Annotated in this window: 53 protein-coding genes (1 of these 53 only partly in view); 26 read left to right on the top strand and 27 right to left on the bottom strand. The window is 68.8% G+C overall.

Annotated elements, in window-relative coordinates; genetic code table 11:
* Window positions 1-39 precede the first annotated feature (39 nt).
* Genes ACWF82_RS23805 through rfbD form a run of 3 tightly spaced genes read right to left on the bottom strand, consistent with a single transcriptional unit; the run spans window position 40 to window position 2914 of the window.
* Window positions 40-1119, bottom strand: a complete 1080-nt coding sequence (locus tag ACWF82_RS23805) for a mannose-1-phosphate guanylyltransferase (RefSeq protein ID WP_379040039.1) — start codon at window positions 1117-1119, stop codon at window positions 40-42.
* Between the two features lie 35 nt (window positions 1120-1154).
* Window positions 1155-2051 (bottom strand): glycosyltransferase family 2 protein, encoded by an 897-nt coding sequence (locus ACWF82_RS23800; RefSeq protein ID WP_378852908.1) that lies wholly within the window; start codon window positions 2049-2051, stop codon window positions 1155-1157.
* Window positions 2052-2062: 11 nt separating this feature from the next.
* Window positions 2063-2914: a dTDP-4-dehydrorhamnose reductase gene (gene rfbD / locus ACWF82_RS23795; RefSeq protein WP_452504438.1), complete on the bottom strand. Its 852-nt coding sequence runs from the start codon at window positions 2912-2914 to the stop codon at window positions 2063-2065.
* Between the two features lie 232 nt (window positions 2915-3146).
* Between rfbD and ACWF82_RS23790 the strand changes: the two genes are divergently transcribed.
* From ACWF82_RS23790 to ACWF82_RS23780, 3 genes are all read left to right on the top strand, one after another.
* Window positions 3147-4562: an LCP family protein gene (locus ACWF82_RS23790; protein ID WP_452504452.1), complete on the top strand. Its 1416-nt coding sequence runs from the start codon at window positions 3147-3149 to the stop codon at window positions 4560-4562.
* Between the two features lie 3 nt (window positions 4563-4565).
* Window positions 4566-5279, top strand: a complete 714-nt coding sequence (locus ACWF82_RS23785; RefSeq protein WP_452504436.1) for a TIGR03089 family protein — start codon at window positions 4566-4568, stop codon at window positions 5277-5279.
* Between the two features lie 116 nt (window positions 5280-5395).
* Window positions 5396-6724, top strand: coding sequence for a cytochrome P450 (locus ACWF82_RS23780; RefSeq protein WP_452504434.1), 1329 nt, complete (start codon window positions 5396-5398; stop codon window positions 6722-6724).
* Window positions 6725-6789: 65 nt separating this feature from the next.
* Here ACWF82_RS23780 and ACWF82_RS23775 read toward each other — a convergent pair whose 3' ends face one another.
* Window positions 6790-7488 (bottom strand): response regulator, encoded by a 699-nt coding sequence (locus ACWF82_RS23775; RefSeq protein ID WP_189026580.1) that lies wholly within the window; start codon window positions 7486-7488, stop codon window positions 6790-6792.
* A gap of 179 nt (window positions 7489-7667) precedes the next feature.
* Between ACWF82_RS23775 and ACWF82_RS23770 the strand changes: the two genes are divergently transcribed.
* Window positions 7668-8891 carry an RNA-guided endonuclease InsQ/TnpB family protein gene (locus ACWF82_RS23770; RefSeq protein ID WP_452504432.1) on the top strand — a complete coding sequence of 408 codons (1224 nt, stop codon included), beginning with the start codon at window positions 7668-7670 and terminating at the stop codon, window positions 8889-8891.
* Here the strand turns inward: ACWF82_RS23770 and ACWF82_RS23765 are convergent.
* On the bottom strand, window positions 8857-10410 hold the full coding sequence (locus ACWF82_RS23765) for a sensor histidine kinase (protein ID WP_452504430.1): 1554 nt from the start codon (window positions 10408-10410) through the stop codon (window positions 8857-8859). The two genes, ACWF82_RS23770 and ACWF82_RS23765, sit on opposite strands and share 35 nt — an antisense overlap.
* Window positions 10411-10490: 80 nt before the next feature.
* Between ACWF82_RS23765 and ACWF82_RS23760 the strand changes: the two genes are divergently transcribed.
* A complete protein-coding gene (locus tag ACWF82_RS23760) occupies window positions 10491-11843 on the top strand; it encodes a cation:dicarboxylate symporter family transporter (protein ID WP_452504428.1) in 1353 nt (450 codons plus the stop codon).
* Between the two features lie 50 nt (window positions 11844-11893).
* Here the strand turns inward: ACWF82_RS23760 and ACWF82_RS23755 are convergent, their stop codons facing one another.
* Together ACWF82_RS23755 and ACWF82_RS23750 are read right to left on the bottom strand one after the other, a co-directional pair.
* Window positions 11894-12112, bottom strand: a complete 219-nt coding sequence (locus ACWF82_RS23755) for a DUF4287 domain-containing protein (protein ID WP_379303692.1) — start codon at window positions 12110-12112, stop codon at window positions 11894-11896.
* 79 nt (window positions 12113-12191) lie between these two features.
* Window positions 12192-12614 (bottom strand): DUF4267 domain-containing protein, encoded by a 423-nt coding sequence (locus tag ACWF82_RS23750; RefSeq protein WP_452504426.1) that lies wholly within the window; start codon window positions 12612-12614, stop codon window positions 12192-12194.
* Between the two features lie 111 nt (window positions 12615-12725).
* On the opposite strand from ACWF82_RS23750, the gene ACWF82_RS23745 reads away from it, so the two are divergent.
* A complete protein-coding gene (locus tag ACWF82_RS23745; protein WP_452504424.1) occupies window positions 12726-13301 on the top strand; it encodes a TetR/AcrR family transcriptional regulator in 576 nt (191 codons plus the stop codon).
* 145 nt (window positions 13302-13446) lie between these two features.
* Entirely contained in the window at window positions 13447-14916 is a 1470-nt protein-coding gene (locus ACWF82_RS23740; protein WP_452504422.1) for a phytoene desaturase family protein, read from the top strand.
* Between the two features lies 1 nt (window position 14917).
* Here ACWF82_RS23740 and ACWF82_RS23735 read toward each other — a convergent pair whose 3' ends face one another.
* The 8 genes from ACWF82_RS23735 to ACWF82_RS23700 all read right to left on the bottom strand — a co-directional run bounded on the left by ACWF82_RS23735 (window position 14918) and on the right by ACWF82_RS23700 (window position 22265).
* Window positions 14918-15856, bottom strand: a complete 939-nt coding sequence (locus ACWF82_RS23735) for a cation diffusion facilitator family transporter (protein ID WP_452504420.1) — start codon at window positions 15854-15856, stop codon at window positions 14918-14920.
* Between the two features lie 120 nt (window positions 15857-15976).
* Window positions 15977-16897 carry a cation diffusion facilitator family transporter gene (locus ACWF82_RS23730; RefSeq protein ID WP_452504418.1) on the bottom strand — a complete coding sequence of 307 codons (921 nt, stop codon included), beginning with the start codon at window positions 16895-16897 and terminating at the stop codon, window positions 15977-15979.
* An 80-nt stretch (window positions 16898-16977) separates the two neighbouring features.
* Complete coding sequence (manA, locus tag ACWF82_RS23725; RefSeq protein WP_452504417.1) at window positions 16978-18198, bottom strand: mannose-6-phosphate isomerase, class I; 1221 nt, start codon at window positions 18196-18198, stop codon at window positions 16978-16980.
* Window positions 18198-19418 (bottom strand): tobH protein, encoded by a 1221-nt coding sequence (locus tag ACWF82_RS23720; protein WP_452504415.1) that lies wholly within the window; start codon window positions 19416-19418, stop codon window positions 18198-18200. The genes manA and ACWF82_RS23720 overlap by 1 nt, the downstream gene beginning before the upstream one ends.
* An 85-nt stretch (window positions 19419-19503) precedes the next feature.
* Window positions 19504-20883 carry a phosphomannomutase/phosphoglucomutase gene (locus ACWF82_RS23715; RefSeq protein WP_452504413.1) on the bottom strand — a complete coding sequence of 460 codons (1380 nt, stop codon included), beginning with the start codon at window positions 20881-20883 and terminating at the stop codon, window positions 19504-19506.
* A 58-nt stretch (window positions 20884-20941) separates the two neighbouring features.
* Window positions 20942-21316 (bottom strand): DUF3499 domain-containing protein, encoded by a 375-nt coding sequence (locus tag ACWF82_RS23710; protein ID WP_195826244.1) that lies wholly within the window; start codon window positions 21314-21316, stop codon window positions 20942-20944.
* A gap of 86 nt (window positions 21317-21402) precedes the next feature.
* Window positions 21403-21885, bottom strand: a complete 483-nt coding sequence (locus ACWF82_RS23705; protein ID WP_194826429.1) for a metallopeptidase family protein — start codon at window positions 21883-21885, stop codon at window positions 21403-21405.
* Window positions 21886-22031: 146 nt separating this feature from the next.
* The gene (locus ACWF82_RS23700) at window positions 22032-22265 is read right to left on the bottom strand and encodes a WhiB family transcriptional regulator (protein ID WP_133733920.1); all 234 of its coding nucleotides are present in this window, start codon (window positions 22263-22265) and stop codon (window positions 22032-22034) included.
* A gap of 500 nt (window positions 22266-22765) precedes the next feature.
* Here ACWF82_RS23700 and cofD point away from each other — a divergent pair, with 500 nt between their 5' ends.
* From cofD to ahcY, 9 genes are all read left to right on the top strand, one after another.
* On the top strand, window positions 22766-23752 hold the full coding sequence (cofD, locus tag ACWF82_RS23695) for a 2-phospho-L-lactate transferase (protein WP_452504411.1): 987 nt from the start codon (window positions 22766-22768) through the stop codon (window positions 23750-23752).
* On the top strand, window positions 23749-25095 hold the full coding sequence (locus ACWF82_RS23690; RefSeq protein ID WP_452504409.1) for a coenzyme F420-0:L-glutamate ligase: 1347 nt from the start codon (window positions 23749-23751) through the stop codon (window positions 25093-25095). Before cofD ends, ACWF82_RS23690 begins: the two co-directional genes overlap by 4 nt.
* Window positions 25092-25613: an NUDIX hydrolase gene (locus ACWF82_RS23685; protein ID WP_452504407.1), complete on the top strand. Its 522-nt coding sequence runs from the start codon at window positions 25092-25094 to the stop codon at window positions 25611-25613. Before ACWF82_RS23690 ends, ACWF82_RS23685 begins: the two co-directional genes overlap by 4 nt.
* Window positions 25614-25810: 197 nt before the next feature.
* Complete coding sequence (locus ACWF82_RS23680) at window positions 25811-27046, top strand: alkane 1-monooxygenase (protein ID WP_452504405.1); 1236 nt, start codon at window positions 25811-25813, stop codon at window positions 27044-27046.
* Entirely contained in the window at window positions 27043-27216 is a 174-nt protein-coding gene (locus ACWF82_RS23675) for a rubredoxin (RefSeq protein WP_379040014.1), read from the top strand. The genes ACWF82_RS23680 and ACWF82_RS23675 overlap by 4 nt, the downstream gene beginning before the upstream one ends.
* On the top strand, window positions 27213-27395 hold the full coding sequence (locus tag ACWF82_RS23670; RefSeq protein WP_378854361.1) for a rubredoxin: 183 nt from the start codon (window positions 27213-27215) through the stop codon (window positions 27393-27395). Before ACWF82_RS23675 ends, ACWF82_RS23670 begins: the two co-directional genes overlap by 4 nt.
* The gene (locus tag ACWF82_RS23665; RefSeq protein ID WP_452504403.1) at window positions 27392-28060 is read left to right on the top strand and encodes a TetR family transcriptional regulator; all 669 of its coding nucleotides are present in this window, start codon (window positions 27392-27394) and stop codon (window positions 28058-28060) included. The genes ACWF82_RS23670 and ACWF82_RS23665 overlap by 4 nt, the downstream gene beginning before the upstream one ends.
* Before the next feature lie 122 nt (window positions 28061-28182).
* Window positions 28183-29340, top strand: a complete 1158-nt coding sequence (locus ACWF82_RS23660; protein WP_452504401.1) for an alkane 1-monooxygenase — start codon at window positions 28183-28185, stop codon at window positions 29338-29340.
* Between the two features lie 79 nt (window positions 29341-29419).
* Window positions 29420-30901 carry an adenosylhomocysteinase gene (ahcY, locus tag ACWF82_RS23655; protein ID WP_452504399.1) on the top strand — a complete coding sequence of 494 codons (1482 nt, stop codon included), beginning with the start codon at window positions 29420-29422 and terminating at the stop codon, window positions 30899-30901.
* A 62-nt stretch (window positions 30902-30963) separates the two neighbouring features.
* Here the strand turns inward: ahcY and ACWF82_RS23650 are convergent, their stop codons facing one another.
* Entirely contained in the window at window positions 30964-31164 is a 201-nt protein-coding gene (locus ACWF82_RS23650) for a hypothetical protein (protein WP_452504397.1), read from the bottom strand.
* Window positions 31165-31242: 78 nt separating this feature from the next.
* Window positions 31243-31506 carry a hypothetical protein gene (locus ACWF82_RS23645; RefSeq protein WP_452504395.1) on the bottom strand — a complete coding sequence of 88 codons (264 nt, stop codon included), beginning with the start codon at window positions 31504-31506 and terminating at the stop codon, window positions 31243-31245.
* Between the two features lie 227 nt (window positions 31507-31733).
* Between ACWF82_RS23645 and ACWF82_RS23640 the strand changes: the two genes are divergently transcribed.
* The 6 genes from ACWF82_RS23640 (at window position 31734) to hpf (ending at window position 38387) form a co-directional block, all read left to right on the top strand.
* Window positions 31734-32381: a dTMP kinase gene (locus ACWF82_RS23640; RefSeq protein ID WP_452504393.1), complete on the top strand. Its 648-nt coding sequence runs from the start codon at window positions 31734-31736 to the stop codon at window positions 32379-32381.
* A 77-nt stretch (window positions 32382-32458) separates the two neighbouring features.
* Window positions 32459-33136 (top strand): MtrAB system response regulator MtrA, encoded by a 678-nt coding sequence (gene mtrA / locus ACWF82_RS23635; RefSeq protein ID WP_019048752.1) that lies wholly within the window; start codon window positions 32459-32461, stop codon window positions 33134-33136.
* 121 nt (window positions 33137-33257) lie between these two features.
* Window positions 33258-35018 (top strand): MtrAB system histidine kinase MtrB, encoded by a 1761-nt coding sequence (mtrB, locus tag ACWF82_RS23630; protein ID WP_452504391.1) that lies wholly within the window; start codon window positions 33258-33260, stop codon window positions 35016-35018.
* The gene (gene lpqB / locus ACWF82_RS23625) at window positions 35015-36826 is read left to right on the top strand and encodes an MtrAB system accessory lipoprotein LpqB (RefSeq protein ID WP_452504389.1); all 1812 of its coding nucleotides are present in this window, start codon (window positions 35015-35017) and stop codon (window positions 36824-36826) included. Before mtrB ends, lpqB begins: the two co-directional genes overlap by 4 nt.
* Window positions 36827-36858: 32 nt before the next feature.
* Complete coding sequence (locus ACWF82_RS23620) at window positions 36859-37503, top strand: ComF family protein (protein ID WP_452504387.1); 645 nt, start codon at window positions 36859-36861, stop codon at window positions 37501-37503.
* Window positions 37504-37688: 185 nt separating this feature from the next.
* Window positions 37689-38387, top strand: coding sequence for a ribosome hibernation-promoting factor, HPF/YfiA family (gene hpf / locus ACWF82_RS23615; RefSeq protein WP_452504385.1), 699 nt, complete (start codon window positions 37689-37691; stop codon window positions 38385-38387).
* A 48-nt stretch (window positions 38388-38435) separates the two neighbouring features.
* On the opposite strand, the gene bluB is transcribed toward hpf, so the two are convergent.
* The 6 genes from bluB to ACWF82_RS23585 form a co-directional block, all read right to left on the bottom strand.
* Entirely contained in the window at window positions 38436-39071 is a 636-nt protein-coding gene (gene bluB / locus ACWF82_RS23610; protein ID WP_452504383.1) for a 5,6-dimethylbenzimidazole synthase, read from the bottom strand.
* A 23-nt stretch (window positions 39072-39094) separates the two neighbouring features.
* Window positions 39095-40339, bottom strand: coding sequence for a fatty acid desaturase family protein (locus ACWF82_RS23605; RefSeq protein WP_452504381.1), 1245 nt, complete (start codon window positions 40337-40339; stop codon window positions 39095-39097).
* Between the two features lie 94 nt (window positions 40340-40433).
* Complete coding sequence (locus tag ACWF82_RS23600; RefSeq protein ID WP_452504379.1) at window positions 40434-41789, bottom strand: fatty acid desaturase family protein; 1356 nt, start codon at window positions 41787-41789, stop codon at window positions 40434-40436.
* A gap of 193 nt (window positions 41790-41982) precedes the next feature.
* Window positions 41983-43113, bottom strand: a complete 1131-nt coding sequence (locus ACWF82_RS23595) for a ferredoxin reductase (RefSeq protein ID WP_452504377.1) — start codon at window positions 43111-43113, stop codon at window positions 41983-41985.
* Window positions 43114-43235: 122 nt separating this feature from the next.
* On the bottom strand, window positions 43236-43748 hold the full coding sequence (locus tag ACWF82_RS23590; RefSeq protein ID WP_452504450.1) for a DUF6912 family protein: 513 nt from the start codon (window positions 43746-43748) through the stop codon (window positions 43236-43238).
* 40 nt (window positions 43749-43788) lie between these two features.
* Window positions 43789-45198, bottom strand: a complete 1410-nt coding sequence (locus tag ACWF82_RS23585; protein WP_452504375.1) for a WS/DGAT/MGAT family O-acyltransferase — start codon at window positions 45196-45198, stop codon at window positions 43789-43791.
* A 247-nt stretch (window positions 45199-45445) separates the two neighbouring features.
* Between ACWF82_RS23585 and secA the strand changes: the two genes are divergently transcribed.
* The 3 genes from secA to ACWF82_RS23570 all read left to right on the top strand — a co-directional run bounded on the left by secA (window position 45446) and on the right by ACWF82_RS23570 (window position 49042).
* The gene (gene secA / locus ACWF82_RS23580; RefSeq protein WP_452504373.1) at window positions 45446-48241 is read left to right on the top strand and encodes a preprotein translocase subunit SecA; all 2796 of its coding nucleotides are present in this window, start codon (window positions 45446-45448) and stop codon (window positions 48239-48241) included.
* A gap of 130 nt (window positions 48242-48371) precedes the next feature.
* Entirely contained in the window at window positions 48372-48638 is a 267-nt protein-coding gene (locus ACWF82_RS23575) for a hypothetical protein (protein WP_452504372.1), read from the top strand.
* Window positions 48635-49042, top strand: a complete 408-nt coding sequence (locus tag ACWF82_RS23570; RefSeq protein ID WP_452504370.1) for a type II toxin-antitoxin system VapC family toxin — start codon at window positions 48635-48637, stop codon at window positions 49040-49042. The genes ACWF82_RS23575 and ACWF82_RS23570 overlap by 4 nt, the downstream gene beginning before the upstream one ends.
* A gap of 72 nt (window positions 49043-49114) precedes the next feature.
* Here the strand turns inward: ACWF82_RS23570 and ACWF82_RS23565 are convergent, their stop codons facing one another.
* The 4 genes from ACWF82_RS23565 to ACWF82_RS23550 form a co-directional block, all read right to left on the bottom strand.
* Entirely contained in the window at window positions 49115-49882 is a 768-nt protein-coding gene (locus ACWF82_RS23565) for a peptidase inhibitor family I36 protein (RefSeq protein ID WP_452504368.1), read from the bottom strand.
* A gap of 83 nt (window positions 49883-49965) precedes the next feature.
* Entirely contained in the window at window positions 49966-50643 is a 678-nt protein-coding gene (locus ACWF82_RS23560) for a pentapeptide repeat-containing protein (protein WP_452504366.1), read from the bottom strand.
* A 56-nt stretch (window positions 50644-50699) separates the two neighbouring features.
* Window positions 50700-51023, bottom strand: coding sequence for a hypothetical protein (locus tag ACWF82_RS23555; protein WP_379084836.1), 324 nt, complete (start codon window positions 51021-51023; stop codon window positions 50700-50702).
* The gene (locus ACWF82_RS23550; RefSeq protein WP_189026660.1) at window positions 51020-51298 is read right to left on the bottom strand and encodes a hypothetical protein; all 279 of its coding nucleotides are present in this window, start codon (window positions 51296-51298) and stop codon (window positions 51020-51022) included. The genes ACWF82_RS23555 and ACWF82_RS23550 overlap by 4 nt, the downstream gene beginning before the upstream one ends.
* Before the next feature lie 129 nt (window positions 51299-51427).
* Between ACWF82_RS23550 and ACWF82_RS23545 the strand changes: the two genes are divergently transcribed.
* Window positions 51428-52731 carry the 5' portion of a phthiocerol/phthiodiolone dimycocerosyl transferase family protein gene (locus tag ACWF82_RS23545; protein WP_452504364.1) on the top strand. It continues 25 nt past the right edge of the window, so only the first 1304 of its 1329 coding nucleotides appear in the window; the start codon lies at window positions 51428-51430; its stop codon lies off the right edge, out of view.

Raw genomic sequence — 52731 nt, 5'->3', positions numbered from 1 at the left:
GGCTACCGGATGTCCGGTAGCGGCCCCGCGTCGAGCAGATCAGACGTCGGTGGAGAAGCGGATACCGCCGTCGGGGATCTCCACGCCCGGCCACACCCGGGCACCGCGCAGCAGTTCACAGCGCGCGCCGATATTGGCGCCGTCACCGATCACGCCGTCGCGCACCAGCGCGCGCGGACCGATCCGGGCGCCGAAACCGACGATGGAGCGTTCCACGGTCGCGCCGGCCTCGACGACCGCGCCGTCGAAGATGACCGCGCCGTCCAGTCGCGCGCCGGCACCGATCTCGGCGCCACGCCCGACCACGGTGCCGCCGATGAGCAGCGCGCCCGGCGCCACCCCGGCACCGGGATGGACCAGCGACTCACCACGCTGACCCGGCAGTGCGGGCGAGGGGGCGATGCCGCGGACCAGGTCGGCCGAGCCGCGCACGAAGTCCTCCGGGGTACCCATGTCACGCCAGTAGGAGGCGTCGACATGGCCCTGCACGCGCGCACCCTCGGCCAGCAAAGCGGGGAAGACCTCGCGCTCCACCGAGACCGGGCGACCGGTCGGGATCTTCTCGATGTACTCGCGGCGGAACACGTAGCAGCCCGCGTTGATCTGGTCGGTCGGCGGATCCTGGGTCTTCTCCAGGAACGCGGTGACCCGGCCGTCGGCGTCGGTCGGCACGCAACCGAAGGCGCGCGGGTCGCTGACCCGGACCAGATGCAGGGTGACGTCGGCGTTGGTCGACTCATGGGTGTCGAGGATCGCGCCCAGGTCGGTGCCGCCCAGGACGTCGCCGTTGAACACCATCACGTTGTCCGCGCGCAGCCTGGGCAGCACGTTGCGGATACCGCCGCCGGTGCCGAGCGGCTCGGTCTCGGTGACGTACTCGAGCTCGAGCCCCAGTTCGGAGCCGTCACCGAAGTGCTCTTCGAACACCTCGGCCTTGAACGAGGTGCCGAGCACCACGTGGGTGATCCCGGCCTCGGCGATACGGGCCAGCAGGTGGGTCAGGAACGGCAGCCCGGCCGTCGGCAGCATCGGCTTTGGCGCCGAGAGGGTGAGCGGACGCAGCCGCGTGCCCTGTCCGCCGACGAGGATGACCGCGTCGGTGCCTGAGTTGCCTGCCATCGAGTTTCCCCTGTTCACAGTGGACCGGTACCTGCTCAGGCGCCGGTTCGCGCTTTCTCGCGCAGGGCCGATCGAACCGCAATCCGGGAGCGGACCGCAAGTCCGGCGCGCAGCGCGCCCCGCAACGGCGCCTGCCACCAGTGCGGATGCCGGTCGGCCTGGAAGCGGTAGGCGCTGGCGTGATGGGCGGGCAGCATCAGTTCGGGATGCTTGCCAGCGGCGTGGCCCTTGGCGTGGGTGACCTCGGCGTCGGGGACGAACACATTGTGCCAGCCGGCCTTGCCCATGCGGTCGCCGAAGTCGACGTCCTCCATGTACATGAAGTAGCGCGAGTCGAAGCCGTCGATGGTGTCGAACGCGGCCCGGCGCACCAGCAGGCACGAGCCGGACAGCCAGCCGACCACCCGCTCGGCGATCTCCTCGTTCTCCTGGCGGTAGCGCACCGACCAGGGGTTCTTCGGCCAGATCGCGCCCAGGATCGCGTGGCCCGCGCCGTCGGCGAGGCCGGGGACGCGGCGCGCGGACGGGTAGACGCTGCCGTCGGGCTCACGGACCATCGGCCCGAACGCGCCCGCGCGCGGCCAGCGCTCGGCGGCCTCGAGCATCTTGTCGATGGAGTCGACGCCCCAGCGGATGTCCGGGTTGGCCAGGATCACGAACTCGATCGACGGGTCGATCTCGGCGACGGCCCGGTTGATGGCGCCGCCGTAGCCGATGTTGCCGCCGGTACGCAGCAGCCGCACGTGCGAGTTGGCCTCGGCGACGAGCTCGGGCACGCCGTCGGTCGAGCCGTTGTCGGCCAGGATCACCTGCGGCTTCTCGCTGGTGGCATCGGCCAGGGTGGTGATGAAGTGCTCGAGGTGCTCGCCCGGTGAATAAGTCACCGTGACGACGGCAAGGCCCGCAGGGGCCGCGGAATCGGCTGCGTTCACGACTGCGCAGCCTAGTCGGACACGCGCTGTAGTGCGTCGGCTAGTGCGGAACGCCAAGGCCGCAGCGGGGTCAGCCCGGCCGCGTTCCACGCCGCGGGGGACAGCACCGAATACGGCGGGCGCGGTGCGGGTCTGGGGAAGGCTCTCGAATCACACGGCAGCACCCGGGCTGGATCGGCGCCGAGTTCGGTGAAAACGGCCACGGCCAGGTCGAACCAGGTGGCGGTGCCGGAATTGGTGGCGTGCAACACCCTGGGTGCGCCGGGGCGGGTGCTCAGTTCGAGCAGCGCGGCGGCCAGGTCGGCGGCGCTGGTGGGGGAGCCGACCTGGTCGTCGACGACGGTGACGGTGTCGCGTTCGGCTTCCAGCCTGCGCATGGTCGCGACGAAATCCCCCTCGACACCGGAATACACCCAGGCGGTGCGAACGACCTGGCCGCCGAACTCGAGCACGGCCTGCTCGCCCGCCAGCTTCGACTGGCCGTAGACCGTCGCGGGTCCGGTGGGGTCGCCGGGTTCATAAGGGGTGTCGGCGGTACCGGGGAAGACATAGTCGGTGGACACGTGGATCAGCCGGGCGCCCGCCGTGGCGCAGGCGGCGGCGAGGACGCCGGGACCGGTGGCATTGGCGGCGAAGGCGGCGTCGCGGTCGGACTCGGCGGCGTCGACGGCGGTGTAGGCCGCGCAATTGATCAGCACCGCGCCCGGGGTGAGGACCGCGTCGACGGCGGCGCGGTCGGTGATGTCGAGCTCGGCCCGGCCGTAGCCCGCGGCATCGGGGGCGAGCCGCAGGATCTCTCGCCCCAGCAGCCCGCGCGCTCCGGTTACGATCAGGCGAGCGGGGGCGGGGAAATCGGTGTACACGCGGCCAGTCTGGCACGCCGTGGCACCTGCGGTTCGGCTCGACTGTGGTAACTGTTGGTTAGCCTGTGATGGCCGGTTGCGGCGGACGAGCCCAGGTGTACGAGATGGCGAGATTGACCGGGGGAGATTCGGAGCCGGGCGCGGAGTTCGTCGAGAGGATGCACGAGTGCGAGAGTCGACACGACCACCCACGGTCGCCACGCAGACCGGTGCGGTCGGCCCGGCGCAGGTGATGGTGGCGATCGCGGCGGTCCTGGTGCTTGCCCTCACCGGATTCGCGTGGCGCAGTGTCGACAATCTGATCGCCAATATCGACCGCATCGGCGGGCTCGGTCTCGGCGGCGGCCGCGACGGCGCGGTCGACATCCTGCTCGTCGGCGTCGACAGCCGCACCGACGCCCACGGCAACCCGCTGACCTCCGCCGAACGCAAGATGCTGCACGCCGGCGACGAGGTGGGCACCAACACCGACACCATCGTGCTGGTCCGTGTCCCCAACGACGGCCGCTCGGCCACCGCGATCTCGATCCCGCGCGACTCCTACGTCGACATTCCCGGCCAGGGCAAAGGCAAGATCAACTCCGCCTACGGCGCAACCAAGGAGACCGAACGCGCGAAGCTGCTGGCCAAGGGCGGTTCCGAGGCCGACGCCGAACGGGATTCGACGAAGGCGGGCAGGCAGGCGCTGATCAAGTCGGTGGCCTCGCTCACCGGCATCACCGTCGATCACTACGCCGAGGTGAGTCTGCTGGGCTTCGTGCTGCTCACCGATGCCGTCGGCGGTGTCGAGGTGTGCCTGAACAACGCGGTCGACGAATGGATGTCGGGCGCCGACTTCCCGGCCGGGAAGCAGCGTCTCGACGGTGGGCAGGCGCTGAGTTTCGTGCGCCAGCGCCACGGGCTGCAGCGCGGTGACATCGACCGGATCGTGCGCCAGCAGGTGTTCATGGCCCAGCTGGTCGGTCAGTTGCTCGATGCGAAGGTCCTGGCGAATCCGGGCAAGCTCGGCGAGATCAGCGAGGCGGTCGGCCGGACCGTCGTGCTCGACGAGGACTGGGATGTGCTGGCCTTCCTGCAGCAGCTCAAGGACTTGTCCGGCGGCAAGGTGGAATTCGAGACCATCCCGGTCGCCGACCTCAACAGCATGACCTCGGCGGGCGAATCGGTCGTTCGGGTCGAGCCGAAGGCGGTGCAGGACTATGTCGCCGGGCTCGTCGGCGAGAAGAAGGAGCCGGACGACAAGCCGGAGGTCGACCCGTCGACGGTGTCGGTGAGCGTGTTCAACGCGGGCGGCACCGCCGGGCTCGCCGCCAAGGTGTCGGCGGCGTTGACGGGCAAGGGTTTCCGCGAAGGCCTGGTGGGCAATTACACAGGTGGCAGCGTGAGTTCGAGCCGGGTGCTCGCCGCCGACGCCGAGAACCCGAAGGCCGCCGCGGTGGCCGAGGCGCTCGGCGGTCTCACCGTGGTCGCGGATCCGTCGCTGTCGGCGGATACCGTGAGCGTGGTTCTGGCGAGCGACTATTCTGGTCCGGGCTCGGCCGCGGCAGGCATGTTCGATCTCGACGGAACATCCTCGGCGACCGCGACGCCAGTACCGCCAGCCCCGCCGATCGATGCAGGCCAGAACGGACCGAAATGCGTGAACTGACCCATGGTTGAGCCGAACTCGACCCTCACCGACGCCCTCCTCGACCCGATTCTCGAACGCGACCCCGCCGGTCCGCGCGTCACCTGGTACGACGACGCCACCGGCGCCCGCATCGAACTGTCCGGCCTGACGCTGGCCAATTGGGCCGCCAAGACGGCCAACCTGATCCGTGACGAGTTCGCGCTCAGCCCCGGCGCCAGGGTCGCGGTGCTGCTGCCCGCGCACTGGCAGACCGCCGCGGTGCTGCTCGGCTGCTGGTGGGCGGGCACGGAAGTGGTGCTCACGCCCGATCCCGACGCCGACCTCGCGCTGGTCACCCCCGACCGGCTCGACGACGCCGACGGTGTCGGCGAGGTGGCGGTGCTGTCGCTGGACGCCATGGGCACGCCCTTGCGTGACCTGCCGGTCGGCGTCACCGACTTCGCGACCGCGGTGCGCGTGCACGGCGACCAGTTCCTGCCCGGCGGATTCCGGGCCGCGCTCGACGGGCTCTCGGTCGGCGAGGTGCTCGCGCAGGCGCGGGTATCCGCCGCGCTGCAGGATATCTCCGCAGGTGATCGGGTGCTGTCGAGCTCGCCCTGGGAGACCGTGCAGGAGCTGATCGACGGGTACATCGCGGTGTTGTTCGCCGGTGCCTCGCTGGTACAGGTCGTCAATCCCGATCCGGCCGCGGTCGAGCATCGGGCCGCGACCGAGCGGGTGACGGTCCGGCGCTGACCCCCGCCGGGTCTCCTACCCAGGTATAGGTCGATCTCCGACTGGAACACGTTCCGCGCCGCTCGGAAAGTCCGTACCGTGGAAGGCACCTTTTCGGCAGAGCGGCAGGGGTGGCGATGATTGCGCAGTACTGGTTGCGGTGGTCAGCCGAGCACGGAGTGCCGCGGGCGTTCCTGCGCTGGCAGGTCCGGCGGGGTGACCCGTTCGCCGTCCTGCTCAGCGGACAGCGCGGTTTGCACGACCCCTACCCGCTGATCGACGAACTGCGCGAGCCCGGCGGTTTGCTCCGGTCGCCGCTGGCCTACGCCGCTTTCGACCACCCGCAGGTGCGGGCCACCCTGCGTGACAGCCGGTTCGGCGTGCGGCAGGCGCTCGGCGGCGAGCTGCCGGAACCGTGGCGCAAGCTCGCCGAGCGGGTGACGGTGCCGCCCAATCCGGTCGAGCCGCCGTCGATGCTGGTCCTCGATCCGCCCGAGCACACCAGGATGCGCAAGCCCGTGTCCTCGGCGTTCACCCCGCGTGCCATCGCCCGGCTGCGTGATCGGGTGGAGGTGGTCACCGCCGAACTGCTCGACGCGATGCCCGCGCACGGCTCGGTCGACCTGATCACCGATTTCGCGGCCAGGGTGCCGATCGCGATCATCGCCGAGATGCTCGGCTTCCCCGCGTCCGACCGCGAACTGTTCCTGCGCTGGGGTGACCAGGTGACGCCGCTGCTCGACATCGGAACCCCGTGGCGGTCCTACCGTGGCGCGATGGCCGCGATCGAGTCGATGGACGAGTACCTGGCCGCCCACATCGCGAAGCTGCGCCGGGAACCCGGCGAGGACATCCTGTCGACCCTGGTGAGCTCGGGTGATCTCGATCTGCGCGAATTGCAGGCTGGTGCGAGCCTGCTGATGGGCGCGGGTTTCGAGACGACGGTCAATCTGATCGGCAACGCGATCGCGGCGCTGTCGGCCAACCCGGATCAGCTCGCGATCGCCCAGGCCGATCCCGACCGCTGGTCCGATGTGGTGGAGGAGACCCTGCGCTTCGACCCGCCGGTGCAGACCACCGCGCGCCAGGCGCTCGAGGATGTCGAGATCGACGGTGTCACGGTCCGTGAGGGCGCCACCGTCATCCTGTCGCTGGCGGGCGCCAACCGCGACCCCGCGGTCTTCCCCGACCCGCACCGCTTCGACATCGACCGCCCGAACCTGCGGGAACACGTGGCCTTCAGCAGCGGCATCCACGCCTGCCTCGGTGCCAGCCTGGCTCGCATGGAAGCCGTCCACGCCCTGCGCGCCCTCTACACCCGCTACCCCGACCTGCGCCTGCGCGGCGAGCCGACCCGCCGAAACCTGTTCACCCTGCACGGTTTCGAACACATGCCGGTCGACCTGGGCCCGGTCGCCCGCACCCCGTCTCCGGACGGACTGGCCGGCGCAGCCCACGTGTCCTGACCCTGGCTGCGGGCCCGCGCCGGCGGTAGCCGGACCGCCTGGCAGATGCGCCTGTCCGAGCCTGGCTACGCCCCCGCGCGCCAGCGGTAGCGGGTCTTCGGGCGGCCCGCGCGGCCGTAATCGGCTCGGCGTTCGGCCAAGCCGTCGTCGGCGAGTTTTTCCAGGTAGCGCCAGGCGGTGATGCGGGAGACGCCGACGGCGGCCGCGGCGTCGGTGGCGGTGATGCCCGCTTCGGCCGAGCGGACGGCGCGGGATACCTCTTCGAGGGTGTGCTGCACAACGCCTTTCGGTGCGCCCGCGCGCTGGTCGGCGGTGCGTAGCGCACCGAGGGCGCGGTCGATGTCGTACTGCGACAGGGCCGCCTCGCCTGCGGGGAGCGCGGTGTCGAAATCGCGGTAGCGCTCCAGCTTTTCGCGGAACGCGGCGAAGGTGAAGGGCTTGAGCAGGTACAGCACCACGCCGTGGGCGACGGCGCTGCGCACCATGTTCAGCTCGCGGGCCGAGGTGATCGCGATGACGTCGGGGCGCGGTTCGAGACTGTTGAGGGCTGCGGCGACTTCGAGTCCGCTGATGTCGGGCAGGCCGATGTCCATCAGGACCAGATGGAACGGCCGGCCGTCGGCGATCGCCTCGGCGGCCAAGCCGAGCGCGTCGCGACCGGTGTGCGCGACACCGCCGGTGACGAATCCGTCGAGCCGCTCGAGGTAGGCCCGGTGTGCCTGGGCGATCAGCGGTTCGTCCTCGACGATCAGGACGCGGATCATCGAGAAACCTCCGTCGTGTGCGGTACCCGAGGGTCGGAGTGGTCGTAGTTCGGTTCAAGCGTCTCGTTGATTCTCGACATGCCGTTCGACTTCTTTCGAGGTGGTGCCGCCATGGGCGGTGTTCGGTCGGAGATCATCCATCCTGTGTCGATATTGCGCTGAGCTGTATAGTTTTCGGCGTGGACGAGGTCGTTCGCTACACCTACCGGCTGCGCCCTGGCGCGCAGGCGACGGCAGCGCTCGAATCCGAGTGGCACCGGTGCCGATTCCTGTGGAACGAAGCCGTCCATCAGTACCGGATCGGCGGCAAGCCGACCTTCGTGCGGCTCTCGAAGATGCTCACCGAAACTCGTTCCAGGGCAGCCTGGTTGCGGGAAGGCTCCCAAGTCGCACAGCAGCAGACACTGCGGACCTACGCTGCTGCCCTGGATCAGTCGTTCAAGGTCAGGGGTCGCGGACGGCCGAAGATCAAGCCCCGCAAGACGTCCCTGCCGTCGATGGAATACACCACGCGCGGATTCTCGATCCGGGACCGCAGGCTGCGGCTGCCGGGCAAGGTTTCGATTCCAGTGGTGTGGTCGCGCGATCTGCCGTCCCCACCGACGTCTGTTCGCGTCTACCGGGATTCCCTCGGCCACTGGTATGCGTCGTTCGTTACTCGCCGACCCGTTGTGTCCGTCGCCGTGGTGATTGGCGCAGTCGGGATCGACTGGGGAATCACGAAGACCGCTACCGCCACCAGTCCGGCCCATGATCTGCCGTATGCCGGGTACCGGCGCCGATGTGCCGCTGAACTCGCCCGTGCGCAACGGAAGATGGCCCGTCGCCGACGACCTCGTGGGCACACTCCATCGAAGGGATACGAGCAGGCACGACGCGAGGCTGCTCGACTTCACAAGAAGGCTGCCCGCCAGAACATACACGCCGCTCGTGTGTGGGCTCGACGAGTGGTTGCCGACCACCACCTCATCGCCATCGAGGACTTCAAGCCACGGTTTCTGGCACGCTCCACCATGGCCAGAAGAGCGGCCGACGCCGCGATCGGGGCGGCAAAGCGCGAACTGATCGGATGTGGCGTGCGGGCGGGCCGGAAGGTGGTGCTGGTTCCGCCCGCCTATACGACGATGACCTGCGCGAGTTGTTCTGTGAGAGCCAAACAGCGGCTCGCGCTGGGTGAGCGACTGTTTCGGTGTGAATTCTGCGGGCATACCGCAGACCGCGACCGTAACGCTGCCGGTGTGATTCTGGCAGCCACGGTAGAACTCGACTGTGCCAGCGTTGACGACATAAGACACTGCTTGCCTCCTTCCTGGGATGCGTGGGGTGCGGTCCGAGCTGGAAATCCCCTGGCTTCAGCCAGGGGAAGAGTTAAGGTTTCTCCCTCAGCGGAATGCGAACGATGACCGCGCTGTGTGGTGCGGCCGTGGTGGTGATGGCGCCGCCGTGCCGATCGACGAGGCGGTGCACGAGTGCCAGGCCGAGTCCGGCGTGGTCGGATTTGGTGGTGTAGCCGCGTTCGGCGGCGCGCACGAACATCTGTGCCGACATGCCGGGTCCGCTGTCGGAGACCCGCACCAGCAGTTCGCCGTCGCGGTGGCACACCGACACCTCCACCCGCTTGTCGACGGTGCCCGCCGCGGCGTCGATCGCGTTGTCGACGAGATTGCCGACCAGGGTGACGGCCTCGTGTGCCGACAGCGGATCGGTGGAGTCCAGCGCGGTGTCCTCGCTGATGGCCAGGCTCACCCCGCGCTCTGCCGCCTGATCGACCTTGCCGAGCAGCAGCGCGGCCAGCGCCGCGTCACCGACCGCGGACAGCAGCCGGTCGATGAGGACCTGCGAGAGTTGCAGCTCCGCGGTGGCGAAGGCGACGGCCTCCTCGGGGCGGCCCAGCTCGACCATCGTGACGACGGTGTGCAGCCGGTTCGCCGCCTCGTGCGCCTGCGCGCGCAGGGACTCGGCGAAACCGCGGACCGAATCGAGCTCGCCGAGGACCGCGCGCAGTTCGGTCTGGTCGCGGATGGTGAGCACGGTGCCGATCGGACGGCCCTCCCAGCTGACCACATCCTGGTTGACCAGCAGCACCCGATCGGTGGTCACGTGCGTCTCGTCGCGCACGACGCCCCAGCGCATCTGCCGCAGCGAGGTCGGCAGGTCGCTGCGATGCACCGGCCCCTCTGGCAGGTCGAGCAGCGTGCGCGCCTGATCGTTGACCACCTCGGCGGGACCTGGACTCGACCCGAACACCACCAGGCCCTCGTGCACGGAGTGCAGCACCGCGTCGTGGTGTTCGTAGAGCGCGCGCAGTTCGTCGGGCGCGAGGCCGTGGGTCTGGCGGCGCAGCCTGCGGCTGATCAGGAACGACGACAGCGCGGCCAGCGCCAGACCCGCCGCGGAGACACTCAGGATCACCGGCACCTGCGACGCGACCTGGGTGCCGATCCTGGCACGGGTGACCCCCGCCGAGACCAGCGCGACCACCCGGCCGCTGTCGTAGACCGGGGTAACCGCGCGGATCGACGGTCCGAGCGTGCCGGTGAAGGTCTCGGTGAACGTCTGCCCGGCCAGCGCGGCGTCGATGCTGCCGGAGAACGGCTTGCCGATCATCGCGGGATTGGTGTGGGTGTAGCGCGTGCGGTCCGGGGCCATCACGACGATGAAGTCCATGCCGGTGTCGGCGCGGATCCGCTCGGTGGTCGGTTGCAGCAGCCCGCTGGGGTAGGGGGAGTTCACCGCGGCCAGCGTCGACGGCGCCCGCGCGACGGAGACCGCCACGTCGCGGACCTGCAGTTCGGTGGCCACATCGTGGTCGTGCCGGGCGTCGAAGACCGCAAGGACGGCCCCGGTGCCGATCATCAGCGCCAGCACCACCAGTTGCCAGACGAAGGCCTGCCCGGCGAGCGACAGCCGTACTCGTCGCATCCTGAGACCCTCCGACCTCGTCTTGAACGTTATGCACCAAATGTGATGGGTGTCACAGCGGTTGCGCATGCTTGGGCGCCATGAGCACAACCACCGCACCATCGCGGAAACGCGACCATACCCATTGGCTGTACATCGCGGTGATCTTCGCGGTACTCGCGGGCATCCTGGTCGGCCGGCTCGCGCCGGAATTCGGTCAGTCGCTGGCGCCGCTGGGCACCCTGTTCGTGAACCTGATCAAGATGATGATCGCACCCGTCATCTTCTGCACGATCGTGCTCGGCATCGGATCGGTGCGCGCGGCCGCCACCGTCGGCAAGGTCGGTGGCCTGGCCATCGCCTACTTCCTGGCGATGTCGACGGTCGCGCTCGGGATCGGTCTCGTCGTCGGCAATTTGATCGAACCGGGGACCGGACTCGGCGTGGGCAGTGCGGGGGCCGGCGCCAAATACGCCGAGCAGGCGCACGGCGCGGGCGGCACGTGGGACTTCATCCAGAACATCGTGCCGACCACGCTGGTGTCCTCGCTGACCGCGGGCAGTGTGCTGCAGGCGCTGTTCGTCGCGCTGCTGGTCGGGTTCGCGGTGCAGGCGATGGGCGAGGCGGGCACGCCGATCCTGCGGGCCGTCGCGCTCGGTCAGAAGCTGGTGTTCCGGATCCTGTCGATGATCCTGTGGCTGGCCCCGATCGGCGCGTTCGGCGCGATCGCCAATGTGGTCGGCCGGACCGGCTGGTCGGCGGTGGTGCAACTGGCGACGCTGATGATCGCGTTCTACCTGACCTGCCTGGTCTTCGTCTTCGGCGTGCTCGGCGTCGTGCTGCGGGTGGTCTCGGGAGTGTCGATCCTGAAACTGTGCCGGTACCTGGCGCGCGAATACCTGCTGATCGTGGCGACCTCGTCCTCGGAATCGGCGCTGCCGCGGCTGGTCGCGAAGATGGAGCACGCGGGCGTCCAGCGCACGACCGTCGGTGTCGTTGTGCCGACCGGGTATTCGTTCAACCTCGACGGCACCGCGATCTACCTGACCATGGCGTCGATCTTCATCGCCGACGCGATGGGCAAGCCGCTGAGCCTGGGCGAGCAGATCGGCCTGCTGCTGTTCATGATCATCGCGTCCAAGGGCGCGGCGGGCGTCACCGGCGCGGGCCTGGCCACGCTCGCCGGTGGCCTGCAGAGTCACCGTCCCGAACTGCTCGACGGTGTCGGCCTGATCGTCGGCATCGACCGTTTCATGTCCGAAGCCCGTGCGCTGACCAACTTCTCGGGCAACGCGGTGGCCACGCTGCTCATCGGCACCTGGACCAAGACCGTCGACGCCGACCGCACCCGCCGTGTCCTCGATCGCGAACTGCCTTTCGACGAGGAGACGATGGTCGACGACCACCCGGTCGACATCCCGGCCCTCGAGCCGAAACCCGTTCCGGTGCAGTGACTACGCGCAAGGCCCCGCAGCGTCTGCGGGGCCTTGCGGGGTGTGCGGGATCAGGCGCGCGCCCACTTCTCCGGGTTCAGGTGGTACTGCACCAGCGCGGTGGCGTGGCCGTGGCCCATGCCGTGCTCGGTCTTGAGCCAGGTGACCAGGGCGGCGTGCTTGGTCTGTTCGGTCGCGCCGAGCAGGGCAAGCCACTCGTCCACGGTGCGGCCGTACTTGGCCTCGATGGTGGGGAAGTAGGACGCGGGGCCGTGCGGTGCGTTCGCCATGGTGGTTCCTCCTCGGTGGGTGCTCGTTATGGGTGATGACGATGGGGCCGCGCGGAATTCATCGCCGGGGTGAGCGGAGTCACACCGCGACCGCGACGCGCTGTTCGGAGGCGGTGATGGTGCGGCGTTCGCGGATCAGCAGGGCACCGGTGAGGGCGACGAGCGCCGCGGTGAAGCCGTGGACGCCGAACGCGGTGGCGGTGGAGCCGTCCCAGCTCAGCACCGTGATCATGTCGCCGGCCGGAATCAGCGCGAACGCCAGCATCGTGACGCCGAGCGCGAAGCGCTGCCGGGTGGCCAGCAGCGCCATGATCACGATGCCGGTGGCCACATCGCGCACACCTTTGACGTTCAGGAAGCCCACCGCGTCGCCCGCGGGCCAGGCAGGCAGGCCGAAGCCCGCGGCCGTGGCTTCGGGGGCGATCAGGTAGCTGAGGCCGACGTAGATGATGAACGCCCCGCCGGCCAGGGAGAGGGCGGTGGCGATGCGCGAGATGGTCATGGTGTGCTCCTGGATCTGTTTGCGTTGCTCTGAAATCTAGCATCGCTAGATGTTGTGGAGAACGATAGCGCGCGCATCGCTATCTTGTCTAGCGTTGCTAGAATTTCGAGCATGAGCACTCAACCGCGCAAGGAACGTGAACGCGCCCAACGACATCAGCAGATCATCGACACCGCGCGCGAACTCGCCGAAGCGGAGGGCTGGGACGCCGTCACCATCCGCAAACTGGCCGAGCGCATCGAGTACAGCCAGCCGGTGCTCTACAGCCACTTCGCGAACAAGGCGGCCATCCTCGGCGCCGTCGCCCTGCAAGGCTGCGTCGAGCTGGCCGAGGACGTGCGTCGCGCGCGCGAGGCCGCAACGACCCGGACCGAGATGTTCGACAAGGTCGCCCGCGCCTACCTCGACTTCGCCGTCGCCAACCCGGCCCGCTACGACGCGATCTTCGTGCTCGCCACCGACCTCACCTTCGGCCTTGACGCCCCGCAGCCGCTGCGCGATGCCTTCGCCGGCCTCGAGGCGATGTTCAGTTCGGGTGCCGAGGGTGACGAACTCGGCGCGCGCACCGAAGTGGCCTGGGCCTCCCTGCACGGCATCGCGACGCTGGAACGCAGTGACAGGTTGCGCCCGGAACTGCGGGAACGGCGGATCGCCCTGCTTGTCGAGAGCTGGGCGGCATTCGCCTGACCGCATCCGCCCGTGGCCGCGCCCGCGGACCTCGGCGCCGGCCCGTCGCGGTGACCGACGACTCGTCGGAGGAGGCCCGCGCGCCGCGTAGGTTGGAGACAACGACGCAGGTCGCCCACGGCGGCCGAGGGCGAAGGGACGACGGATGGCGGAAGTCGTAGTAGTCGGTTCGGGACCGAACGGCCTGGCCGCCGCGGTGATCGCGGCCAGAGCCGGGTTGTCGGTGCGGGTGCTCGAGGCGCAGGATCAGCCGGGCGGCGGGTCGCGGACGGCCGAACTCACCCTGCCGGGTTTCCACCACGACGTGTGCGCGGGCGCGCATCCGATGGCATTGGCCTCACCCTTCTTCCGCGCGTTCGATCTCGCCGCGCACGGTGTCGACCTGCTCACCCCGACGATCTCGTACGCGCATCCCCTCGACGGCGGCGTCGCCGGATTGGCCTGGCGCAATCTCGAATCCACCGTCGCCGACCTCGGCCGTGACGGCCCGGCCTGGCGCGAGCTGTTCGGCCCGCTGGTCCAGCACTGGCCCGATGTCGTCGACCTCGCCATGTCGGATCTACGGCACCCACCGACCCGGATACCCACCGCCGTCCGCTTCGGCCTGCGCCTGCTCGAACAGGGATCACCCCTGTGGAACAACCGCTTTCACGACGAGGTCGCGCCCGCGCTGCTCACCGGTGTCGCCACCCACGCCATTACCCAGCCCCGCGCGCTGCCCGCCGTCGGCGCCGCCCTGCTGCTCGGCACCCTTGCCCACGCGGGCGGCTGGGTGATTCCGCGCGGCGGCAGCCAGGCGATCCCGAACGCCATGATCGCCGAGCTGGAACGGCTCGGCGGCGAGATCGTCACCGGACATCGTGTCGACGACTTCGCCGAGCTGGCGACCGCACGCGCTGTCCTGTTCGACACCTCGCCCGCCGAACTCCTGCGCGTCGCCGGTGACCGCCTGCCGCAGCGATACCGCAACAGCCTCGGCAAATTCCGCTACGGCGGCGCGGCCTGCAAAGTCGACTTCGCCCTGTCGGGCCCGGTGCCGTGGACCGCCGAGGGCTGCGACCTGGCGGGTACCCTGCACCTGGTCGGCACCCGCGCGGAGGCGATGCACGCCGAACGCCGCGTCGCCGCAGGCGAATTCGCCGAGCGACCGTACGTCCTCGCGATCCAGCCCGGCGTCGCCGACAGCACCAGGGCGCCGGAAGGCAAGCACACCTTCTACACCTACGCCCACGTCCCCAACGGCTCCGACCGCGATATCAGCGAGGCGGTGATCGCCCAGGTCGAGCGCTTCGCCCCGGGCTTCCGCGACCTGATCCTCGCCCACCACGTGACACCGGCGGCCTTCATGCCCGCCCACAACGCCAACTACGTCGGCGGCGACATCTCCGCGGGCGCGATGACCCTGCGCCAGACCGCCTTCCGCCCCCTGGCTCGCTGGAACCCGTACTCGACGCCGATCCCCGGGACCTACCTGTGCTCGTCGTCGACCCCGCCCGGCCCCGGCGTCCACGGCATGCCCGGCCTGCACGCCACCCGGCACATGCTGCGCACCCGCTTCGGCATCGTCACCGAGCCGCTGGATCTCCTGCGCGGCGCCGCACCCGCCTACCACTGAATCAGGTGGTCGCGCGGGCCGATTCGGGCTTGACGACGTCCGGTTCCAGGTAAACGGTGCAGACGGTCGGGGCGGCGGCGCGGATGCGGGTGTCGGCGGCGTCGATGGCCTCCCCGACCTGGCTGATATCGAGCCCGGTCCGCATCGCGATCTTCGCGTTGACCAGCAGATCCTCCGGGCCGAGGTACTGGGTCTGGAGCCGGATGACGTGCACGATGCGCGGGTCGGCGAGCAGGGCGGCGCGAATCGCGATGTCCTCCTTGGCCGTCGCGCCCTCGCCGATGAGCAGGCTCTTGGTCTCGACGATCAGCACGATCGCGTTCACCCCGAGCAGCAGCCCGATGAGCAACGTGCCGACGCCGTCCCACACGCCGTTGCCGGTGAGGACCGTCAGGCTCACGCCACCGAGGGCGAACAGCAGCCCGACCAGCGCGCCCATGTCCTCGAGCAGCACCACGGGCAGTTCGGGATTGCGGGTGTTGCGGATGAAATGCCACCAGGAGTGCTTGCCCTTCAACGGCGCCGACTGCTTGCGCGCGGTGCGGAAGCTACCGCCCTCGAGCGCCATCGACACCAGCAGGATCACGATCGCGACGGCGGGGGACTCGATCTCGTGGGGGAACCGGATCTTGTGGATCGCCTCGTTCACCGCGAACAGGCAGCCCATGGTGAACAGCACCAGCGCCACGACGAACGAATAGAAGTACCGGTTGCGCGAGTACCCGAACGGATGCAGCGTGTCGGGGTCCTGCTCGGCCCGGTTGCGCCCGACCAGCAGCAGCGCCTCGTTGCCGGTGTCGGCCACCGAGTGCACGGCCTCGGCCAGCATCGACGACGAGCCCGTGATGAACGCCCCGATGAACTTCGCGATCATGATGCCCGCGTTCGCGGCGAGCGCGGCCAGGATCGCGATCTTGCTGTCTCCACCTTCGGCGGCCATGCCACCGAACGGTACCCGCCGCTCCGGTCACGGCTACCCCGCTCGCCGACCGTGTCGGCCCACCGACGCCGATCGCCGCCGCCCCGAGCGGGACGACGGCGATCGGCCGGAGCTGTCGGATCAGACGGACTGGGTCCGGTACAGATCGGGCTCGAGGTAGATCAGCCGGGCGGTGGGCACCGCGGCACGCACCCGCACCTCGGCCGCGTCGATCGCCTCGGCGATCTCGGCGATATCGAGGTTCGGCGCGATCGCCACCTTGGCGGCCACCAGCATCTCGTCCGGGCCGAGGTACTCGGTCTTGAGGTGGATCACCGAGGTGATCTTGGCGCCGTCGACCAGGTTCTCGCGGACCGCGCGATCCTGCTCCGGCGTGGCGCCCTCACCGATCAGCAGGCTCTTCATCTCCACGATCAGCACGATCGCGATGAGGCCGAGCAGGATACCGATGAACAGGGTGCCGATGCCGTCGAAGACCGGGTTGCCGGTGATCATGGTCAGCCCGACCGCGCCGAACGCGAGCACAAGACCGATGAGCGCGCCGGTGTCCTCGAGCAGCACCACCGGCAGCTCGGGGCTGCGCGAGTTGCGGATGAACCGCCACCAGCTGGCATTGCCCTTGAGCGGCCTGGATTCACGCACCGCGGTGATGAAGCTGAAGGTCTCCAGGCCGATCGCGATGCCGAGGATGACGATCGCGACGATCGGCTGACTCAGGTCCTCGGGATGCTGGATCTTGTGGATACCCTCGTAGATCGCGTACACCGAGCCGAGGGTGAACAACACCAGGGCGACGACGAACGAGTAGAAGTAGCGATTGCGGCCGTATCCGAACTGGTGCAGCTCGTCGGCGTCCTTGGCCGCGGCGCGCTGTCCGTACAGCAGCAGGCCCTGATTCGACGTGTCGGCGACCGAGTGCACTGCCTCGGCCAGCATCGATGCCGATCCCGTGATCGCCGCGCCGATGAACTTCGCCACCGCGATACCCGCATTGGCCGTCAACGCGGCGAGGATCGCCTTCTTGCCACCACCAGCCGACATCTGCCCGCCCTTCTACTTCGCTGTACACGCTCGTGCCCGCAACAGCCTAAGTGGCCGAGGGCGAAAAGTGCGCGTCGGCGTCAGTTCCCGGTGCCGACGCAGGCGCTGAACAGCTGCGCGGGTCCGCCGATGGCACGTGCCTTGATGTCGGTGTCGGCCGCGGAGATCCACGCCGCGCTGCCGCAGGCGACGGTGAGCGCGCGCCCGTTCTGGGACAGCTCGACGGTGCCCTCGGTGCACAGCACGATGCCGGGCCCGGCGTCGGCGAGCGCGACCGGCTCGGCCTCGGCGGACAGGTCGAACCGGCACAGCGCGAACTCCGGTGCCGGCGTGCGGTATCGCACGCTGCCGTCCGCGCCGAGCGCTGGCTCGATCACCGGAAGTTCGATCGGCTCGAAGTCGAGCACCCGCAACAGTTCCGGCACGTCGACGTGCTTGGGGGTGAGACCGCCACGCAACACGTTGTCGGAGTTGGCCATGATCTCCACGCCGACCCCACGCAGGTAGGCGTGCAGGTTGCCCGCGTCGAGATACAGGGCCTGGCCGGGTTCCAGCGTCAACCGGTTCAGCAGCAGTGCGGCGAGCACGCCCGCGTCACCGGGGTAGGCCTCGGCCAATTCCAGCGCGGTGCGCACCTCGGCGGTGAACTCGCGCGCGCCCTTGCCGGACAGGTACCGCACACAGCCTTCGAGCACCGCGGGCAGCAGCGTCGACAGCGCGGCGGGGGGCAGCGTGATCCAGGTGGTGAACAGCGTCCGCAAGCCGGCCGAATCGGGCTGGGCGGCAAGCAGTTCGGCGTAGAGATTGAGGCCGGGCACATCGAGCGCGCGCAGCAGGTCGACGGTGCGGTGCGGGTCGCGGAAACCGGCCAGCGCCTCGAATCGGTCCAGCGCCACAACGAGTTCCGGCTTGTGGCTGTCGTCGCGGTAGTTGCGCATGGGGGAGTCCAGCGGCACCCCGGTGCGGTTCTCCCGTTCGAAGCCCGCCCGAGCCTGCGCCGAGCTGGGATGGGCCTGCAGCGACAGCGGCTCCTCGGCGGCGAGGATCTTGAGCAGGAACGGCAGCCGGGCACCGAAGGTGTCGGCCGCCGCGCCCAGCTCGCGCGCCGGGTCGGCGGCGACCACCTCGAGGAGGGATCGGGTGCCTTCGGCGACCTTCACCCGCGCGGGGTCGGCGGGGTGGGCGCCGAACCAGAGTTCGGCCTCGGGATGGGCCGACGGCACCGGCCGACCGCACAGCTGAGCGAGCGCGGTGCGCGACCCCCATGCGTAGGAACGCAGCGCACCAACGAGTTCCTGCACTAGTAGTGTCCCCCGTCGTGGTAGCGATCCGGAGGCGCGGTCGCACCGCGCGCACCCGTCAGTCGTAGATAAGCGGCGGCCATGTCCAGCCGCAGCGCGAGCACCGCCAGTTGCTCGATCTCGCTGCCGTGCCCGCCCCCTGCGGCGGACGTGGCGGCGGCGCTGTCGGAGGCAGGCGCGGCGCCCGGCTCGGCGAGCTGGTCCTGCAGCACGTCGACATCGGCGTGCACCAGATCGGCGTCGACGAGGCCACTGCCAACGCCGTGGAACACCGCGAGCTTGCGCCGGACGGCGGCCTGATCGGGATGCACGCTCAGCGCGAGCACCCGCACCCGGTCGACCGGGGCCGGACCGTCGAGTTCCTCGTCGTGGAACAGCGGATCGAAACCTGGTGCGGAACCGCCCGCGACCTCGGTCAGCTGTCCGACGGCGGCGATGGTGTCGGACAGGTCGGCGGCCGCGGCCAGCCTGCCCGCCGACTGCAACAGCACCTCGGCGCCGTGCCCGGCCAGTTCGACCGCGGCCGGTGAGTCGCCCGCGAGGACGACGCCGACGCCGAGCATGCGCGCGGCGAGTGTCTTGGCCGGATTGTGGAAGACCTCGTTGTGCGGGCCGTCGCGCAGCGCCTCGGCGTCGAGCATGTCGGCCAGCGCCGTCAGATCGGGCGTGACGGGCACGCTGCGCTGGGCATCGATGCCGCGCAGCACCGCGATGCCGACCGCGAGGAAACGCAGCAGCCGGTTGTGGTCGAGGACGGGCACCCGCGGTTCGAGGACGATCGCGCGGCCCGCGGCGACCGCGCGCAGCGGACCCTCGTTCGGCGCCGCGATCACCACTTCGGCACTGCGGCGCAGCGCCCGGTCGACGGCGTCGATCAGCCGCGGATCGCCCGCGTCGTCGCCGGCGACCAGCACCACGTCCAGCGGACCGACCCACGGCGGCAGCGAGGTGACGGGCACGATCGGCAGCCCGGCCCGGTCACCGAGGGTGGCGACAAGCAGCCCGGCGGCGCGGGCCGCCCGGCCAGAACCGGAGACGAGGACCAGGCTGCGCGGACGCAATTCGGACAGGCGTTCGGTGAGCGAGGTTTCGGCGACCGCCGCGGCCGTCGCCCGCACCTGAGCGCCACCCGAAGCCGCCGAACGTAAGGCGCCGCCGGTGTCGGCCGCCTCCAGCGACGCGGCATCGTCGAGGTCGAATACCGGTGTTCCAGCGATCATCGCCGATCCCACCTCCCCTCATCGCGCTGTGTCGTCTGCCGGCAAGCCGTCGGCGAATACAAGGTCTGTGATTCCACTATTCCAGTCAGGCGCGGACGATGCCCAGGATCTCGGTCACGAGTTCGTCGACTTCAGCCTGCGATCCGGCTTCGACGTTGAGACGAAGCAGCGGTTCGGTATTCGAGGCGCGCAGATTGAACCAGGCGTTGGCGCCGAGATCGACGGTAACGCCGTCGAGACGGTCCACCGAGACGGTGCGGTCGGCAAACGCGGCGAGTACCGCCGCCGTGCGCTCGGCGGCGTCGGCGACGGTCGAGTTGATCTCGCCGGAGGCCGCGTAGACGTCGTAGGCGGCCATCAGCTCCGAGACCGGGCGCTGACCCTCACCGAGCGCGGCCAGCACGTGCAGCGCGGCCAGCATGCCCGAATCGGCGCCCCAGAAATCACGGAAGTAGTAGTGCGCCGAATGCTCGCCACCGAAGACCGCGCCCGTCGACGCCATCTCCTGCTTGATGAACGAGTGCCCGACCCGGGTACGCACCGGCTTGCCGCCGAGCTCCTCGACCAGCTCGGGCACCGCGCGCGAGGTGATCAGGTTGTGGATGATCGTCGCGCCCGGCTCCTTGGTGAGCTCGCGCTGGGCGACCAGCGCCGTGATCGCCGACGGGGAGACCGGCTCGCCGCGCTCGTCGACGACGAAGCAGCGGTCGGCGTCGCCGTCGAAGGCGAGGCCGATGTCGGCGCCGCTGCGGCGCACCAGCGCCTGCAGATCGACCAGGTTCTTCGGGTCGAGCGGGTTGGCCTCGTGATTGGGGAACGAGCCGTCGAGTTCGAAGTACAGCGGCACGATGGTGATCGGGCCGAGCGTGCCGAGCACGGCGGGGACGGTGTGGCCGCCCATGCCGTTGCCCGCGTCGACCGCGATGGTCAGCGGGCGGATGTCGTCGAGGTTCACCAGCTCGCGCAGGAAGCTCGCGTAGTCGGCGAGCAGATCGGTGGTCGTCGCGGTGCCCGCGGCGCCGTCGTAGGCGGGCACGCCGTCGACGACCTCGGCCGCGATGGTGGCCAGCCCGGTGTCCTGGCCGACGGGCAGCGCGTTCGCGCGGCACAGCTTGATGCCGTTGTAGCGGGCCGGATTGTGGCTGGCGGTGAACATGGCGCCGGGACAGCCGAGCTTGCCCGAGGCGAAGTAGAGCTGATCGGTGGAGGCGAGCCCGATGTGCACCACATCGAGGCCCTGGGCCCGCACGCCGTCGGCGAAGGCCGCGGCCAGTTCGGGGGAGGACTCGCGCATGTCGTGGCCGATCACGACCCGGGTGGCGCCCTCGTCGCGCATCAGCCGGGCGAACGAGGCGCCCACATCCATGACGAACCCCGCGTCGATCTGTTCGCCCACCACCCCGCGGACGTCATAAGCCTTGATCACGGCGTTCACGAGTTCGCCAGAGCGCGCGACAGTCGTCATGGTTAGTACCCTAGCGGCCGCGCGGGGGATTCCGGGTCCGCGGGTGTGGCCTGAGGATTTACGGGTCTGGGAGGACGCGTAGGTGGCCGCGGCGGCCGGTGCGGGTGGTGCGCGGTGCGGCGGGCGTGTTGTCGCGGTAGCCGGGCTGGTCGGCGTCGGCGGGGCGGCGGCGCAGGCCCGCTTCGCGCACGGCCTCGGCCAGTGCGGTCAGGTCGTCGTCGTCGGGGGTGCTCGAGGAGAATCCGCCTTCGTGACGCACCAGTTCCCAGCCCTTGGGGGCGGTGATGCGGCAGGCGTGGGTTTCGCACAGATCCCAGGAATGCGGTTCGGCGACGGTGGCCAGCGGTCCGACGACGGCGGTCGAGTCGGAGTACACATACGTCAGCGTCGCTACAGCCGGGTTCTTGCAGCCGGGTCGGCAGCAACGACGCATGGGGATCACGACGTCGAGATTAGCCCTCCGGCCCGCAAAAGTGGATACGGACACGCGGTGATACGCGCCCGTTATCGGCCGCCGCGCTACTCGGGTTCGGGATCGATCAGGTCCGGATCGACGCCGAGATAGGTCGCGATCTGCTGGACGAGAACCTCGCGCAGCAGCTCGACGAGATCGTCGGGATCGGCGGCGCGCAGCTCCAGCGGCTTGCGGAACAGCACCACCCTGGCGCGGGTCGCCGCGCCGTGCCGGTCGACCCCGGCGGGGATCAACCGCGACAGCGGCACCGGCCCGTCGGCGACCACCTCATCCGGCCAGGTGACCGAATCAGGGTGCAGCGGACGGATTTTCGGTACATCGTCGACGGCGATGTCGAGCTTGGTGAGCCGATCGTGCCAGCGGGTGTCCAACGGGGCGAACGCCTCGAGCACGAGCCGGTCGAACTTCTGTCCTCTGGTGCGCCACGCGGGAACGGTGGGCGGGAGCATGGGTCCACGAACGCCACGACCGCGGCGGGTCACCGACCGTGCGGTGGGGGCCGGGGAATGACGCCGGGAACGTGCCATGGGAACTCGTCCACCTTTCTCGCGTGCACCTGTCGTGCCCGTCGAGCCGGAGGACGGCGCGACTACTGGGCGTTCGCCCGAAGCACCGACGTACTGCGCCTGCGTGCTCCGGGCTGGAGCCTCAGAGTCTACTTTCGAACATTCTCTTAACCGATTCCGCGCTTCAGCCTGCGACGCTCTCGTTCCGAGAGACCGCCCCAGATGCCGAAACGTTCGTCGTGCGCCAGTGCGTACTCCAGGCACTGATCGCGCACCTCGCAGCCCAAGCAGATGCGCTTGGCCTCACGGGTCGAGCCGCCCTTCTCGGGGAAGAACGCCTCGGGGTCTGTCTGCGCGCAGAGAGCGCGTTCCTGCCACTGCTCTTCGATGGACTCGAACATCTCGTCGAAGCCCGTCACGACCAGACTCAGCCGGGGAGCCGCGACTTCGCTTGCCACGTCCGGTTCCGGCCAGCTCTCCTCGGCGCAGACAGCGTGAGCTGCGCCTGCTGTGGAATCGGTCGGCGAGACCATGTTTTCGGTCATCGTTCCGCCTCCTCACTATGTGTTAGCGCAGAATGATTCTTTCCGTCGGACCAACACACTCCCCGACGGCCCAACACCGCGATGTAGTCCCGCGGGCTTCCCCGAACCTGTCTTCCGGCGAGCCAACGCCCTCTCGCAAACGCCCCCGCGCTATGTCTACTCGCGGTGACCGGAATGACATGTCTGTGATTAGACACGCCGCACTCGCCGGTGGTCAACCCGCCGTCACCCTTCCGTTACACTCCGCACCCGCCTTTCGTGTTGATCTTGTTATGTGCTGTGGCAAATGACCAGCAACTTTGCTGTCATTCGTCACGAAATCATCCGGCAACCGGCACCGCCTAGGCTGTGACCTTGTGACTGCACAACACGCGGTGCGCGAGCCCAAGATCGCCGTTCTGGTCGGCGGCGTCGGCGGTGCACGGTTCCTCCAGGGCGTCAGGCAGCTGCTGCCCGACGCCGACATCTCGGCCATCGTCAATGTCGGTGACGACGTCTGGATGCACGGGCTTCGTATCTGCCCCGACCTCGACACCTGCATGTACACCCTCGGCGGTGGCATCGACACCGAGCGTGGCTGGGGCCACGCGAACGAGACCTGGCACGCGAAAGAGGAGCTGGCGAAATACAACGCCCAGCCCGATTGGTTCGGTCTGGGCGACCGCGATATCGCCACCCACCTCATCCGCAGCGAGATGCTGCGCGCCGGATATCCGCTCTCCGCGGTCACCGAAGCGCTGTGCAATCGATGGCAGCCGGGCGTGCGTTTGATCCCGGCAACCGACGATCGCTGTGAAACCCACGTCGTCGTCAGCGATCCCGACAACTCCGGCGAACGTCGCGCGATCCACTTCCAGGAATGGTGGGTGCGGTACCGCGCGGCGCTCCCGACCCACGGATTTGCCTCGATCGGCGCCGAACAAGCCTCCCCAGCCCCGGATGTGACCGAAATCATAGCTGCCGCCGACGCCGTGTTGCTGGCGCCGTCGAACCCCGTCGTGAGCATCGGCGCGATCCTCGCCGTCCCCGGAATCAGGGGCGCGTTGCGCACCACCGAGGCCAAGGTGATCGGCCTCTCGCCGGTGATCGACGGAAAGCCGTTGCGCGGCATGGCCGATGAGTGCCTGTCGGTGATCGGCGTCGAATCCACGGCCGAGGCGATCGGGCGGCACTACGGCGCCCGATCGGCCACCGGCATCCTCGACGGCTGGCTGGTGCACTCCACCGACACCGCCGAGGTGCCCGGTGTCGAGGTGCGCAGCGTGCCACTGCTGATGACCGACCCCGAGGCGACGGCCGAAATGGCTCGTGCCGCACTGGAATTGGCAGGAGTGAAGGCGTGAGCGTGCTGCCCGACCACGCGGCCGACGAGCTGCGGATCCTCCCGGTCACCGGGCTGCCGGAGTTCCGGCCCGGCGACGACGTCGCCGAACACCTTGCCGCGCAGGCGCCGTGGCTCGCCGACGGTGACGTCGTCGTGGTCACCAGCAAGATCATTTCCAAGGCCGAGGGCCGCATCGTCACCGCGCCGACCGACCCGGAGGAGCGCGACACCGCCCGCCGCAAGCTGGTCGACGACGAGGCCGTGCGGGTGCTCGCCCGCAAGGGCCGCACCCTCATCACCGAGAACCGCCTCGGCATCGTGCAGGCGGCCTCCGGCGTCGACGGCTCGAACGTGGCCGAGGGCGAACTGGTGCTGCTGCCCACCGACCCCGACGCCAGCGCCAAGTCGCTGCGCGCCGCGCTGGCCCAGCGGCTCGGCGTCGACGTGGCCGTCGTCATCACCGACACCATGGGCCGGGCCTGGCGCAACGGCCAGATCGACGCCGCCATCGGCGCGGCCGGGCTGCGCGTGCTGCACGACTACGCGGGCGCGGTCGACGGGCAGGGCAACGAACTGCACGTCACCCAGGTGGCCGTGGCCGACGAGCTCGCCGCCGCCGCCGATCTGGTCAAGGGCAAGCTCGGCGGCGTTCCGGTCGCGGTGGTGCGCGGGCTGGCCACCGACGACGACGGGTCGAGCGCGGCGGCACTGCTGCGCGGCGGCGTCGACGACCTGTTCTGGCTCGGTACCGCCGAGGCGATCGAGAGGGGCCGGAAAGAGGCTGTGCCGCTGCGACGTTCGGTGCGTGCCTTCGCCGACGAGCCGGTCGACCCGGAGCGGATCAGGGCGGCCGTCGCGGCCGGGCTCACCGCGCCTGCGCCGCATCACACCCGCCCGGTGCGCTTCGTCTGGGTGCGCAAGCCGAAGCTGCGCGCCCAGCTGCTCGAGGCCATGGCCGAGCAGTGGCGGGCCGATCTCACCGCCGACGGCCTCGAGCCCGAACGCGTGGAACGCCGCGTCGCGCGCGGGCGCATCCTGTTCGACGCTCCCGAGGTGATCATCCCGTTCTGTGTGCCCGACGGCGCGCACGCCTATCCCGACGCCCGTCGTCAGGCGGCCGAGCAGACGATGTTCACCGTCGCGGTCGGCGCCGCGGTGCAGGGCCTGCTGGTGGCGCTGGCCGCCGACGGCCTCGGCAGCTGCTGGATCGGGTCGACGATCTTCGCGCCGGAGGTCACCCGCGATGTCCTCGGCCTGGATGAGGACTGGATGCCGTTGGGCGCCATCGCGATCGGACATCCGCTCGAGGAGCCCGCTCCGCGCACCGTCGGCTCGCCCGGCGCCGGCCTGGTGGAGCTGTGAGCGCGGAGTCGCTGCGCGCGTCGGCGACCGAGCTGCTCACCGCCTGGCAGCCCGAGGCCGGACCGGACCGCTCCCTGCGGGAGGCGATGCTCGCCTTCCTCGGCTCGGCGCCGAACGGGTGCCTGCGTGAACACGCCCCTGGCCACATCACCGCCTCGGCGATCGTGTTGTCGCACGACCGCAGCGAGGTGCTGCTCACCCTGCATCCGCGGGTGGGCCGCTGGATCCAGCTCGGCGGGCATTGCGAGCCGGGCGACGAGACGGTCGCCGATGCCGCGCTGCGCGAGGCGGTGGAGGAGTCCGGCATCCCGGATCTGCGGCTGACGCCCGGTCTCTACGGCGCGCAGGCGCATCCGATCACCTGCTCGCTCGGCGTGCCGACGCGACATCTCGACCTGCTGTTCGAGATCGTCGCGCCGCCCGGTGCGGTGCCGGTGCGCAGCGCCGAATCGGCGGATCTGCGGTGGTGGCCGGTGGACGGGCTACCTGCTGGCGCCGACGTGCTGCTGCTCCCGTAAAGGCGGCTGAATCGTTCGCTGACCTGTGCTGACAGCGGCCGTGCCCAGGTGGGCGCGGCCGCTGTTTCGTTATCCGGCTGTTGCATCTTTACAAATCTGCGAATTTGTCTAGACGTCGGACAAATCGGGACATATCGTCTGTGACAGAGAGTTACGCACATCACAGGTGTGAAGTGTGTCGCAGGATGGAGACGACGATGTCGACCGATGCCAACGCGTCCGAACAGCGGGTGGCGCCCCCGCAGTGGCGCGATTCCAAGCGCTATCTCTGGTTGTGGGGCCTGTTCGCCCCGACCGGCTTGTTCACCATCGGAATCCCGCTGATCTGGGGGATCAACCAGCTCGGCTGGCACCGGCTCGCGGAAGTGCCGTTCTGGCTCGGGCCGATCCTGGTGTACCTCATCATTCCGCTGGCCGACCTGTTCTTCGGTCCCGACGGCGACAACCCGCCCGACGAGGTCATGGAGTACCTGGAGAACGACAAGTACTACCGGTACCTGACCTACCTGTACCTGCCGTTCCAGTACGCCTCGCTGATCTTCGCCTGCTACGTCATCTCCGCCGACAACCTGCACTGGCTCGGCTTCCCCGGCGGCGCGAACGTGGTCGACAAGATCGGTATCGCGATCAGCGTCGGCATGATCGGCGGCATCGGCATCAACACCGCGCACGAACTCGGCCACAAGAAGGTCCACCTGGAGCGCTGGCTCGCCCGCGTCGCGCTGGCGCAGTCCTTCTACGGCCACTTCTACATCGAGCACAACCGCGGACATCACGTGCGCGTCGCCACGCCGGAGGACCCGGCCAGCGCCCGCATCGGCGAGACGTTCTGGGCGTTCTGGCCGCGCACGGTGGCGGGCAGCTTCCGCTCCGCCTGGCATCTGGAGAAGGAGCGCCTGCATCGGCTGGACAAGAGCCCGTGGACGCTGCGCAACGACGTGCTCAACGCCTGGGCGATGTCGGTGGTGCTGTGGCTCGGCCTGATCGCGGTTTTCGGCATCGAGGTGCTGCCGTATCTGATCCTGCAAGCCGTCATCGGCTTCAGCCTGCTCGAGTCGGTGAACTACCTCGAGCACTACGGCCTGGTCCGGCAGAAGACCGCCCGCGGGCGGTACGAGCGGCCCGCGCCCGAGCACAGCTGGAACAGCGACCACATCGTCACCAATATCTTCCTGTATCACCTGCAGCGGCACAGCGACCACCACGCGTACCCGACCCGGCGCTATCAGACACTGCGCAGCTGGGACGGCGCGCCGAACCTGCCCAGCGGCTACGCGAGCATGATCCTGCTCGCCTATTTCCCGCCGATCTGGCGCAAGGTCATGGACAAGCGCGTGCTCGCGCACTACGGCGGCGACGTCACGCTGGCCAATATCGAACCGAAGCGCCGGCAGCGGGTGCTCGCGCAATACGGACAGGAGAAGCAGGCATGAGTGCGTACAAGTGCCCGGTCTGTGATTATGTCTACGACGAAACGAAAGGCGCGCCGCGCGAAGGATTTCCGGCAGGCACGGCATGGTCGTCGGTGCCCGACGACTGGTGCTGTCCGGACTGCGGGGTGCGGGAGAAGATCGACTTCGAGGCGGTAGGAGTATCGCAGTGACCGAGTACAAGCTCTACCAGTGTGTGCAGTGCGGTTTCGAATACGACGAGGCCCAGGGCTGGCCCGATGACAACATCGCCCCCGGCACCAGGTGGGAGGACATTCCCGACAACTGGACCTGCCCGGATTGCGGCGCGGCCAAGTCCGACTTCTTCATGGTCGAGATCGAACGTTCGTGAGCGTCGCGGGCACTCCGCGCACCGGATCGCGCATCCCGTACCAGGAGGCGGCGCGGGAACTGCTGCGCACGTCGGTCCTGGACGGGATGCGCGACCTGCTCACCGAGCGTGATTGGTCCAAGATCACCCTCGGTGACGTCGCGGCCAGGGCCGGCGTCAGCAGGCAGACGCTCTACAACGAGTTCGGCTCGCGCGCGGGCCTGTCCCAGGCCTACGCGTTGCGCCTGGCCGACGAACTCGTCGATCACGTCCGCGAGGCGCTCGTCGACAATGTCGGCGACGCCCGCGCCGCCATCCGGGTCGGCATGACCGGGTTCTTCTTCGCCGCCGCGGCCGATCCGCTGGTGCGCTCGCTGCTGGCCGGGGAGATGAAGCCGGACCTGCTGCGGCTGATCACCCTCGACGCGGGCCCGCTGCTCGAACACGCCACCGCGCGGCTGGCCCATGTGTTCCAGCACAGCTGGGTGAACGCGACCGACGAGGAGGCCGATGTCATCGCGCACGCGCTGGTGCGCATCGCGCTGAGCTACATCCCCAATCCGCCGGTTCCCGAACGCGACGCGCCGGCGGAGATGAGTGCTCTGCTCAGCCCGTACGTGGAGGCGATCGTGCAGGTACGAGGTCTCCGAACCCCCGATGGTGACGACAATCACTCCGGCGAGTGAGCGGCTCTGATTCGCCACTGTGTAACCATCACCACGTTTGCCGATCTGCCTCTGTGTAACGCGTCTACTGTCTGTCAGTATTCACATCGGTCGGCGATTGGTCTTTTTACAGCGGAGCGGGTGTGCAAACGGTTGGCAAACCGGGGGGTCTTCGTGATCCCAAACGGTATCTCTGGGCTCTAGGGTTGATCGCTCCGGCGTCCGCGCTGTTGCCTTCCCAGCTCGTGTACCACACCAAGGCCGAGGTGCTGTGGTGGATCGGGCCGGTGATCGTGCTCATCGCCATCCCCGTCCTGGACTGGATCGTCGGCGAGGACGGCAACAATCCGCGCGACGAGGACTACGAAGCGCTCTCCGCCGACCGGTACTACCGCTGGTGCACCTATCTGTTCCTGCCCGTCCAGCTGATCGGCCTCGTCATCGCCTGCGCGATGTGGTCCGGCGATGATCTCGACGTCGTCGACAAGCTCGGATTGGCCGCCACTGTCGGCTTCGTCAGCGGCATCGGCATCAACGCCGCCCACGAACTGGGGCACCGGGTGGAGAGTGCCGAAAGATTGCTGTCGAAGATCGCGCTCGCCCAGTCGGGGTACGGGCACTTCTTCGTCGAGCACAATCGTGGCCACCACGCCCGGGTCGCGACACCCGAGGATCCGGCCAGTGCCCGGCTGGGTGAATCGCTGTGGGAGTTCTTGCCGCGCAGCGTGATCGGCGGTTTCCGCTCGGCGATCCAACTCGAGCGCGCGCGCCTGGCCAGACAGCGTCGCGGCTGGTGGAGCACCAAGAACAACATTCTCCAGGCCTGGTCGATGAGCGTCGTGCTGTTCGGTTCGCTGGTGCTGGCGTTCGGTCCGGCGATCCTGCCGTGGCTGGCGCTGCAGGCCGTGATCGGGTTCGGTCTGCTCGAGGCCGTCAACTACGTCGAGCACTACGGTCTGCTGCGGGCCCGCAAGCCCAACGGCCGCTGGGAACGCTGCTCCCCGCGCGACAGCTGGAACAGCGATCGCCTGGTCACCAACATCTTCCTGTTCCATCTGCAGCGCCACAGCGACCATCACGCCAACCCCGGCCGCCGCTATCAGACCCTGCGCAGCAGCAGTGAATCGCCGCAACTGCCCGCCGGCTACGCGACGATGCTGCTGCTGGCCGCCGTCCCGCCGCTGTGGCGCGCGGTGATGGACCCCAAGGTGGCCGCCCACTACGGCGGCGACCTGACCCTGGCCAATGTCGCGCCGCCCAAGCCACGGCGTTTGCTGGCCCGATACCGCGCCGCGGCCTGACCGCGGCCTCGAAGGACCGGGGAACGGCGGCGCCCGCACGCGGTAGCCTTGCCTCGGTACTGACTACCAGGAGAGGCTGATGACGACCTCAGAACTTCCCGCGCGCACCGAGCTCACCGCTGACGTTCGCAACGGCATCGATTACAAGGTGGCAGATCTCTCGCTGGCCGAATTCGGCCGCAAGGAGATCCGCCTCGCCGAGCATGAAATGCCCGGCCTGATGGCTCTGCGCCGCGAATACCACGATGTGCAGCCCCTGCGGGGCGCGCGCATCTCGGGATCGCTGCATATGACGGTGCAGACCGCCGTCCTGATCGAAACGCTCGTGGCCCTCGGTGCCGAGGTGCGCTGGGCTTCGTGCAACATCTTCTCCACCCAGGATCACGCCGCCGCCGCCATCGTCGTGGGGCCCAACGGCACCGTCGACGAGCCCAAGGGCACCCCCGTGTTCGCCTGGAAGGGCGAGACGCTGGAGGAGTACTGGTGGGCGGCCGAGCAGATGCTCACCTGGCCCGGCGAGCCCGCCAACATGATCCTCGACGACGGTGGCGACGCGACCATGCTCGTGCTGCGTGGCGCGCAGTTCGAGAAGGCCGGTGTCGTCCCGCCCGAGGACACCGACCACTCGGCCGAGTACAAGGTGTTCCTCACCCTGCTGCGTGAGCGCCTCGAGACCGACAAGACCAAGTGGAGTGTCATCGCCGACTCGGTCAAGGGCGTCACCGAGGAGACCACCACCGGCGTGCTGCGGCTGTACCAGTTCGCCGCCGCGGGGGAGCTGGTGTTCCCGGCGATCAACGTCAACGACTCGGTCACCAAGTCCAAGTTCGACAACAAGTACGGCACCCGCCACTCGCTCATCGACGGCATCAACCGTGGCACCGATGTGCTCATCGGTGGCAAGAAGGTGCTGATCTGCGGTTACGGTGACGTCGGCAAGGGTTGCGCGGAGTCGCTGGCCGGTCAGGGCGCGCGCGTCCAGGTCACCGAGATCGACCCGATCAACGCGCTGCAGGCGCTGATGGACGGCTACGACGTGGTCACCGTCGAGCAGGCGATCGGCAACGCCGACATCGTCATCACCTCGACCGGTAACAAGGACATCATCACCCTCGAGCACATGAAGGCGATGAAGGACCAGGCCATCCTCGGCAACATCGGTCACTTCGACAACGAGATCGACATGGCCGCGCTGGAGAACTCGGGCGCCGCGCGCCTGAACATCAAGCCTCAGGTCGACCTGTGGACCTTCGACTCCGGCAAGGCGATCATCGTCTTGTCCGAGGGCCGTCTGCTGAACCTGGGCAACGCCACCGGCCACCCCTCGTTCGTCATGTCGAACAGCTTCTCCAACCAGGTCATCGCGCAGATCGAACTGTGGACCAAGCCGGAGGAATACGACAACGAGGTCTACCGCCTGCCCAAGCACCTCGACGAGAAGGTCGCCAAGATCCACGTCGAGGCCCTCGGCGGCACCCTGACCAAGCTCACCAAGGACCAGGCCGAGTACATCGGCGTGGACGTGGAAGGCCCGTACAAGCCGGACCACTACCGCTACTGAGCAACGACAACGGTGGCCCGTCGACCAACTGGTCGACGGGCCACCGTCGTGTTCGGAGCCCGCTATCCGATGATGATGCCCGTGCAGAAGATGTTGTGCTCGCTGCTGATGCCGAGCAGCGCGCACATCACCGAATTGAAGGCCGCCGACGACCCTGCGTCGGGAGCGGCGGTCGGGTCGCCGGTCTGGGCGGACGCCGTGCCGCAGGCGAAAGCGGCGGTGATGGCGAGCGTGGCGGCGGTGGTGCGAACGATCCTTCTCATGGCGAAGATCCTCATCGCTTCAGGGGGCGCGGACCAGACCGCAATTCCGGGGTGACAGCTGGGTCCGCGGTAGGGCGATCAGACCAGCAGCAGGCAGACCGGCAGGGGGATGACGGCTTCCAGGAGTGCGCAGGCGGCGAGTTCGGCCGCGGAGCCCGCGGCGGCGGAGCCTGCCTCGGCGGAGCCGCTGAGCAGAGCGGCCGAGCCGCTGCGCGGGCCGGAGTGGTCGCCGCGGCCGACGGGATCGATCGCGGGCGCGGCGGTCGCGACACCGGAGCCTGCGAGGGCGATGCCGAGCGCGGTGGCGGCCACGGCGGCGCGGAGGACGGTTCGGTGGGGCATGGTGACTCCTGGATCGAGCGGCCCGGCGGGGTCCGGGGTGGTGAGTGCCCCGATAGCCCGGACGAACCGATCTACCGAGGATTTTGGAATGAGAACACTTCACACTGGATCGAGTGGGTGAAACGGGTAATCCGGTCCCCGTATGCCCGGCGCGTCGGACGACACAACGACTCGGCTGCCCGGCTCGCTGGGCGTCTCTTGTCGCCTGCCGGGTAATCTCACCGCTCATGGGCGTACTGATTGCGGTGGAAGGCCTCGACGGCGCCGGTAAACGGACGTTGATCGACGGTTTGATCACCGAATTGTCGGCCAAGGGATTGCGGGCGGGCAGTCTGGCATTTCCGCAATACGGCCGATCGATCCACGCCGACCTGGCCGCCGAGGCGCTGCGCGGCGGGCACGGCGACCTGGCCGGCTCGATCAACGCGATGGCCATCATGTTCGCCCTCGACCGGGCCGCGGCAGGCGCGGAACTGTCGAACCTGTTGGACGCCAACGACATCGTGATCCTGGATCGCTGGGTGGCCTCCAACGCCGCGTACTCGGCCGCCCGCGCCGAACAGGACGCCGACGGCGAAATCGTCGCCTGGGTGGGCGATCTGGAGTTCGGCAGGCTGGGGCTGCCCGTCCCCGAGCTGACCGTGCTGATCGACATTCCCACCGAGATCGCGGCCGAACGTGCCCGTCGCCGTGGCGAACTCGACGAGTCCAGGGCGCTGGACGCTTACGAGCGGGACGGCGGTCTGCAGCGGCGCACCGGCGAGGTCTATCGTGAGCTGGCCGACCGCGACTGGTTCGGTCGATGGTGGACATACCGATCCGATGACGATAGGCCTGCCCTACTCACCCTCTGCTCGGAAATCTTTGCCGGATAAGGTTGGATACGCGACGGGTTCACACCATTAATGGCGTGGCGGCCCGATCCTGGCCTGGGAGATGACAACATAGGACTATGAAGCCCAAGATTCTGGTCGTCGACGACGATATGGCACTCGCTGAGATGCTGACCATCGTCTTGCGCGGGGAAGGGTTCGACCCGCACGTGGTCGGCGACGGCACGCAGGCCCTGTCGGCGGTGCGGGAGATCCGCCCCGACCTGGTGTTGCTGGACCTGATGCTGCCCGGCATGAACGGCATCGACGTATGTCGTGTGCTGCGGGCCGATTCCGGCGTCCCGATCGTGATGCTCACCGCCAAGACCGACACGGTCGATGTGGTGCTCGGTCTGGAGTCCGGCGCGGACGATTACATCGTCAAGCCGTTCAAGCCGAAGGAACTCGTCGCCCGTGTGCGCGCGCGTCTGCGCCGTACCGAGGACGAGCCCGCCGAGCTGCTCTCCATCGCCGATATCGTCATCGACGTGCCCGCGCACAAGGTGACGCGCGGCGGTGCGCAGATCTCGCTCACCCCGCTCGAGTTCGACCTGCTGGTCGCGCTCGCGCGCAAGCCGCGGCAGGTGTTCACCCGCGAGGTGCTGCTCGAGCAGGTCTGGGGATACCGGCACGCCGCCGATACCCGCCTGGTCAACGTGCACGTGCAGCGACTACGCGCCAAGGTCGAGAAGGATCCGGAGAACCCGGAGATCGTGCTGACCGTCCGCGGTGTCGGCTACAAGGCCGGACCGCCGTGATCGGTACCTGTGAGGCGCCGCTGTGACCGACAGTCGACCTGCCGGTACAGCGTCAGCGCCTCCAGCGCACGGACGTGCGCAAACCTTCGTCACGCAGGTGCGGCGATGGGTGGCCCCGGTCATGGCCTGGTTCCAGGCTGTCGGGACCGCGCTGGGTCATCTGTGGCGCCGGTCGCTGCAGCTGCGTGTCATCGTGTCCACACTGACCCTCTCGCTCATCGTGATCACGATCCTCGGTGTCGTGCTGACCGGTCAGATCACCGACCGGCTGCTCGAGGCCAAGATCAACGCGGCCGTCGAGGAGATGGATCGTGCCCGCAGCACGATCGAGAACATTCTCTCGGGCGTCCACGACGCGAACAGTCAGCAGCAGCAGCTCGCTGAGGCCCGCGCCGCGCTGTCCAGCCGCGGCGGGACCGGCCAGTCGACCGGCGCCGCCGGTAGTTTCGACTCGGCGCTGGCGATGGTCGGCGGGACGCCGCCGCAGGAGATCACCACCGACCTCATCTCCGAGGTGCCGCCCGAGCTGCGCCGGTTCGTCCAGCGCAACCAGGTCTCCTACCAGTTCACGACGGTCGCCGACCCGGACGGCTATCGCGGGCGCGCGTTGATCATCGGCAGCCCGAGCGCCGAGATCGCGACACTGGAGATCTACCTGATCTTCCCGCTGGCCAGCGAGGAAGCGAGCCTGTCGCTGATGCGCGGCACGATGCTCATCGGTGGCGTCGTGCTGCTGGTGCTGCTCGCCGCGATCACCGCACTGGTCACCCGGCAGGTGGTGCTGCCGATCCGGTCGGCCGCGCGGATCGCGGGCCGGTTCGCCGACGGCAGGCTCAAGGAACGCATGCTCGTGCGCGGCGAGGACGACATGGCCCGGCTCGCGCAGGCGTTCAACGAGATGGCCGAGAGCCTGTCGAACCAGATCACCCAGCTCGAGGAGTTCGGCAACCTGCAACGCCGGTTCACCTCCGACGTCAGCCACGAGCTGCGCACCCCGCTCACCACCGTGCGCATGGCCGCCGACCTGATCCACGGCTCGAGCGACGATCTCGATCCGGCGCTGGCCCGCAGCTCCGAACTGCTGGTCAACGAACTGGACCGGTTCGAGGGCCTGCTCAACGACCTGCTCGAGATCTCCCGCCACGACGCCGGTGTCGCCGAGCTGCAGGTGGAATCGCTGGACGTGCGGATGTGCGCGCGGGCCGCGATCTCCACGGTGCGCCACCTTGCCAAGGAAGCAGGCGTCGAGGTGGTCATCGACCTGCCGGAGGAACCGGTCGTCGCCGAGGTCGACCCGCGGCGCGTCGAGCGTGTGCTGCGCAACCTGCTCGCCAACGCGATCGACCACAGCGAGGGCAAGCCGGTCCTGATCCGGATGCGCGGCGACGCCGAGGCCAACGCGGTCGCGACCGTCGTGCGCGACCAGGGCGTCGGGCTGCGGCCGGGCGAGGAGAAACTGGTGTTCAACCGGTTCTGGCGCTCTGACCCGTCGCGGGTGCGCCGCTCGGGCGGCACCGGTCTCGGCCTGTCGATCAGCGTCGAGGACGCCAACCTGCACGAGGGCAGGCTGGAGGCCTGGGGCGATCCCGGCGTCGGCGCCAGCTTCCGGCTGCTGCTGCCGATGGTTCGCGGTCGTAAGCTGGGTGCGAGCCCGCTCGCGCTGGAACCGATGCTGCGTAAGGTGCCGCCGCTGCCCGAGACCGACCCGGCCGACGCACCGGAGGTGGTGGCCGACCCGGAATCGGGCGAGCCGTCCGCCGACGCACCGGAATCCGGCGCCGAGCCGACCGAGCAGGCGCGCCCCGAGACCAACGGGCGCGCGGCGACCGAAGCCGACGACGAGGAGCCGATGTCCACCGAGACCGGAGACCGACAGTCATGACGAACGCGGGTGGTGATCGCCTGCGGCGGCGTGCCGCCGCGCTGCCGGGGGCTGTCCTGGCCTGCGTGCTGGTCCTCACCGGCTGCGCCAGCCTGCCGGAGTCCTCGGCGCCCCAGGCGCTGGGCACCATCAACCGCGCCCCGACCTCGGAGGGCCCGACCCCGCCGATCTCCGGCCGCGACCCCGACCTGCTGCTGAGCGATTTCCTCACCGCCAGCGCCGATCCAGCCAACCGGCACGCGGCGGCCAGGCAGTACATCGCCGCCGACACCGCGGGCAGCTGGAACGACGAGGCCAGCATCACCATCGTCGACCGGCCCGACACCCTGCGCGAGTCGCGCTCGGGCGACAAGGCCAGCTACGTCATCCGCGCCCGCAAGGTCGGCGAGCTCGCGAGCGACGGCGGCTACCGGGCCGTCGAGGGCACGCTCGAGAACAAGATCGAGATGAGCAAGATCGACGGCGAGTGGCGGATCACCGAGCTGCCCGACGGCGTCGTCATCGACTCCAGCGCGTTCGACAAGTCCTACCGCCGCTACGTCCTGCAGTACATCGACGCGAGCAGCGCCGTGCTCGTGCCCGACCCGCGCTGGGTCTCGGTCCCGCGCGCCCAGCTGACTGAGCGGCTGATCGGCATGCTCGGCGCCGGCCCGCAGTCCACGATCGCCCCGGTGGTGCGCAACCAGCTCGCCCCGCCGATCACCGTGCGCAGCCCGATCACCAAGGCCAACAACGAACCCGGCGAGGTCGGCATCGGCATCGGCGGCGTCCGTATCGATTTCGGCGGCGTCGGCGCCCTCGGCCAGCGCGAACGCGAACTGCTCGCGGCGCAGGTCGTGATGACGCTGGCCGGCGCCGACATTCTCGGCCCGTACGTGCTGCTCGCCGACGGCAAACCGCTCGACGAGCGCTACGCCAACGGCTGGTCGGTCGCCGATCTCGACCAGTACAGCGCGTCCGCGCCCGGCCAGAACCGGATCGGCCTGCACGCCCTGCGCGACGGCACGCTGGTCCAGGTGACCCCCGACGGCATCGTCACGCCGAACGGATCCTTCGGTGACGCGACCAACCTGCAGTCGGTCGGGATCTCCGCCGACGGCCAGTTCGTCGCCGCGGTCGCCGACACCGGAAGGCCCGCACCGGAACCCGGCCGGACCCTGCTGATCGGCAACTACGGCGCCAAGGCGTTCGCGGTCGCCGAGGGCGCCACCATCGCCCGTCCGTCGTGGAACGCCGACGGCGGCGCGGCGTGGACCGTCGTCGACGGCGACCGTGTCATCCGCGCGGTCACCGATCGCGCGACCGGCAACGTCTCGGTGCAGGACGTCGACACCACCGCGCTGTTCGAGGGGTCGGGTTCGCCGCGGCCGCCGATCAGCGAGATCATGGTGTCGCGCACCGGCGCGCGCGCGGCGCTGATCGCCGACGGGAAGGTCTACGTCGCGGTGATCGAGCGCAGACCCGACGGCAAATACGCGCTCACCTCCCCGCTGCCGATCGCGCTTGGCCTGAGCAGCCGCGCGGTCTCGCTGAGCTGGGTCACCGGCGACACCATCATGGTCGCGCGCGAGGGCAACGTCGACCCGGTCTTCACCGTGTCCATCGACGGCTCCCAGTTCACCCCGGTGACCTCGCAGAACCTGACCCCACCGGTGCGCGTGGTGACCGCGGCGCCCGCCACCCAGTACGTCGCCGACTCCCGCGCCGTACTGCAGTTGCAGACCGCCGACCCGGCCCGCAACGACCGCTACTGGCGTGAGGTGCCGGGGCTGACCGGCGACCAGGTCGTCCCGGTGCTGCCCAGCTGATCTGTCGGTGCGCGGTGTGATACTCACGCGCTATGAGAGCCCTGCTCGATCTGGTGGTACCCGCGCACTGTGCCGGCTGCGCGACGGCGGGCGCGGCCTGGTGCGCCTGCTGCGCGGCCGAGCTGAGCCTGGATCCGGTGCGGGTCAGGCCACGCACCGATCCCGGCGTCCCGTGCTGGGCGCTCGGCCCGTATCGCGGACCCGCCCGACGCGCTGTGCTGGCGGCCAAGGAACGCGGCAGACGCGATCTGGCCGCACCGCTCGGCCTGGCACTCGCCGTCGCCCTCGCCCGTCTGCGGGCCCCCGATCGGCCGCTGGTTCTCGTCCCGGCGCCCACCCGCGCCGCGGCCGCCCGGCGCCGTGGTGGCGACCCGGTGGCGCGGTCGGCGGCGGCCGCGGCGCAGTGGCTGATCGATTGCCGGACCGTGCCGCTGCTGCGGATGCGACCGGGTGTGCGCGATTCGGTGGGCTTGACGCCGTATGAGCGCGCGCACAATCTGCGCGACAAGATCATGACGGTCGCCGGCGCGCCCGGACCCGCTGGTCTCGCGCCGAACGCCGAGGTCGTTGTGGTCGACGATGTGCTCACCACCGGGGCGACCGTCACCGAATCGGTGCGCGTTCTTAGTCGAATCGGCGTATGTCCGCGCGCCGTTTTGGTGACCTGCGCGGCTTGACTCCGCGAAATTTGCGTGAACAGTGGCGCGCTTGCCCGTGGCGGACTAGCGTCGCGGACACACACACCGAACGACGAGTTTGGGAGGTGGCGCCGCGGACATCTGGTGCCGAGCGATTCCCGATCGGCACAGCTCAATCCCGCCGCATTCGCTCTATCGTGTGCGGCCATATCCGGGAGGTACGCGTGACGACTTCTTCACGGGCATCAGTGCGAGATGCTGACCCTTCGGCACTGGCTGACAGTGCCGCCGACACGACCGAGAGCCCGAACGCCGAAGTGGTGGTCTCCGGTCGGAATGTCGAAGTCCCCGACCACTATCGAATCCATGTCGCGGAGAAGCTGGCTCGTCTCGAGCGCTTCGATCCGTCGATCTTCCTCTTCGATGTGGAACTGTTCCACGAACGCAACCGTCGTCAACGCAAGGCCTGTCAGCGTGTGGAGATCACCGCGCGAGGCCGTGGACCGATCGTGCGCGCGGAAGCCTGTGCAGACAGCTTCTACGCCGCGCTCGACTCGGCGACCTCGAAGATCGAGACCAGACTGCGCCGGTCCAAGGACAAGCGGCGCGTCGTGCACTACGGCGACAAGACGCCCGTCTCGGTCGCACGGGCTACCGCCACACTGGTCGACGATTCCCTGTTCACCCAGGCGAACGGCGCTGCCGCGCACGCCCATGCCGAGGACGCCGAGGACGAAGGCGGTCCCGGCCACATCGTGCGCACCAAGGTGCACAACGCGACACCGATGTCGGTGGACGACGCGCTGTACCAGATGGAACTGGTCGGACACGACTTCTTCCTGTTCCACGACCGCGAGACCGACCGGCCCTCGGTGGTCTACCGCAGACACGCATTCGACTACGGCCTGATCAGACTGGCCTGACACCGTCACACCTCCGGGCACCCGCACCAGCGGGTGCCCGGATCGCGTTCAGCCCCCGAAGGTTTCGTGATGCACGGCCTCGGTGAGCGAGCGACCCGAGCGCCATCCGAATCGTTCCAGGTCGGGCACCTGCTGGAACTCGCGCACCGGCCCGACGCACAGCCAGGCCACCGGCTTGATGCCGGCGGGCAGGTCGACCAGCTCGCGCAGGAAGTCCGGATCGTAGAACGACACCCAGCCGACGCCGACCTGCTCCGCGGTCGCCGCGAGCCACAGGTTCTGGATCGCCAGCACCGTCGAGTACACCCCGGTCTCGGGCACGCTCGCCCGGCCCAGGATCTGCGGTCCGCCGCGCCGGTCGTCGTGGGTGACCACGACGCCGGTGCCGCTCTCGACGATCCCGTCGATCTTGATCGGCTCGAAGGTCTCGGCCCGGTCGGCAGGCAGCGCGTCCCTGAACTCGACTCGCTTGCCCGCGACATGGTCGGCGAAGCGGCGCAGGGTGTCGGGCTTACGGACGACGACGAAGTCCCACGGCTGGGAGTTGCCGACGCTGGGCGCGCGATGGGCCGCGTCCAGGATCCGCCACAGCGTCTCGTCGTCGACGAGCTCGCCGGTGAATTCGGCGCGCACATCACGGCGCAGGCGGATCGCGTCATAGACGCTCAACTGGTCGGCACACACGCCGACCAGTCAACCGCAGCCGGTCAGGCTACCGAGCGGCGGGCCAGCTTGCGCCCGGCGGACAGCGCGGTGCGCAGACCACGGCGACGACCGGTCACCGGGTCGACGGTGGTGACGGCCTTGCCACCGAACAGCTTCTCCGACTTGGTTTCCGGGGCGTCGTCGGTGGTGTGGCGCAGGTACTTGTTGGGCAGCGACAACTTGAGGATCGTGCGCCACGACTTGAAGTACTGCACCGGCATCGACCCGGTGGTGTAGGGCAGGTCGTACTTCTCGGCCAGCTCGCGCACCCGCACGGCGATGGCGGCGTAGCGGTTGCTGGGCAGGTCGGGGAACAGGTGGTGCTCGATCTGGTGGCTGAGGTTGCCGGTCATGAAGTGCATGACCTTGCCGCCGGAGATGTTGGCGCTGCCCAGCATCTGGCGCAGGTACCACTCACCCTGCGTCTCGTTCTCGATGTCGGCCTTGGTGAACTTCTCCGCGCCGTCGGGGAAGTGGCCGCAGAAGATCACCGCGTTGGTCCACACGTTGCGCATCACATTGGCCGCCATGTTGGCGGTCAGGGTGGTGAAGAACGACGGACCGGTGAGCAGCGGGAAGACCAGGTAGTCCTTGGCGGCCTGCTTGCCGATCTTCTTGAGCACCAGCTTGCGGTCGGCGTCGAACTGCCGCCACTCGGGCGAGTCCTTGTCCCACTTCTTCTTGGCGACCTTGCCCAGTTCCAGATGCTGGATCGCGACGCCGTACTCGAACAGCATCTGCAGCAGCAGGTTGTAGACCGGGTTGCCCAGGTAGAACGGCATCCAGCGCTGGTCACGGGTGACGCGCAGCAGGCCGTAGCCGATGTCGTCGTCCATGCCGAGGACGTTGGTGTACTTGTGGTGCAGGAAGTTGTGGGTGATCTTCCAGTGCGCCGACGGGCCCGCGTTGTCCCATTCCCACGAGGTGGAGTGGACTTCCGGATCGTTCATCCAGTCCCACTGCCCGTGCATGACGTTGTGCCCGATCTCCATGTTCTCGATGATCTTGGCAGTGCCGAGCAGGGCGACGCCGGCCAGCCAGGCCGGCGGCAGGAAGCTGGCGAACAGCACCGTGCGGCCGCTGATCTCCAGCGCTCGCTGTAGCCGGATGACATTGCGGATATATCGCGCGTCGGCGGCCCCCCGCGAAGATTCGATTTCGCGGCGGATCGCGTCGAACTCCGCACCGAGAGCTTCGACATCCGCGGCGGTGAGGTGCGCGTATTCCTTGACATCCGAGATCGCCATGGCGGCTACACTACCGTAGGTTACGAGAGCGTAGGTTGGCGAATCGAGCACTGAATTGTGTGAAGCGTCCTATTGCGGAAAAGAGACCGAGATGTTATCCGCGACGGCGGGCGCGCTCGCCCAGCGCCCGCTTCGCCTCGCGCAGCACCAGCTTCTCCTGCCGCGCCCGCGCCTTCAGTGTCGCCTTGGCCTCACGCAGGACTTCCTTCTCGTGCCTGGCCTTGATCTCCAACGACACCTTCGCATCGTGCAGCGCCGAGCGCAGGCCGAAGCGCTTGCCAGTCTCCGGGTCGACCCGGAGCGCGTCCGGCAGCGAGATGCCGGCGAACTTGCGCTCGGAGGACGTCTCGGGCGCGTCGTCGGCGGTCCGCTTGAGGAACCGGTCGGGCAGTGCCAGCTTGTGGATGGTCCGGAACGCCAGCAGGTACTGCTTGCCCAGTGAACCGGTGGTGTAGGGCAGGTCGTACTTGTCGCACAGCTCGCGCACCCGCACCGCGACCTCCGGGTACCGATTGCTCGGCAGGTCGGGGAACAGGTGGTGCTCGATCTGGTAGCAGAGATTGCCGCTCATGAACGCCATCACCGGACCGGCCTTGAAGTTGGCGCTGCCCAGCATCTGGCGCAGATACCACTCGCCCTGGGTCTCGCCGTCGAGCTGGGAGATCGTGAACTTCTCCGCGCCGTCGGGGAAGTGCCCGCAGAAGATCACCGCGTACGCCCACAGGTTGCGGACGAGGTTCGCGGTCGTATTGGCCTTCAGCGTCGACTTCCACGCCGGCCCGGTCAGTGCCGGGTACAGCACGAAGTCCTTGATCACCTGGCGACCCGCCTTGCGGGCGAACTCCTTGTTGGGCTCGGACAGCAGCTGCTTCTGCGGAACTCCGGCAAGCTCCTTCTCGATCCCGAGGTCGTGCAGCGCGATACCCCACTCGAAGGTGGCGGCCAGCAGCAGATTCGCCGCGGGCTGCACCAGATGCTTCGGGTGCCAGACCTCGTCGCGGGTCATCCGCAGGATGCCGAAGCCGAGGTCCTCGTCCTTGCCGAGGACGTTGGTGTAGGTGTGATGGGAGTAGTTGTGCGCCCGGCGCCACTGCGCCGAGGTCCCGGTCATATCCCACTCCCAGCTGGTGGAGTGGATCTCCGGATCGTTCATCCAGTCCCACTGCCCGTGGCTGACGTTGTGCCCGAGCTCCATGTTCTCGATGATCTTGGCCACCGACAGCAGCGCGGTACCACCGAGCCACGCCCAGCGGTTGCGGCTGCCGAAGAGCACCGCGCGCCCCGCCACCTCGAGTGCGCGCTGCGCGGCGATGGTGCGCCGGATGTACTTCGCGTCGCGCGCGCCGCGGGAGGTCTCCACCGAACGGCGGATCGAATCGAGTTCTTTCCCCAGTGTCTCGATGTCGGCGGCCGTGAGATGGGCGAAGGCCTGGATATCGGTGATGGCCACCGGGGTCCTCTCTGTCGGTTGGCGGCTGGTCGGTTCAGAATCGAGGCGGGCCGAGAACGGTGCGGCTCGCGCCGCTGTTCTCGGCCCTGCTGCGCCGGTCGGCGCGAGGTAGGCCTGGACCAGCCGCTGCCGGCCATTGATATGGCCGGCGCATGACTCCGAGGGTACCTGCTGTCCGAAGTGGGCGGGATGCTCAGATGTCGAGCGTGCAGTCGCCCGCCGCGGCCGAGATGCAGGTCTGCACCTTGTCGCCCGGCTGGCGTTCGTCGCCGTTGCGCAGGTCGCGGGCGTGTCCGGCGGACAGGGTGACCACGCAGGTCTGGCAGATACCCATGCGGCAGCCGAAGGGCAGCTGCACGCCGATGGACTCGCCCGCTTCGAGCAGGCTGGTCGCGCCGTCGACGGTGAGGGTGCGGCCGGTGGTGCCGAAGGTCACGGTGCCGCCCTCGCCGATCGCGGAGCGCTCGACCTCGAAGCGTTCGATGTGCAGCTTGCCGGGGATTCCCGCTGTCTTCCAATGCTGTTCGATCGCGTCGAGCATCGGCGCGGGGCCACACGCCCAGGTCTCTCGCTCGCGCCAGTCGGGGTAGAGCTCGTCGAGGCTCGCCAGGGAGAACAGGCCCTGCTCGTCGGTCAGTTGCAGGTGCGAGACGAAGCTCGGGTGCTTGGCGTGCAGCGCGCGCAGTTCGGCGCCGAACATGACGTCGGCGTCGGTGGGTGCCGAGTGGACGTGCACCACGTCGCTGACGCCGTCGCGCCGGTCCATCGTCCGCAGCATCGACATCACGGGGGTGATGCCGCTGCCCGCGGTGAGGAAGAGCACCTTCGCCGGCGGCGGCTCCGGCATCACGAACCCGCCCTGCGGCGCTTGCAGGCGCACGATGGTGCCGGCGGCCACCCCGTTGACAAGGTGGCTGGACAGCTTGCCCTCCGGCATCGCCTTCACCGCGATGGAGATGAGCCGCTTGCCGCCCTCGCCGGTCCAGTCCGGCGGGCAGGTCAGCGAGTACGAACGCCAGTTCCAGCGGCCGTCGATCAGGATGCCGATGCCGATGTACTGGCCCGGCTGGTACTTGAAGTCGAAGCCCCAGCCCGGCTTGATCACCAGCGTCGCCGAGTCGGCGGTCTCCTTCTGCACCTCGACGATCCGCCCGCGCAGCTCCCGCGCCGACCACAGCGGGTTGGCCAGGTGCAGGTAGTCGTCGGGCAGCAGGGGAGTGGTCACCCGGGCCACCGCGCCACGCAGCACGTTGAGCTTGCCGCCGCGGTCGCCGACCTGGGCGGCCGGTGCTTCGAGCCATTCCCGGAACTTGTTCATGACCATGCTTGCCGTTGTCTCCCTGTGTGCTCGGAGCCGCCGTGGGGTAGCTCGCTCGCTGCCAGGTTACGGCATCGTAGGTTGGGCGGCAGTGGCAGCGGCGGCAGGCGCGCTGATCTCGGGAGATGTCACAGCAGGTCGAGCAGGAACGGCAGTTCCTGGGTGGCGTACCAGGCCAGCTGGTGGTCTTCGGCGTCACCAAGGACGAATTCCGCGTCGGTGTCGCCCAGATCAGCGGCGTCGATGACGTCGACAGCCTTGGCGACCTGCGGTTCCGCGTCGGCCAGGTCGACATGCACGGACGCGACCTGGTCGTAGGTGATCGGCCCGGCCAGCTTCACCACCGCGTCGTCGAGGTCGGGCCGCAGCTTCGCGCCGGTGACGTCGGCGGCGATCACCGCGCGCCGGTACACCGGGCTGCCCGGGGTGGCCGCCTCGCCCTCGGCGTCTGCGGCGTCGTCGAGCCCGTCGCGTTCGGCGGCCAGCAGTCGCAGCGAGGCCCTGGCCGCCTCCTGCATCGCGACCTCGGCCAGTTCCTCGTCGTCACCGGCGGCGTAGGCCTCGCGCAGGGCGGGCGTCACGGCGAACGCGGTGGCGCCCAGCGGGAACACCTCCCGCTCGTCGACGAGCTGCCGCAGCATCGGGATCGTCGCCGGGATATAGACGCGCAACTTGCCGTTCTCAGAGACAGGCACCGAGCAACTCCTCCATCGATTCGTGCACCGACGCCGCGAGGACGTCGATGTCGGCCATGGCGTCCCGGTCGGCGTTGAGTCCGTAGAAGACCTGACCGTCGTACGAGGTGAGCCCGAAACTCAACGTCTGATTGCGCAGCAGCGGCGATACCGGATACATCTCCAGCATGCGCGCCCCGCCGATGTACATCGCGGTCTGTGGTCCCGGCGCGTTGGTGATCACCAGGTTGAACGTGTTGTCGGCGAAGGTACTCGCCGCCCGCACACTCATCGCGTGCAGGCTGGCCGGCGCGAACCCGGCCAGGTGCACCAGCGTGCGCGCCCGCACGCCACGACGCTGCCGACCTGCGGCTTCGGTCGCGTGCGCGATGTGCGACAGGCGCATCACCGGATTCGGTTCGCCCACCGGCAGATCGATGAGGAACGAGGACACCTCGCTGGCAGGCGCCAGCTGGTCGCCGCCGTCGACGTACACCGACATCGGCACGACGGCCCGCAGGTTCGTCGACTCGACCAGCGCCTCGTTGCGCGAGAGCAGCCAGTTGCGCAGCGCGCCGGTGACCACGGCGAGCACCGTGTCGTTGATCGAGCAGTCGAAGTGGCGCCGGATGGTGCGGTAGTCGTCGAGGTCGGTGCGCACGACATCGAAGCGGCGGCTGCGCGAGGTGCGGGCGTTGAGCGGGCTGTCCGCGACGCCCGAGGTCGCGGCGCGCACCGCGTTGGCCGCCGCCTTCACCGCCATCCTGGTACCCCTGACCAGCCCGAACGCATTGGAACCGGCGTCGCGGGCAACCTCGTAGGCCTCGCGCGGCTGCGCGGCGAGATGCGACAGCGCGCCCGCGAGCAGTTCCACGTCGGTGGGTTCGCGCGGCGCGCGCCACGCGACGTCGGCCAGCTCCCGCGGCAGGGGGCTGTTGTCGAGGATCACGTGCCCGATCTCGAGCGCGGTGTCACCGTCGACGAGCGCCGAATGCGACTTGGTGAACACCGCGGCGCGCCCGTCGGCGAGCCCCTCGATCAGATACATCTCCCACAGCGGCCTGCCCTGATCCAGCGGCCGGGACGCGAGCCGGGCGACCAGGTCGTAGAGCTGTTCGTCGCTGCCGGGGCCGGGCAGCGCGGAGCGGCGGATGTGATAGCTGATGTCGAAGCGGCTGTCGTCCACCCACACCGGCCTGCCGAGGGTGAGTGGGATCTCGCGGACCTTGCGGCGGTAGCGGGGGACCAGCGGCAGCCGGGTCTCGACCAGGTCGATGAGCTTGTCGTAGTCCAGGACCTGGCCGGACGCGTCGGGCTCGGAGTTCTGGAGGATCGCGAGAGAGCCTATGTGGATCGGGTTGCTGCTCGATTCGAGCCGGTAGAACGACGCATCCTGCGGCGTCAATCTCGTGATCACGCGCTTCGATACTCCTTCCGGTGCCAGCTGACCCCGACCAGGCACGCGCTACATCCTACGTCACGGCAGGTGAATCGCGGTGCCGGGCAACGAGGCCCGTCGGGCACCGTGACCAGGGCCGATGTCTGCCTCCGGTACGCCGGGCATGGGTCCGCGCCGCCGGGTACGGTGGTCTGCGGACTACCATGGCCATCAACACTGTGGCCAACCAGCCGAACACACCCCGACCAGAGGACTGACGAGACCCGTGCCTGCGCTGACACTGACGAGGTTGCTACGGATTGGTGAAGGTCGCATGGTCAAGCGGCTCTCGAACCTCGCCGACGAGGTCATCGCGTACGGCGACGAGATCGAGCAGCTGACCGACGACGAGCTGCGCGCCAAGACCGCCGAGTTCAAGCAGCGCTACGCCGACGGTGAGACCCTCGACGACCTGCTGCTAGAGGCGTTCGCGGTGGCCCGCGAGGCGTCCTGGCGAGTGCTGAACCAGAAGCACTACAAGGTCCAGATCATGGGTGGCGCCTCGCTGCACCTGGGCAACATCTCGGAGATGAAGACCGGTGAGGGCAAGACCCTGACCTGTGTGCTCCCCGCGTATCTGAACGCGATCTCCGGCGAGGGCGTGCACGTCGTCACCGTCAACGACTACCTCGCCAAGCGCGACGCCGAGTGGATGGGCCGCGTGCACCGCTTCCTCGGTCTCGAGGTCGGCGTGATCCTCGGCGGCATGACCCCGGCCGAGCGCCGCGTCGCCTACCACGCCGATGTCACCTACGGCACGAACAACGAGTTCGGCTTCGACTACCTGCGCGACAACATGACCCACTCGCTGGACGATCTCGTGCAGCGCGGCCACAACTTCGCCGTGGTCGACGAGGTCGACTCCATCCTCATCGACGAGGCCCGTACCCCGCTGATCATCTCGGGCCCGGCCGACGCCTCGTCCAAGTGGTACGCCGAGTTCGCGCGCATCGCGCCGCTGCTGAAGAAGGATGTCCACTACGAGGTGGACATCAAGAAGCGCACCATCGGCGTGCACGAGGCGGGCGTCGAGTTCGTCGAGGACCAGCTCGGCATCGACAACCTCTACGAGGCCGCCAACTCCCCGCTGGTGAGCTACCTGAACAACGCCATCAAGGCCAAGGAGCTCTACCAGCGCGACAAGGACTACATCGTCCGCGACGGCGAAGTGATCATCGTCGACGAGTTCACCGGCCGAATCCTGGTCGGCCGCCGCTACAACGAGGGCATGCACCAGGCGATCGAGGCCAAGGAGAAGGTCGAGATCCAGCCGGAGAACCAGACCCTGGCCACGATCACCCTGCAGAACTACTTCCGCCTCTACAACAAGCTGTCCGGCATGACCGGTACCGCCGAGACCGAGGCCGCCGAGCTGCACTCGATCTACAGCCTCGGCGTCGTCCCGATCCCGACGAACAAGCCGATGGTCCGCAAGGACCAGGCCGACCTGATCTACAAGTCGGAAGAGGCCAAGTTCGACGCCGTCGTCGACGACGTGGTGGAGCGGCACGAGAAGGGCCAGCCGGTCCTGATCGGTACCACCAGCGTCGAGCGCTCGGAGTACCTGTCCAAGCAGTTCACCAAGCGCGGTGTCGCGCACTCGGTGCTGAACGCGAAGTTCCACGAGCAGGAAGCCCAGATCATCGCCGAGGCCGGTCGGCCCGGCGCGGTCACCGTCGCCACCAACATGGCCGGTCGTGGTACCGACATCGTGCTCGGCGGTAACGCCGACATCATCGCCGACATCCTGCTGCGCAAGCAGGGCCTGGACCCGGTGCACACCCCCGACGAGTACGAGGCCGCCTGGCACTCCGCGCTCGAGCAGGTCAAGGAGCAGACCGCGGCCGACGCCGACGCCGTGCGCGACGCCGGTGGCCTCTACGTGCTCGGCACCGAGCGCCACGAGTCGCGCCGTATCGACAACCAGCTGCGTGGTCGCTCCGGCCGCCAGGGCGACCCGGGCGAGTCCCGCTTCTACCTGTCGCTGGGTGACGAGCTGATGCGCCGCTTCAACGGTGCCGCGCTCGAGGCGATCATGACGCGCCTGAACCTGCCCGACGACGTGCCGATCGAGGCGAAGATGGTCTCCAAGGCCATCAAGAGCGCCCAGACCCAGGTCGAGCAGCAGAACTTCGAGATCCGCAAGAACGTCTTGAAGTACGACGAGGTGATGAACCAGCAGCGCACCGTCATCTACGGCGAGCGCAACCGGATCCTGCGTGGTGAGGACATGGAGGGTCAGGTCCAGAACATGATCACCGACGTGACCACCGCCTACGTCGACGGCGCCACCGCCGAGGGTTATGTCGAGGACTGGGATCTGGACAAGCTGTGGACCGCGCTCAAGACGCTGTACCCGGTGAGCCTGGACCACAAGGAACTCGCGGGCGAGACCGCCACCGGTGAGGCGGGCGAACTCACCCGCGACGAACTCCGCGAAGCCCTGCTCGACGACGCGCACACCGCGTACGAGAAGCGCGAGCAGGAGATCGACGGCCTGGCGGGCGAAGGCGCGATGCGCAACCTGGAGCGTCAGGTCCTGCTCTCGGTCCTCGACCGCAAGTGGCGCGAGCACCTCTACGAGATGGACTACCTCAAGGAGGGCATCGGCCTGCGCGCGATGGCCCAGCGCGACCCGCTGGTCGAGTACCAGCGCGAGGGCTTCGACATGTTCGCCGCGATGCTGGAGGGCCTGAAGGAGGAGTCGGTCGGCTTCCTGTTCAACCTCCAGGTAGAGGTCCAGCAGCCCCAGCCCGAGGGTGTCTCGGTCGGCCAGGGCCTGCGTTCCCCGGTCGGCGCCCCGCGCCCCCAGGACGCCCCCGCCGAAACCCAGGCCCCACCGGCCCTGCGCGCCAAGGGCATCTCCGACGCGTCCCCCCGCGGCCTGAACTACTCGGGCCCCGCCGAAGACGGCCGCGCCGAATCCCACTCCGACGCCCAGGAATACGGCGGCCAGCCCGGCACCCGCCGCGAACGCCGCGAAGCCGCCCGCGCCGAAACCAAGGGCAAGCGCCGCCGCTGAGCGTGCGGTAACTGAATGACAAAGGCTCCCACGGTTATCCGTGGGAGCCTTTGTCGCGTCGTGGAGACGAGTTCTCATGCGGCGCGGCGGGGCATGTCCTCCACCCGCACCTGCATGTACAATTGCATGCATGGTTGCCCTGCAGATTCGCGACGTACCGGAGCCGCTCCGTGATCAGCTGGTGGCGCTGGCGCGCCAGCGTGGGCAGTCGCTGCAGGCATTTCTCTTCGACCTGGTCCGCGACGAAGCTCGGCGCCAGGACAATATCGCAGTGCTCAAACAGTTCAGCCCCGCCGCGGTGGACGTCGCGTTCACCGCGCGGGACGTCGTGGTGGCGCTGGATGCCGAACGCGCCGAACGGGATCCGGCGCTGGACGAGTTGGAGATCCGCGAGTGATCGTGGTCGATGCGTCGGCCTTCGTTCACGCTCTGCTGAATCCTGGTCCGCTCGGTGACGCCTGCCGGGCAGCCCTGGAAGCCGATAATCGCTGGATCGCCCCGCAACACTGGACCGTCGAGGTTCTGTCGGTGATCCGCCGCTTCACCCGCGCCGGCACGATCACCCCCGTCCAGGCAGAACGCGCCGTCACGGCCCTCGGCAGCCTGGATCCCGAGGTTCCCGTCACCCGCGTACTCGTCCCCAGGATCTGGGACCTCCGTGACAACCTGACCGCCTACGACGCCGCCTATGTCGCAGCAGCCGAAGCCTACGGTTGCGAACTGCTCACCACGGACGCACGCTCGGCGAACGCGCCAGGAGTCGCCTGCACGGTCCGGATCGTGCAGGCGGGTTCGGCCTGAATGCTGTGACCGGCGTACCGGCATTCTGGCGAATCTCCCATCGCGGCGATACGGCGCGGCCGCTGACCGAATTCAGGATGTCGGGACGACGGTTGGTGTCGTGGAGGTCGACGGTGTCGACGAATTCGGGGTGCGCGGTGTGGACGGCGGTGGGGTGCTCGGGCCGGTGGTGGTGCTCGATGTGGTGGTCGGGAGGGGGCCGACGGTGATCGAGCGGGCGGTGGCCTGCCAGGCTTCGGGGAGGTCGCCCTTGTCCGATTTCTCGATGGTGTAGGTGTCGCCCTTGTTGTTGCGGGCGGCGAAGAGGGTGGCTGTTTTGCCGGTGCGGTTGTAGACCGAGATCGTGGCGACGTCGATGTGCTGGTTGCCCAGGTCGGGGGAGCCGATCTTGAACAGTGACATCTTGCCGGTGCCCTCGCTGCCGGTGAACAGGCAGACATAGGAGCTGGGGCAGCGGTCGTAGCCGGTGCAGCCGCCGGTCTTGTCGCACCAGTCCTGCGTGACGCTGGTGAAGGTGTTGCCGGTGATCTTGGTGGTCTGTGAGCCCTTGCCGTTGTCGAGGGTGACCTCGTGCTCCTCGTCCGGGGCCTGGCCGATGCGGTCGAGCAGATAGGAGCAGGCTTTGCTCAGTACGAGCCCGGTGGCCCCGGCGATCAGTGCTGCCGTCACCGTCACCCCGGCTTTCATTTTCACCAGGACGGCGTCGACGATCGGCACCACCATTTCGCACACGACTTCTTCCACCACTTTGGCCGTGTCTTCGCCGGCGGTGTCGTGCTCGCAGCCGACGACGCCGAATCCGGCAACCAAGGCGAGCACCACCGCGAATACCTTCTGCACGGCGCCAGAATGCGCGCGGATTACCTACCTGCGCAACGATTTTCACATGTACGTCACCCGCGCTCGGGCGTGGTTTCGATTTCTCAGTGCAACGAACGAACCGTCACGCCCGGTGCTCCCGACGAGGCGAACCACGACGCCAGGGCGGCGCCGTCGAGCCAGTGCGGACTGTGTTCGCCGACATCGACGGGACCGTCGATCGCGCCGACCGCGCCCGCCACCTCGCAGCCCGCCAGCCGGGCGCCGCAGAAGCTGGCATTGTCCATCCGCGCTTCGCGCAGGCTCGCACCGCGGAAATCGGTGTCGCCGAACGTCGCTCGCCGCAGATCGGCGCCGGTGAGGTCGGCGCGATGGAAGTCGGAGGTCGTGAAGTCGGCTTTCATCAGCCGCGCGCCGTGCAGCCGGGCTTCGCGCAGCGTGCAGTCGCGCGCTTGGGCCTTGCCGAGATCGGCGCCGGTGAGATCGGCCCCCGACAGATCCGTCGACAACATCCAGGCGCCGTAGAGATCGGTGTCGACCAGCCGGACCCCGCTCAGCCGTGCCTCACCGAGTTCGGCCCCGCCGAGATCGAGCCCGGACAGATCACTGCCGGCGAGGTCGAGTCCCCAACCGTTGAACAACATTTCGGTGGTCCGCGGCACGGCCGGGTCGGTCGGCAGCCGGTCGAGATAGTGCGCCAGCGCCTTCCGGGCATCCGGGTCGGTGGGCCAGCGGGGGACGGTATGCAGCTCGCCTTTCGATCGGCGCCGCCAGAACATCATGAGGCATGTTTACACCCCTCGGTTCGCACCCGAGAACGATCCCGCGACGTTCGCGCTCAGCTGGCCCGGTGAATGGGGTGAACCCGCGACAGCGCCCGCTTCGCCTCGGCGAGCGAGATCATCTGATCCTCGTCGTCGATCTCGGCGACCGCGGCTTCGGCCCACTCCCTGAGCAGGGTCGATACGCCGACGCGCCGTTCGTCGGCGAGGTCCTTCAACCGGGAATGCAGGCCGAGCGGCAGCCGGATGGAGGTGGTCACCATGATGTCCTCGTTGGCGGGCAGGCGAGGCGGAGCTTCGGCGGGCGCATCGGAGAAACTCAGCCGGTCCATGTAGTCGGCGAGTTCCTCTTTGCTCGATGGATAGTCCTGATCGCTCATGACCGGTTCCCACTTTCCCACTGCTCGAATTGCGCCAGTTCCTCGGCGCGCATCGCTCGTGCGCCGATGATCACCCACGTCCAGTCGTCGCGCTGCCGTGTGACCACGATCAACGGGCGTCCGGCCGTGGTGCGCCCCCACACCGTCAGAACGGTCACCTGGCCGTCGAAGGCCGGGCGTGGCCACCGTCGTGACGCTGCGAGGACCTGCCGAACCTCGCTGGGTTCGACGCCGATCAGGTGAGCGATCGCCCAATCAGGCCACTCGAAACCCATACGTCCATAATACGCACGTAGTAAGTGCGTAGGAAAGCGCTGAGTGCCTCTATCCGGCCGTACCCTCGAATGCGCGCGGTCGATTGTCTCCGCGGAGCTGGACGAGGTGCGGAGGAAGGGGAGGGCGCCATGGTGCGCGCCGGCGAGATCGATCGCCCGCTGTCGCCGTCGGAACGCTGGTTCTGGCTGGTCGATCAACTTTCGCCGGCCAACTGCGTGGTCCGGGTACGAGTGCGTGGCCCGATCGGCGCGTATCGCCTGGAGGAGGCCGCGGCCGCCGTCGTCGCCGAATACCCGCTGCTGCGCGCGATCGTCGTCGACGGTCCGCGCTTCGTCCCTTCGCACCACCCGCACCTGCCGGTCCTGCACCGCATCGTCGCCGACCCCGAGGAGTGGCGCACCGTCTTCGACGACCAGCTCACCGCACCGGTCGACCTGTCGACGGCACCGGGTCGTGTCGTCGATCTGGCTTGGCGCCCAGGCACTTCCGACGAAACGCACGACCTGATCCTGGTCTTCTCGCACGTGCTGATCGACGGCCGTTCGATGGCCTCGCTCGCGTCACGCATCCTCGCCGTCGCCTTCGGCGCCCCCGGCCCCGCCGCCTCCCGGCCACCGATCCCGGCCGCCGACGACCTGATCCCACCCGCGCACACCCGTCTGCTCCGGTGCCTGCGCACCAATCTCGCCGGTCAGCTCACCGCGACGGTCCGGCGCCCCGTCGGCCTCCCCGGCGATCTGCCCCCGCTGCCCGTGCGCCGCACCCGCACCGTGCACCGCACCATCGAAGGCGACCAGCTCGCCGACCTCCGCGCCCGCTGCCATCGAGCCGGCGTCACCGTCAATGCCGCGCTCGCCGCCGCCCTCGCCAGGGCACTGGGCGAACTGAACCGCCCTTGCGCATCCGGTGTCGCCGGCATCGGCATCCCGGTCGACCTGCGGTCCCGGCTACAACCACCACCCGCCGATGACGAGCCCGGCATGTTCACCGCCGTACTCCCGACCTTCGTCCCCTTCGGCCCGAACCACTCTCTGTGGGACGCGGCCCGCGCGGCGAAAACCCAGCTGTCCCAACGCCTCACCCACCACGCCGACCTGACCGGCCTGGCGGCGATCCGCTACGGCTGCCCGCGATCCCTCGAAACAGGCAGGCGCGCTGTCGAACTCGTAGACCGCCGCGCCCCCTGGAACGTCACCCTGAGCAACCTCGGCCGCCTCACCCCACCCGAAACCCCCGACCCCCTGTCCATCACAGCCCTCACCGTCGCAGGAACCAACTCCTGCGCCAGCGCCCTCACCGTCGCCGTAGCCACCGTCGACACCACCCTGTCGATCACCTTCTGCTACGTCGACACCATGCTCCCGCGCCCCACCATCGAATCCCTGGCCGACCACACCCTGGCCTCGCTCGCCACGAGCCGAGCCACCACCCA

It is taken from the genome of Nocardia sp. NPDC055053 (assembly GCF_053608285.1).
This window is presented reverse-complemented; position numbering and strand designations above follow the sequence as displayed.

Coding starts and splice junctions, on each gene's coding strand:
- ACWF82_RS23805 (WP_379040039.1), bottom strand. CDS start 1,119: ATGGCAGGCAACTCAGGCACCGACGCGGTCATCCTCGTCGGCGGACAG.
- ACWF82_RS23790 (WP_452504452.1), top strand. CDS start 3,147: ATGGTGGCGATCGCGGCGGTCCTGGTGCTTGCCCTCACCGGATTCGCG.
- ACWF82_RS23785 (WP_452504436.1), top strand. CDS start 4,566: ATGGTTGAGCCGAACTCGACCCTCACCGACGCCCTCCTCGACCCGATT.
- ACWF82_RS23780 (WP_452504434.1), top strand. CDS start 5,396: ATGATTGCGCAGTACTGGTTGCGGTGGTCAGCCGAGCACGGAGTGCCG.
- ACWF82_RS23775 (WP_189026580.1), bottom strand. CDS start 7,488: ATGATCCGCGTCCTGATCGTCGAGGACGAACCGCTGATCGCCCAGGCA.
- ACWF82_RS23765 (WP_452504430.1), bottom strand. CDS start 10,410: ATGCGACGAGTACGGCTGTCGCTCGCCGGGCAGGCCTTCGTCTGGCAA.
- ACWF82_RS23760 (WP_452504428.1), top strand. CDS start 10,491: ATGAGCACAACCACCGCACCATCGCGGAAACGCGACCATACCCATTGG.
- ACWF82_RS23755 (WP_379303692.1), bottom strand. CDS start 12,112: ATGGCGAACGCACCGCACGGCCCCGCGTCCTACTTCCCCACCATCGAG.
- ACWF82_RS23750 (WP_452504426.1), bottom strand. CDS start 12,614: ATGACCATCTCGCGCATCGCCACCGCCCTCTCCCTGGCCGGCGGGGCG.
- ACWF82_RS23745 (WP_452504424.1), top strand. CDS start 12,726: ATGAGCACTCAACCGCGCAAGGAACGTGAACGCGCCCAACGACATCAG.
- ACWF82_RS23740 (WP_452504422.1), top strand. CDS start 13,447: ATGGCGGAAGTCGTAGTAGTCGGTTCGGGACCGAACGGCCTGGCCGCC.
- ACWF82_RS23735 (WP_452504420.1), bottom strand. CDS start 15,856: ATGGCCGCCGAAGGTGGAGACAGCAAGATCGCGATCCTGGCCGCGCTC.
- ACWF82_RS23730 (WP_452504418.1), bottom strand. CDS start 16,897: ATGTCGGCTGGTGGTGGCAAGAAGGCGATCCTCGCCGCGTTGACGGCC.
- ACWF82_RS23720 (WP_452504415.1), bottom strand. CDS start 19,418: ATGATCGCTGGAACACCGGTATTCGACCTCGACGATGCCGCGTCGCTG.
- ACWF82_RS23715 (WP_452504413.1), bottom strand. CDS start 20,883: ATGACGACTGTCGCGCGCTCTGGCGAACTCGTGAACGCCGTGATCAAG.
- ACWF82_RS23710 (WP_195826244.1), bottom strand. CDS start 21,316: ATGCGTCGTTGCTGCCGACCCGGCTGCAAGAACCCGGCTGTAGCGACG.
- ACWF82_RS23705 (WP_194826429.1), bottom strand. CDS start 21,885: ATGGCACGTTCCCGGCGTCATTCCCCGGCCCCCACCGCACGGTCGGTG.
- ACWF82_RS23700 (WP_133733920.1), bottom strand. CDS start 22,265: ATGTTCGAGTCCATCGAAGAGCAGTGGCAGGAACGCGCTCTCTGCGCG.
- ACWF82_RS23680 (WP_452504405.1), top strand. CDS start 25,811: ATGTCGACCGATGCCAACGCGTCCGAACAGCGGGTGGCGCCCCCGCAG.
- ACWF82_RS23675 (WP_379040014.1), top strand. CDS start 27,043: ATGAGTGCGTACAAGTGCCCGGTCTGTGATTATGTCTACGACGAAACG.
- ahcY (WP_452504399.1), top strand. CDS start 29,420: ATGACGACCTCAGAACTTCCCGCGCGCACCGAGCTCACCGCTGACGTT.
- ACWF82_RS23650 (WP_452504397.1), bottom strand. CDS start 31,164: ATGAGAAGGATCGTTCGCACCACCGCCGCCACGCTCGCCATCACCGCC.
- ACWF82_RS23645 (WP_452504395.1), bottom strand. CDS start 31,506: ATGCCCCACCGAACCGTCCTCCGCGCCGCCGTGGCCGCCACCGCGCTC.
- ACWF82_RS23640 (WP_452504393.1), top strand. CDS start 31,734: ATGGGCGTACTGATTGCGGTGGAAGGCCTCGACGGCGCCGGTAAACGG.
- mtrA (WP_019048752.1), top strand. CDS start 32,459: ATGAAGCCCAAGATTCTGGTCGTCGACGACGATATGGCACTCGCTGAG.
- mtrB (WP_452504391.1), top strand. CDS start 33,258: ATGGCCTGGTTCCAGGCTGTCGGGACCGCGCTGGGTCATCTGTGGCGC.
- lpqB (WP_452504389.1), top strand. CDS start 35,015: ATGACGAACGCGGGTGGTGATCGCCTGCGGCGGCGTGCCGCCGCGCTG.
- ACWF82_RS23620 (WP_452504387.1), top strand. CDS start 36,859: ATGAGAGCCCTGCTCGATCTGGTGGTACCCGCGCACTGTGCCGGCTGC.
- ACWF82_RS23605 (WP_452504381.1), bottom strand. CDS start 40,339: ATGGCGATCTCGGATGTCAAGGAATACGCGCACCTCACCGCCGCGGAT.
- ACWF82_RS23595 (WP_452504377.1), bottom strand. CDS start 43,113: ATGGTCATGAACAAGTTCCGGGAATGGCTCGAAGCACCGGCCGCCCAG.
- ACWF82_RS23590 (WP_452504450.1), bottom strand. CDS start 43,748: ATGCTGCGGCAGCTCGTCGACGAGCGGGAGGTGTTCCCGCTGGGCGCC.
- ACWF82_RS23575 (WP_452504372.1), top strand. CDS start 48,372: ATGGTTGCCCTGCAGATTCGCGACGTACCGGAGCCGCTCCGTGATCAG.
- ACWF82_RS23560 (WP_452504366.1), bottom strand. CDS start 50,643: ATGATGTTCTGGCGGCGCCGATCGAAAGGCGAGCTGCATACCGTCCCC.
- ACWF82_RS23555 (WP_379084836.1), bottom strand. CDS start 51,023: ATGAGCGATCAGGACTATCCATCGAGCAAAGAGGAACTCGCCGACTAC.
- ACWF82_RS23550 (WP_189026660.1), bottom strand. CDS start 51,298: ATGGGTTTCGAGTGGCCTGATTGGGCGATCGCTCACCTGATCGGCGTC.